This is a genomic window from Tatumella sp. JGM94 (assembly GCF_018257595.1).
Taxonomy (GTDB): domain Bacteria; phylum Pseudomonadota; class Gammaproteobacteria; order Enterobacterales; family Enterobacteriaceae; genus Tatumella; species Tatumella punctata.
Genome location: NZ_JAERJN010000010.1, coordinates 1 through 57,671, shown reverse-complemented (window position 1 = coordinate 57,671; position 57,671 = coordinate 1). Strand labels below are relative to the sequence as shown.

56 protein-coding genes, 1 tRNA gene and 1 pseudogene (1 of these 58 running past the window's edge) are annotated in these 57,671 nt (G+C 50.9%); 48 read left to right on the top strand and 10 right to left on the bottom strand.

The genetic code is table 11. The annotated features are described in order from the left end of the window. Window positions 1-415 carry the 3' portion of an arginine--tRNA ligase gene (argS, locus tag JK216_RS09020; protein WP_212711554.1) on the top strand. The gene continues 1,331 nt to the left of window position 1, outside the view, so 415 of the gene's 1,746 nt are visible here — the last part of the coding sequence; its start codon lies off the left edge, out of view; it ends in the stop codon at window positions 413-415. Window positions 416-499: 84 nt separating this feature from the next. Here the strand turns inward: argS and JK216_RS09015 are convergent. Beyond that, window positions 500-576 (bottom strand) — tRNA-Met (locus JK216_RS09015). Window positions 577-776: 200 nt separating this feature from the next. Here JK216_RS09015 and mltA point away from each other — a divergent pair. Together mltA and tcdA are read left to right on the top strand one after the other, a co-directional pair. Beyond that, window positions 777-1,877, top strand: coding sequence for a murein transglycosylase A (gene mltA / locus JK216_RS09010; protein ID WP_212707744.1), 1,101 nt, complete (start codon window positions 777-779; stop codon window positions 1,875-1,877). Window positions 1,878-1,964: 87 nt separating this feature from the next. After that, entirely contained in the window at window positions 1,965-2,789 is an 825-nt protein-coding gene (gene tcdA, locus JK216_RS09005; RefSeq protein WP_212707745.1) for a tRNA cyclic N6-threonylcarbamoyladenosine(37) synthase TcdA, read from the top strand. Between the two features lie 7 nt (window positions 2,790-2,796). On the opposite strand, the gene csdE is transcribed toward tcdA, so the two are convergent. Both csdE and csdA read right to left on the bottom strand, forming a co-directional pair. Beyond that, on the bottom strand, window positions 2,797-3,237 hold the full coding sequence (csdE, locus tag JK216_RS09000; protein ID WP_212711555.1) for a cysteine desulfurase sulfur acceptor subunit CsdE: 441 nt from the start codon (window positions 3,235-3,237) through the stop codon (window positions 2,797-2,799). Between the two features lie 4 nt (window positions 3,238-3,241). Beyond that, a complete protein-coding gene (gene csdA / locus JK216_RS08995; RefSeq protein ID WP_212707747.1) occupies window positions 3,242-4,444 on the bottom strand; it encodes a cysteine desulfurase CsdA in 1,203 nt (400 codons plus the stop codon). Window positions 4,445-4,637: 193 nt separating this feature from the next. On the opposite strand from csdA, the gene JK216_RS08990 reads away from it, so the two are divergent. From JK216_RS08990 to rlmM, 4 genes are all read left to right on the top strand, one after another. After that, window positions 4,638-4,865: a YgdI/YgdR family lipoprotein gene (locus tag JK216_RS08990; RefSeq protein ID WP_212711556.1), complete on the top strand. Its 228-nt coding sequence runs from the start codon at window positions 4,638-4,640 to the stop codon at window positions 4,863-4,865. Between the two features lie 591 nt (window positions 4,866-5,456). Beyond that, a complete protein-coding gene (locus JK216_RS08985) occupies window positions 5,457-6,413 on the top strand; it encodes a transcriptional regulator GcvA (RefSeq protein ID WP_212707749.1) in 957 nt (318 codons plus the stop codon). Then, a complete protein-coding gene (locus tag JK216_RS08980) occupies window positions 6,413-6,808 on the top strand; it encodes a DUF423 domain-containing protein (RefSeq protein ID WP_212711557.1) in 396 nt (131 codons plus the stop codon). Before JK216_RS08985 ends, JK216_RS08980 begins: the two co-directional genes overlap by 1 nt. Then, a complete protein-coding gene (gene rlmM, locus JK216_RS08975) occupies window positions 6,801-7,904 on the top strand; it encodes a 23S rRNA (cytidine(2498)-2'-O)-methyltransferase RlmM (RefSeq protein ID WP_212710387.1) in 1,104 nt (367 codons plus the stop codon). Before JK216_RS08980 ends, rlmM begins: the two co-directional genes overlap by 8 nt. Here the strand turns inward: rlmM and xni are convergent. The 3 genes from xni to queF all read right to left on the bottom strand — a co-directional run bounded on the left by xni (window position 7,898) and on the right by queF (window position 11,212). Continuing rightward, window positions 7,898-8,674, bottom strand: coding sequence for a flap endonuclease Xni (xni, locus tag JK216_RS08970; protein WP_212707752.1), 777 nt, complete (start codon window positions 8,672-8,674; stop codon window positions 7,898-7,900). The genes rlmM and xni overlap by 7 nt on opposite strands. Before the next feature lie 86 nt (window positions 8,675-8,760). Further along, entirely contained in the window at window positions 8,761-10,125 is a 1,365-nt protein-coding gene (gene ppnN, locus JK216_RS08965) for a nucleotide 5'-monophosphate nucleosidase PpnN (protein ID WP_212707753.1), read from the bottom strand. A gap of 241 nt (window positions 10,126-10,366) precedes the next feature. After that, window positions 10,367-11,212: an NADPH-dependent 7-cyano-7-deazaguanine reductase QueF gene (queF, locus tag JK216_RS08960; protein ID WP_212707754.1), complete on the bottom strand. Its 846-nt coding sequence runs from the start codon at window positions 11,210-11,212 to the stop codon at window positions 10,367-10,369. A gap of 61 nt (window positions 11,213-11,273) precedes the next feature. Here queF and syd point away from each other — a divergent pair, with 61 nt between their 5' ends. The 9 genes from syd to eno all read left to right on the top strand — a co-directional run bounded on the left by syd (window position 11,274) and on the right by eno (window position 22,544). Further along, window positions 11,274-11,825 carry a SecY-interacting protein gene (gene syd, locus JK216_RS08955; RefSeq protein WP_212710386.1) on the top strand — a complete coding sequence of 184 codons (552 nt, stop codon included), beginning with the start codon at window positions 11,274-11,276 and terminating at the stop codon, window positions 11,823-11,825. Window positions 11,826-12,409: 584 nt separating this feature from the next. Further along, a complete protein-coding gene (locus JK216_RS08950) occupies window positions 12,410-12,739 on the top strand; it encodes a YqcC family protein (protein ID WP_343876688.1) in 330 nt (109 codons plus the stop codon). Beyond that, the gene (gene truC, locus JK216_RS08945) at window positions 12,739-13,530 is read left to right on the top strand and encodes a tRNA pseudouridine(65) synthase TruC (protein ID WP_212707757.1); all 792 of its coding nucleotides are present in this window, start codon (window positions 12,739-12,741) and stop codon (window positions 13,528-13,530) included. Before JK216_RS08950 ends, truC begins: the two co-directional genes overlap by 1 nt. After that, window positions 13,530-13,976, top strand: coding sequence for a flavodoxin (locus tag JK216_RS08940; RefSeq protein WP_212707758.1), 447 nt, complete (start codon window positions 13,530-13,532; stop codon window positions 13,974-13,976). Before truC ends, JK216_RS08940 begins: the two co-directional genes overlap by 1 nt. Before the next feature lie 562 nt (window positions 13,977-14,538). Beyond that, the gene (gene rlmD, locus JK216_RS08935) at window positions 14,539-15,855 is read left to right on the top strand and encodes a 23S rRNA (uracil(1939)-C(5))-methyltransferase RlmD (RefSeq protein ID WP_212711558.1); all 1,317 of its coding nucleotides are present in this window, start codon (window positions 14,539-14,541) and stop codon (window positions 15,853-15,855) included. A 32-nt stretch (window positions 15,856-15,887) separates the two neighbouring features. Continuing rightward, window positions 15,888-18,122 carry a GTP diphosphokinase gene (gene relA / locus JK216_RS08930; RefSeq protein ID WP_212707760.1) on the top strand — a complete coding sequence of 745 codons (2,235 nt, stop codon included), beginning with the start codon at window positions 15,888-15,890 and terminating at the stop codon, window positions 18,120-18,122. An 82-nt stretch (window positions 18,123-18,204) separates the two neighbouring features. Then, a complete protein-coding gene (gene mazG, locus JK216_RS08925) occupies window positions 18,205-19,023 on the top strand; it encodes a nucleoside triphosphate pyrophosphohydrolase (RefSeq protein ID WP_212711559.1) in 819 nt (272 codons plus the stop codon). 494 nt (window positions 19,024-19,517) lie between these two features. Further along, a complete protein-coding gene (pyrG, locus tag JK216_RS08920) occupies window positions 19,518-21,155 on the top strand; it encodes a glutamine hydrolyzing CTP synthase (RefSeq protein ID WP_212707762.1) in 1,638 nt (545 codons plus the stop codon). A gap of 87 nt (window positions 21,156-21,242) precedes the next feature. After that, window positions 21,243-22,544, top strand: coding sequence for a phosphopyruvate hydratase (gene eno / locus JK216_RS08915; protein ID WP_212707763.1), 1,302 nt, complete (start codon window positions 21,243-21,245; stop codon window positions 22,542-22,544). A gap of 71 nt (window positions 22,545-22,615) precedes the next feature. Here eno and JK216_RS08910 read toward each other — a convergent pair whose 3' ends face one another. Continuing rightward, the gene (locus tag JK216_RS08910; protein WP_212710383.1) at window positions 22,616-23,998 is read right to left on the bottom strand and encodes a PLP-dependent aminotransferase family protein; all 1,383 of its coding nucleotides are present in this window, start codon (window positions 23,996-23,998) and stop codon (window positions 22,616-22,618) included. 473 nt (window positions 23,999-24,471) lie between these two features. Between JK216_RS08910 and JK216_RS08905 the strand changes: the two genes are divergently transcribed. The 15 genes from JK216_RS08905 to queE all read left to right on the top strand — a co-directional run bounded on the left by JK216_RS08905 (window position 24,472) and on the right by queE (window position 36,744). Further along, window positions 24,472-24,714 carry a Flp family type IVb pilin gene (locus tag JK216_RS08905; protein WP_212707765.1) on the top strand — a complete coding sequence of 81 codons (243 nt, stop codon included), beginning with the start codon at window positions 24,472-24,474 and terminating at the stop codon, window positions 24,712-24,714. 58 nt (window positions 24,715-24,772) lie between these two features. Further along, complete coding sequence (locus JK216_RS08900) at window positions 24,773-25,192, top strand: prepilin peptidase (protein ID WP_212711560.1); 420 nt, start codon at window positions 24,773-24,775, stop codon at window positions 25,190-25,192. A gap of 12 nt (window positions 25,193-25,204) precedes the next feature. Further along, window positions 25,205-25,972: a hypothetical protein gene (locus JK216_RS08895; RefSeq protein WP_212711561.1), complete on the top strand. Its 768-nt coding sequence runs from the start codon at window positions 25,205-25,207 to the stop codon at window positions 25,970-25,972. Then, window positions 25,969-27,327 carry a pilus assembly protein N-terminal domain-containing protein gene (locus JK216_RS08890; protein ID WP_212711562.1) on the top strand — a complete coding sequence of 453 codons (1,359 nt, stop codon included), beginning with the start codon at window positions 25,969-25,971 and terminating at the stop codon, window positions 27,325-27,327. Before JK216_RS08895 ends, JK216_RS08890 begins: the two co-directional genes overlap by 4 nt. 10 nt (window positions 27,328-27,337) lie before the next feature. After that, window positions 27,338-27,778, top strand: coding sequence for a hypothetical protein (locus JK216_RS08885; protein WP_212707769.1), 441 nt, complete (start codon window positions 27,338-27,340; stop codon window positions 27,776-27,778). Between the two features lie 16 nt (window positions 27,779-27,794). After that, the gene (locus JK216_RS08880) at window positions 27,795-28,916 is read left to right on the top strand and encodes a hypothetical protein (protein WP_212707770.1); all 1,122 of its coding nucleotides are present in this window, start codon (window positions 27,795-27,797) and stop codon (window positions 28,914-28,916) included. Beyond that, window positions 28,916-30,190: a CpaF family protein gene (locus tag JK216_RS08875; RefSeq protein WP_212710382.1), complete on the top strand. Its 1,275-nt coding sequence runs from the start codon at window positions 28,916-28,918 to the stop codon at window positions 30,188-30,190. Before JK216_RS08880 ends, JK216_RS08875 begins: the two co-directional genes overlap by 1 nt. Before the next feature lie 18 nt (window positions 30,191-30,208). Continuing rightward, a complete protein-coding gene (locus tag JK216_RS08870; protein WP_212710381.1) occupies window positions 30,209-31,129 on the top strand; it encodes a type II secretion system F family protein in 921 nt (306 codons plus the stop codon). Window positions 31,130-31,131: 2 nt separating this feature from the next. Continuing rightward, complete coding sequence (locus JK216_RS08865; RefSeq protein ID WP_212711563.1) at window positions 31,132-31,983, top strand: type II secretion system F family protein; 852 nt, start codon at window positions 31,132-31,134, stop codon at window positions 31,981-31,983. Between the two features lie 4 nt (window positions 31,984-31,987). Then, entirely contained in the window at window positions 31,988-32,725 is a 738-nt protein-coding gene (locus JK216_RS08860; protein ID WP_212710378.1) for a tight adherance operon protein, read from the top strand. 21 nt (window positions 32,726-32,746) lie between these two features. Next, a complete protein-coding gene (locus JK216_RS08855; RefSeq protein ID WP_212709470.1) occupies window positions 32,747-33,262 on the top strand; it encodes a TadE/TadG family type IV pilus assembly protein in 516 nt (171 codons plus the stop codon). After that, window positions 33,231-33,836, top strand: a complete 606-nt coding sequence (tadF, locus tag JK216_RS08850; protein WP_212711564.1) for a tight adherence pilus pseudopilin TadF — start codon at window positions 33,231-33,233, stop codon at window positions 33,834-33,836. Before JK216_RS08855 ends, tadF begins: the two co-directional genes overlap by 32 nt. A gap of 13 nt (window positions 33,837-33,849) precedes the next feature. Then, window positions 33,850-34,239 carry a hypothetical protein gene (locus JK216_RS08845; protein WP_212711565.1) on the top strand — a complete coding sequence of 130 codons (390 nt, stop codon included), beginning with the start codon at window positions 33,850-33,852 and terminating at the stop codon, window positions 34,237-34,239. 44 nt (window positions 34,240-34,283) lie between these two features. Further along, entirely contained in the window at window positions 34,284-35,957 is a 1,674-nt protein-coding gene (locus JK216_RS08840) for a vWA domain-containing protein (RefSeq protein ID WP_212709467.1), read from the top strand. 115 nt (window positions 35,958-36,072) lie between these two features. Further along, complete coding sequence (gene queE / locus JK216_RS08835) at window positions 36,073-36,744, top strand: 7-carboxy-7-deazaguanine synthase QueE (protein WP_212709466.1); 672 nt, start codon at window positions 36,073-36,075, stop codon at window positions 36,742-36,744. A 69-nt stretch (window positions 36,745-36,813) separates the two neighbouring features. On the opposite strand, the gene queD is transcribed toward queE, so the two are convergent. Next, window positions 36,814-37,176 carry a 6-carboxytetrahydropterin synthase QueD gene (gene queD, locus JK216_RS08830; protein ID WP_212709465.1) on the bottom strand — a complete coding sequence of 121 codons (363 nt, stop codon included), beginning with the start codon at window positions 37,174-37,176 and terminating at the stop codon, window positions 36,814-36,816. A gap of 273 nt (window positions 37,177-37,449) precedes the next feature. On the opposite strand from queD, the gene cysJ reads away from it, so the two are divergent. Genes cysJ through JK216_RS08815 form a run of 3 tightly spaced genes read left to right on the top strand, consistent with a single transcriptional unit; the run spans window position 37,450 to window position 41,716 of the window. Beyond that, window positions 37,450-39,258, top strand: coding sequence for an NADPH-dependent assimilatory sulfite reductase flavoprotein subunit (gene cysJ / locus JK216_RS08825; protein WP_212709464.1), 1,809 nt, complete (start codon window positions 37,450-37,452; stop codon window positions 39,256-39,258). Continuing rightward, window positions 39,258-40,970: an assimilatory sulfite reductase (NADPH) hemoprotein subunit gene (gene cysI, locus JK216_RS08820; RefSeq protein WP_212710374.1), complete on the top strand. Its 1,713-nt coding sequence runs from the start codon at window positions 39,258-39,260 to the stop codon at window positions 40,968-40,970. The genes cysJ and cysI overlap by 1 nt, the downstream gene beginning before the upstream one ends. Before the next feature lie 11 nt (window positions 40,971-40,981). Beyond that, window positions 40,982-41,716, top strand: a complete 735-nt coding sequence (locus JK216_RS08815) for a phosphoadenylyl-sulfate reductase (protein ID WP_212709462.1) — start codon at window positions 40,982-40,984, stop codon at window positions 41,714-41,716. A gap of 6 nt (window positions 41,717-41,722) precedes the next feature. On the opposite strand, the gene JK216_RS08810 is transcribed toward JK216_RS08815, so the two are convergent. After that, entirely contained in the window at window positions 41,723-42,706 is a 984-nt protein-coding gene (locus JK216_RS08810; protein WP_212711566.1) for an aminopeptidase, read from the bottom strand. A 233-nt stretch (window positions 42,707-42,939) separates the two neighbouring features. Between JK216_RS08810 and cysG the strand changes: the two genes are divergently transcribed. From cysG to rpoS, 13 genes are all read left to right on the top strand, one after another. Further along, a complete protein-coding gene (gene cysG / locus JK216_RS08805; RefSeq protein WP_212709460.1) occupies window positions 42,940-44,352 on the top strand; it encodes a siroheme synthase CysG in 1,413 nt (470 codons plus the stop codon). A 10-nt stretch (window positions 44,353-44,362) separates the two neighbouring features. Beyond that, the gene (cysD, locus tag JK216_RS08800) at window positions 44,363-45,271 is read left to right on the top strand and encodes a sulfate adenylyltransferase subunit CysD (protein WP_212709459.1); all 909 of its coding nucleotides are present in this window, start codon (window positions 44,363-44,365) and stop codon (window positions 45,269-45,271) included. A gap of 10 nt (window positions 45,272-45,281) precedes the next feature. Then, window positions 45,282-46,712: a sulfate adenylyltransferase subunit CysN gene (gene cysN / locus JK216_RS08795; RefSeq protein WP_212709458.1), complete on the top strand. Its 1,431-nt coding sequence runs from the start codon at window positions 45,282-45,284 to the stop codon at window positions 46,710-46,712. Further along, complete coding sequence (gene cysC / locus JK216_RS08790; protein ID WP_212709457.1) at window positions 46,712-47,317, top strand: adenylyl-sulfate kinase; 606 nt, start codon at window positions 46,712-46,714, stop codon at window positions 47,315-47,317. The genes cysN and cysC overlap by 1 nt, the downstream gene beginning before the upstream one ends. A gap of 46 nt (window positions 47,318-47,363) precedes the next feature. Next, window positions 47,364-47,687 carry a DUF3561 family protein gene (locus JK216_RS08785; protein ID WP_212709456.1) on the top strand — a complete coding sequence of 108 codons (324 nt, stop codon included), beginning with the start codon at window positions 47,364-47,366 and terminating at the stop codon, window positions 47,685-47,687. A 160-nt stretch (window positions 47,688-47,847) separates the two neighbouring features. Continuing rightward, a complete protein-coding gene (gene ftsB / locus JK216_RS08780; RefSeq protein ID WP_212709455.1) occupies window positions 47,848-48,165 on the top strand; it encodes a cell division protein FtsB in 318 nt (105 codons plus the stop codon). Between the two features lie 10 nt (window positions 48,166-48,175). After that, window positions 48,176-48,892, top strand: coding sequence for a 2-C-methyl-D-erythritol 4-phosphate cytidylyltransferase (gene ispD / locus JK216_RS08775; protein WP_212709454.1), 717 nt, complete (start codon window positions 48,176-48,178; stop codon window positions 48,890-48,892). Then, entirely contained in the window at window positions 48,892-49,371 is a 480-nt protein-coding gene (ispF, locus tag JK216_RS08770; RefSeq protein ID WP_212709453.1) for a 2-C-methyl-D-erythritol 2,4-cyclodiphosphate synthase, read from the top strand. The genes ispD and ispF overlap by 1 nt, the downstream gene beginning before the upstream one ends. Beyond that, window positions 49,368-50,417: a tRNA pseudouridine(13) synthase TruD gene (gene truD / locus JK216_RS08765; RefSeq protein WP_212709452.1), complete on the top strand. Its 1,050-nt coding sequence runs from the start codon at window positions 49,368-49,370 to the stop codon at window positions 50,415-50,417. The genes ispF and truD overlap by 4 nt, the downstream gene beginning before the upstream one ends. Beyond that, the gene (surE, locus tag JK216_RS08760) at window positions 50,398-51,159 is read left to right on the top strand and encodes a 5'/3'-nucleotidase SurE (RefSeq protein ID WP_212711567.1); all 762 of its coding nucleotides are present in this window, start codon (window positions 50,398-50,400) and stop codon (window positions 51,157-51,159) included. Before truD ends, surE begins: the two co-directional genes overlap by 20 nt. Then, a complete protein-coding gene (locus JK216_RS08755; RefSeq protein WP_212709450.1) occupies window positions 51,153-51,779 on the top strand; it encodes a protein-L-isoaspartate(D-aspartate) O-methyltransferase in 627 nt (208 codons plus the stop codon). Before surE ends, JK216_RS08755 begins: the two co-directional genes overlap by 7 nt. A 163-nt stretch (window positions 51,780-51,942) precedes the next feature. Further along, window positions 51,943-53,076, top strand: coding sequence for a murein hydrolase activator NlpD (gene nlpD / locus JK216_RS08750; RefSeq protein WP_212709449.1), 1,134 nt, complete (start codon window positions 51,943-51,945; stop codon window positions 53,074-53,076). 48 nt (window positions 53,077-53,124) lie between these two features. Further along, window positions 53,125-54,114, top strand: a complete 990-nt coding sequence (gene rpoS / locus JK216_RS08745; RefSeq protein WP_212709448.1) for an RNA polymerase sigma factor RpoS — start codon at window positions 53,125-53,127, stop codon at window positions 54,112-54,114. Window positions 54,115-54,223: 109 nt separating this feature from the next. Here rpoS and mutS read toward each other — a convergent pair whose 3' ends face one another. Further along, window positions 54,224-56,791 carry a DNA mismatch repair protein MutS gene (gene mutS, locus JK216_RS08740; protein ID WP_212710372.1) on the bottom strand — a complete coding sequence of 856 codons (2,568 nt, stop codon included), beginning with the start codon at window positions 56,789-56,791 and terminating at the stop codon, window positions 54,224-54,226. Between the two features lie 146 nt (window positions 56,792-56,937). Here mutS and JK216_RS08735 point away from each other — a divergent pair. Beyond that, window positions 56,938-57,594, top strand: a pseudogene (locus JK216_RS08735) (integrase); the annotation flags it as partial. Window positions 57,595-57,671: the final 77 nt, after the last annotated feature.

Here is a 57,671-nt window from a genome sequence, read left to right as displayed (position 1 = left end):
TGTGTTTGACTGGGATACCATGCTCAGCTTTGAAGGGAATACGGCCCCTTATATTCAGTATGCCTGCGCACGTATCAGTTCGATATTACGCAAAGCGGAAAGCAGTCATCCGCTGGCCACGACTTTATCAGGCGATCTGCTGTTCAGCTCGGCAACTGAACGTTCCCTGACAGTGAAACTGCTGCAGTTTGAAGAGGCGCTGCTGGCGGTGGCGAAAGAGGGGATGCCGAATATTATGTGTAATTACCTGTATGAACTGGCGTCGCTGTTCTCTGGTTTTTATGCCAGTTCACCGATCCTCAGCCATGATCATCCGGCGGAACGGCAAAGCCGTCTGGCGCTGGCCGCGCTTACCGGGCGGGTATTACGTCAGGGGATGGAGACCCTGGGGTTAAAAGCGCCGCAAAGAATGTAATGTTTAACCGCAGGCCGTCAGGCCTGCTATATTGCAGACCAAAAAAAAGCTTATCAAATATGATTTGATAAGCTTTCTTAGTATTGGTTGCGGGGGCCGGATTTGAACCGACGACCTTCGGGTTATGAGCCCGACGAGCTACCAGGCTGCTCCACCCCGCGTCCGTGGATGCGCACTATACTCTTCATGGCCTCTGATGCAACCCATTTTGCAGAAAAACCGTAAAAAAAACCGCGGGCTGCTGAATTTTCCGGCACTTTTTGTTTTTTTATGTAAATCCCCGGCACCGGCCGGACGGATGATTTAATTATTATCATCCCTCTGCTATCTTCGCCTCAGATTATCTATTGAAGGCAGCGTAATGAAAGGAAACTGGGCGAAATATGCAGTGACAGGGGCATTTCTGGCCATATTAGCCGGATGTTCTTCAAAACCCACTGATCGAGGTCAGCAGTATAAAGACGGAATACTGGAACAGCCGTTTGCATTAGTGAATCAGCCTAATGCCAAAGGGATACCGGTCAATGCCCGTGATTTTGCCGAGCAGGTCCGGCAGATCCAGCTGGCATCCGGCGGATTATTTAACCGTAATCTCGGGACTTACCAGGCGATTGAGAACTGGCTGGCGGCCGGAGGAAATACCCGGCAATTACGTCAGTTCGGGGTAAATGCCTGGCAGATGGAGGGGATGGATAATTACGGTAACGTGCAGTTTACGGGCTACTATACGCCAGTGATCGAAGCCCGTTATACCCGACAGGGTGAATTCCAGTACCCGATCTATCGTATGCCGCCGCGGAAACGCGGATATAAATTACCCAGCCGTGCTGAAATTTATAACGGAGCTATCAGTTCACGTTACGTGATTGCGTGGAGTAATTCATTAATTGATAACTTTATGATGGATGTGCAGGGCAGTGGTTACGTTGATTACGGTGATGGCCGGCCACTGACCTTTTTCGGCTATGCCGGTAAAAATGGCTGGGGCTACCACAGTATCGGTAAAGAACTGATCGATCGCGGCGAAGTAAAGCGTGAAGATATGTCGATGCAGGCGATCCGCGAGTGGGCTCAGAACCATTCCTACCCGCAAGTGCGTGCTTTGCTTGAAACAAATCCGTCGTTTGTGTTTTTTAAACCCGAAGAATATACCCCGGTGCGGGGCGCCAGCGCGGTACCGTTGATTGCTAAAGCCTCGGTGGCTTCCGACCGCTCCCTTATCCCGCCCGGTACTGTGTTACTGGCGGAGATCCCGCAACTGAATGATAAAGGGAAATTTAACGGCACTTACCAGATGCGGCTGATGGTGGCGCTGGATGTCGGCGGGGCGATAAAAGGACAGCATTTCGATATTTATCAGGGGATTGGGCCGGAAGCGGCACATCTTGCCGGTTTTTATAATCACTATGGCCGCGTCTGGGTGTTAAAATCAGCCCCGGGGACAGGTGTGCTGACCCGCTAACGGATCCCGCTGCGGGGCCGGTCAGCCGATTATCCGCCGGGCGGTGTTGCCCGGCGGCAGAAAGTAAAATGAACAGAAAGAGGATCTATGCCGGAAGTTACCGAGGCCTGGCGCCAGCGTTTTGGCGGTACTGGCCGCCTGTATGGTGAGCAGGCGCTGAATTTTTTTGCTGAGGCTCGTTTTTGCGTTATCGGTATTGGTGGCGTCGGGTCATGGGCGGCTGAGGCATTAGCCCGCACGGGTATCGGCAGCCTGACATTGATCGATATGGATGATGTGTGTGTGACAAATACCAACCGGCAAATTCATGCATTGCGCGGTAATACCGGTCAGTCTAAAACGGAGGTGATGGCGGAGCGTATCCGGCAGATTAACCCGCAGTGTGAGGTTGTGTGTGTGGATGATTTTGTGACGCCGGATAATGTTGCACAGTTAATCGGTGACGGGTTTGATTATGTCATTGATGCGATTGACAGTGTCAGACCAAAGGCTGCCTTACTGGCCTATTGCCGTCGTCACAAAATACCGCTGATCACCACCGGTGGTGCGGGCGGCCAGACTGACCCGACACAGATTGCGGTGGCCGACCTGGCGAAAACCATTCAGGATCCGCTGGCAGCCAAACTGCGTGAACGGCTGAAATCTGATTTCTCAATAGTCAAAAACAGCAAGGGTAAGCTGGGAATAGACTGTGTGTTTTCCACCGAAGCGCTGGTCTACCCGCAACCGGACGGCAGCGTATGTGCCTCGCGCAGTACAGCGGAAGGCCCGAAGCGCATGGATTGTGCCTCGGGTTTCGGGGCAGCAACCATGGTTACAGCCAGCTTTGGTTTTATTGCTGTTTCCCATGCCCTGAAAAAGTATATTGCCCGTAAACAGCGTCAGCTGGCTGCCGTGGCAGCACAGGAATAAGCGGGTATCAGGCGGTGGCAGCCCTCAGACGGATGGCGGCGGCCAGAGCATCCAGTCCGCTGCTGCGGCTGGCACTTAGCTGGTTTTTCAGGCCCAGCCGCTCAAATATCTGTAACGGATCAAGCACAGCCAGTTCACTGGCTGTTTTCCCTTCGCACTCCGTCAGTAACACGGCCAGCAGTCCTTTGACGATCCGCCCCTCACTGTCACCGTAAAAATGAAAGCGGCCATTATCCAGTAACTGGTTGCCGAGCCAGACACGGTTTTCACAGCCGGAAATTTCAATCTCAGGTTGTTTCAGCTCTTCCGGTAGTGCGGGTAATTTTTTACTCAGCAGGATCAACTGCCGGTAACGTTCTTCCCAGTGGCTGAATGCAGAAAACTGCTCAGCTAACTGTGCGGCGGTGATTTCTGTGGCAAACGGATGCGGGGCAATCACAGGGGACATAAAGTTACTCACTTAGTAGCTGAACAGCAGTACTGACTGCACGAACCAGCGCGCTGACATCCTGCTGATTATTATAAGGGGCAAATGACGCGCGTACGGTACCTTCAGTATGCAGCGCGGTCATCAGCGGTGCGGCACAATGCTGGCCGGCACGCAGGGCAATCTGCTGCTCGGCCAGTAAGGTGACCAGATCAGATGCATGGATCCCCTGCACCGTAAAGGAGAGCAGCGGTGCGTTATGCTGGCGGAAACTGCGGAATCCCGGCAGCGCTGCCAGCTGTGTTTCTGCCGCCTCTGCCAGTGCACGGCTCCAGTGTTCGGCAGCCTGATGGTCGAGTGCGGATAAGAAATCGAGGGTTGCAGCGAAGGCATACACCCCGGCAATATTGGGGGTGCCTGCTTCAAAGCCCCAGGGGGCCGGCCGCGCGGTGAAGCCGTCAAAACTGACCTGCTCGATCATTTTTCCCCCGCCGACCGAAGGGGTCATCTCCTGCAGCCGCTGTTCTCTGGCAAACAGGACACCCAGCCCGGTCGGGCCGTACATTTTATGGGCAGAAAAAACATAGAAATCAATCGGCAATGCCTGTAAGTCAGGGGGCTGATGTACCACGCCCTGGGCACCATCAACCAGTACTTTTACGCCGGCCGCCTGCGCCAGCCGGGTGATTTTTTCCAGGTCCGGCATAACACCGGTGACATTTGACATCTGGCTGACGGCCAGTAACCGGGTGCGTGCATTCAGCAGTGCCGGCAGCAGGTCATAACGGGGTAAACCGGCAGAGGTGACCGGCCATTTGACCACTTTTGCGCCGCGGGCTGCGGCCACCATCAGCCACGGAATAAGGTTCGCGTGATGTTCCATTTCACTGACCAGTATTTCGTCGCCGGGCTGCAATTGCCCGGCCAGCCAGCTATTTGCGACCAGATTAATGGATTCTGTGGTGCCACGGGTCCAGATGATTTGTTGTGTCGCTCCGGCATTCAGCCACTCTGCAACCTGCTGGCGGGTATTTTCATAGCGCCTGGTCATCCTGCGGGCTCCGCTGTGCTGGCTGCGATGGACGGTACCGGCACTCTGGTAAAATGCGGTACTGGCGTTGATCATTGCCAGTGGTTTCAGGGCTGTCGCAGCACTGTCCAGATAAATTTCATCTTTGTCCAGCGCCGGGAACTGGCGGCGGAAGTCCGCAGGGTTAAAACCATTCATAACGTACTCTTGTCCGATAAATTTAAGATAAGGCTGAAAACCGGGCCGCTGACTGGCAAGTTGCCCGGTTTGTCATATGCTTTATGTAGCCGACTGTTGTCACTACAGGATGACAGTGCTGATCGCGATCAACAGTCAGGTCGTACCATGAAATAATGGCTGACAGTGTAAGATACTCTTAAGGAGATAATAAATGAAAAAGCCAGTCGCAGCAGTTTTCGTTATTTCAGCGCTTGTGTTCACTCTGGCCGGTTGTTCTTCTAATTACATTATGCATACCAGTGATGGCCGTAACCTGGTGGCTCAGGGGAAACCGGTGCTTGATGATGATACCGGTATGATGGTTTATAAAGACAGTAATGGTCATCAGCAACAGATTAACCGTGCTGATGTAAAAGAGATGAGCAGGGTCGGCCAGTAACCCTGGTGGTCGCAGCCGTGGTGTCACCGGCGGCTGCTCTGTTTTTCTGAGACTGTCGCTCCCCCCGCCGGTCTTTTTTATCCGCGAATTTTTCCTCGGAATATTACCGGCGCAGCCCCTCTTTTTCTGCAATCACTGTCCGGATATTCATTAAATAAATCTATCCAAAAATGCGTTTACATGCCGCGCAAACGATTGTTATCTGTCGTTGTGTGATTGGCTAATCAAAAATACTGAATTTTTATTGCCTGCCAGTGGGATATGCCGCCAGGGGAATTTCAGGCAAAAAAAAACACCGCATAAAGCGGTGCTGTAAAAAATATAAACTATGGACAGACAGGGTATATCACAGGAAATAAACAGGTCTGAAAAACAGACCAAATGCAAACACAACATCACCACCCAAAGCCAAAAGCAAGCGGTCTGACAGAGACTGAATGCTTTCCGTTCCGGCTCAGGAAAGTGCGGCAACTATAGGTATTTGCTGGAGCTTCCTCAATGGACAATTTATAATGCTTCGGATAAAAAAAACTAATGCCTGGTGCTTTGCTGCCCCGGGTGTCTCTTTAGTCTTTGGGTCTGAATATTGTTATGTCAAAACGACTGCCTCCGCTAAATGCCCTGAAAGTGTTCGACGCCGCAGCACGGCACCTGAGTTTCACCCGTGCTGCCGAAGAGCTGTTTGTGACTCAGGCCGCTGTCAGCCACCAGATTAAGTCGCTGGAGGATTTTCTCGGATTGAAACTGTTTCGCCGCCGCAATCGTTCGCTGCTGCTTACCGAAGAAGGGCAGAGTTACTCGCTGGATATTAAAGACATTTTTTCTTCCCTGAATGATGCAACCCGTAAGTTGCAGGCCCGCAGTGCCAAAGGGGCCTTAACCGTCAGTCTGTTACCCAGCTTCGCCATTCAGTGGCTGGTTCCCCGCCTGTCCAGCTTCAATCAGGATTGTCCGGGGATTGATGTCCGTATCCAGGCTGTCGATCGTGAAGAAGATAAACTGGCGGATGATGTGGATGTGGCTATTTTTTATGGCCGGGGCAACTGGCCGGGATTGCGGGTGGAGAAATTATATGCAGAATATCTGCTGCCGGTCTGCTCTCCGGCGTTACTGACCGGGGAACATTCCCTGAAAAGTCCCGCTGATTTAATTCACTTTACCCTGTTACATGATGCGTCACGGCGCGACTGGCAGGCTTATACCCGGCAGCTGGGGTTGTCACAGGTGAATGTGCAGCAGGGGCCAATTTTCAGTCATTCATCGATGGTTTTACAGGCCGCGATCCACGGACAGGGGATCGCACTGGCGAATAATGTTATGGTGCAGAGCGAACTTGAGAGCGGGCGACTGATCAGCCCGTTTAATGATGTTTTAGCCAGTCAGAATGCTTTTTATCTGGTTTGTCATGACAGTCAGGCAGATCTGGGTAAAATAGCCGCTTTCCGGCAATGGATTCTGGCAAGAGCCGCCAGTGAGCAGGAAAAGTTTCGTTTCCGGTATGATGAACACTCCCCGCAGTGGCCCGCTGGCACGATGAGGAACAGGTAATGTCCAGCCGTACAATGTTTATTTTTGTCGCTATCAGTGGGTTTCTGCTGGTGGCATTCGGGGCATTTGGCGCCCATGTATTAAGTAACACTCTGGGAAATAATGAAATGGCCTGGATCCACACCGGGCTGGAATATCAGGCGTACCACACCCTGGCAATACTGGGCCTGGCGGCGGCGATGCTACGCCGGGCCAATATCTGGTTCTACTGGAGTTCAGCGATGCTGGCTTTGGGCACGGTGTTATTCAGCGGCAGCCTGTACTGCCTGGCGTTGTCTCACCTGAAAATTTTTGTATTTATAACGCCTGTCGGAGGTCTTTGCTTCCTGGCAGGATGGTTTTTGATGTTGATTGGCGCCCTGCGTCTGAAACGAAAGGCGAGCAGCCATGAATAAAGTTTTATTATATTGCCGGTCCGGGTTTGAAAAAGAATGTGCGGCTGAAATCACTGCCCGTGCCACGGCATTAGAAGTGTACGGTTTTGCCAGAGTTAAAGATAACTCCGGTTATGTTATCTATGAATGTTATCAGTATGAAGATGCCGATAAACTGATCCGCGAAATTCCCTTCCGGTCGCTGATTTTTGCCCGGCAGATGATTGTCGCCGGTGAACTGCTGCGTGATTTACCGCCGGAAGACCGTATTTCGCCGATCAGCGGTATGCTGACCGGTGTGACAGAGAAAGGCGGTGAACTGCGGGTTGAAGTTCCGGATACTAACGAAGCTAAAGAGTTACTGAAGTTCTGCCGTAAATTTACCGTACCGTTACGCGCGGCATTACGGCAGAACGGTATTTTGCTGAAATATGAAAGCAATAAACGGCCGGTGGTGCATGTGTTCTTTATTGCGCCCGGAACCTGTTATGTCGGTTATTCTTACCCTGATAATAACTCGGCATTATTTATGGGGATCCCGCGGCTGAAATTTCCGTCTGATGCCCCGAGCCGTTCGACCCTGAAACTGGAAGAGGCATTTCATGTGTTTATCCCTGCGGATGAATGGGATGAACGGCTGGGCAGCGGGATGTACGCGGTGGATCTCGGTGCCTGTCCCGGTGGCTGGACATATCAGCTGGTGAAACGCAGCATGATGGTATACGCCGTGGATAATGGTCCGATGGCACCTTCCCTGATGGATACCGGGCAGGTGATGCATCACCGGGAGGACGGATTTAAATTCAGGCCACCAGGATCGAATATCAGCTGGCTGGTCTGCGATATGGTAGAAAAGCCGGTCAGGGTAGCGACACTGATGACCGAATGGCTGGTAAACGGCTGGTGCCGGGAAGCTATCTTTAACCTGAAATTACCGATGAAAAAACGTTATGAAGAAGTGACCAGTAATCTGCAGATGATCGAACAGGCGCTGGCTTCAAACGGGGTTAATGCACAGATTCAGGCGCGCCAGCTGTATCATGACAGGGAAGAAGTGACTGTGCATATCCGCCGTATCTGGAGCGCAACCCCGGGACGGCTCGACGAGCGTCACTGATCAGCGTCGCTGCCGGCGGGCAGATAACGTAAACTTTTTAAATTGCCCTGCAGGTTCAGGCCGGTGGATAAACGTGCCACCCGGCGTGACAGCAGGGCGATTTGTTCTGTCCCCTGCAGTTTTTTCTGCCACTTCTCCGGTACCTGATCGAGTTGCTGATACAGCTGTTCAAGGGTATTAAACCGGTTAATCAGTTCGCTGGCGCTTTTCGGGCCTATACCGGAAACACCCGGAATTTTACTGCTACTGATCCCGCATAATCCCCAGTAATCAGGCAACTGCTGCGGACTGACACCATATGTTTCGCGGATAAAGGGCACATCCAGCCAGCGTTTCTGAAAGTAGTCCCGTAACCGGATATCCGGAGCCAGTAACTGACAGTATCCTTTGTCCGTAGAGACAATGGTGGTCTGATGTCCGGCCTGAGACATTTTGCTGGCCAGGGTTGCGGCCAGATCATCGGCTTCATCCTCTCCGGCCTGCCAGCAGTGAATACCAGAGGCTTCGAAAAGCTGTTGCAGAGAAGGCATCAGTTGTTTTAAGTCATCCGGCATGTCCGGGCGACCGGCTTTATAGCCACTGAGTTGCTGATGACGCCAGCCCCGGCGCTGGTGAGGATTATCAAATACCGCCACCACATGGGTCGGCTGACTATGCTGCAAAAGCTGGCGCAGGGCAGAGCGGGTACCGGCAGCACAACTCCCGGCCTGCACCGCGTGAATACGGCGGATAAGATTTAGTGCATCAATAATCAGTAAATGGAGTGTCATAATCGCCGGAGAGTCGATAAAGGGGACCAAAACCGCCAGTGGCGGAACGTTTGCCGGCGGGAGTCCCGGCCGGCAAACATGCCGTCTTATTTGATAATTTCGTAGCAGGGGATATAGGCACTGCCCGGTAATTTCATCCGGTGCTGTGCAATAAAGCCCTGCAACAGGGTATCCATCCGCTGCATGATATCTGCATCGCCATGAATTTTAAACGGCCCGTGGGCGTTAATTTCGCGGATCCCGCTGTCTTTTACGTTACCGGCGACGATACCGGAAAACATCCGCCGCAGGTCAGCGGCCAGTTTATCCCCGGGCTGATCTTTATACAGGTTCAGGGCTGCCATATTGGCATGGGTCGGCTGAAACGGCAGTTGCAGATCCGGCTCAATCCGTAATGACCAGTTAAAGCTGTAAGCATCGCCGGTTTCGCGTCGATACTCTTTGACGGCGGGCATTGCCTGTCTGATAGTTTTAGCTACAGCCGGTGCATCGCCGATAATGATTTTGTAATGGCGGGTCGCCTCTTTACCGAGGGTATTTACAATAAAGTCATCCAGTATCCGGAAATAGTCGGCACTTTCTTCGGGGCCGGTCAGGATCAGAGGCAGCACCTGTTGACTGTTAGCCGGGTGCATCATAATACCCAGCAGATAAAGCAATTCTTCGGCAGTGCCGACCCCGCCCGGGAAGATAATAATACCGTGGGCGATACGGACAAATGCCTCCAGACGTTTTTCGATATCCGGCATTATGATCAGTTCATTGACCAGTGGATTTGGCGGCTCAGCAGCGATAATTGAAGGCTCTGTCAGGCCGATAAAACGACCGTCACGGTAACGCTGCTGGGCATGGCCGACGGCGGCACCTTTCATCGGGGCTTCCATAACTCCGGGGCCGCAGCCGGTACAGATATTCAGTTCCCGCAGGCCAAGCTGAGTCCCGACATCGCGGCAGTACTGATATTCCACCGGGTTGACCGAATGTCCGCCCCAGCACACAACGTTATTCGGTAACTCACCGATATGCAGCGCACGGGCATTACGTAAAATGGAAAACACCATATTGGTGATAAATGCTGAATCTTCACTGTGCGGGTCACGGAAGCGCCGGGAGTTGTTCAGTTGTCCGGTAACAAACAGAATATCCCGCAGTACTGCAAATAAGTTGGCTTGTAAGGAACGGATGATTTGCCCGTCGACAAAGGCATCTTCCGGCGGATTAATCAGTTCCAGTTTTACCCCGCGTTCGCGGCGCAACACATTAATATCAAAATCGCCGAAGCGTGAAAGTAATTGCTGGCTGTTATCTGTCTGACTGCCTGAATTGAGTACCGCCAGCGAACAGTTACGGAACAGCTGATATAAATCGCTGCTGGCTGTTCTTTTCAGCATATCGACTTCCATTTGTGAAAGCAGATCCATGGCCCCTAACGGGCTGATATGTGTAATCAAGAGAACTCCTTACTCCCCCGGAGGGGCTGCTGCATCACACAGCGGCTGAACATTGATTTGCCGTGACGCCGGCTCCCTGTCCGGTTATCTCAGGGATCACCGGGTTATCAAAGTATCGCTGTAGTCTCAGTTTTCACAAGGTTTTTACGTGCCTATTCTGTTTGCAGCCAGGAAGTTGCGGCCTGTTTCCCGGTCACTGACAGTGATATTGCGGTAATGACCGGGCAGTTTGCAGACAGTATTACTGGCGGGCCAGCCGTACGTCCGGGGCATCAAAGGGAACATTACTGCGCCACGGGTTGATATCCAGCCCGCCACGCCTTGTGTAACGGGCATAGACCGTCAGTTCCTGTGGCTGACAGAAGTGCAGTAAATCATTAAAAATACGCTCTGCACATTGTTCATGGAACTCGTTGTGCTGACGGAAAGAGAGCAGATAACGTAACAAGGCTTCCCGACGAATACGCGGGCCACGGTAGCGAATCATAACGGAGCCCCAGTCCGGCTGGGAGGTAATCAGACAGTTTGATTTTAACAGATGGCTGACCAGGGTTTCTTCGACCAGTTGCTGGTCCGTAGCTTCAGCCAGTAGTGTATTGTCGAAATGGTAATTGTCGACGCTAATCGGCAGGTCATCGATACATTCGCCGTCAAAGGCACCGATCGGCTGGCCGGCGTATTCACTCAGGCCATGCAGGGTGATGCGGACAGTGCCTTGCGCACAGGCGGCGAGATCCTGTTCCAGGGTACGCCTTACGCTGTCACGGTCAGCGAATTTTGTCTGGTTGAAGCTATTGAGATACAGTTTAAAGCTTTTAGACTCAATCAGATTCCGGCTGTCGGCGCTGAGGGCCATATTACCGATGGCGACTTGCGGAACACCCTGATTATTCAGCCATGACAGTTCATAAAGTGTCCACAAGTCTTCGCCGTGAAATGGCAGGTTATCGTCCCGCAGATTCAGTGCATCACGGTTAAGGCTGCGGGGAACCGCCTGTAATAACTGCGGTGCGTAATGTTCCGTATAGGATGTTTGTTTACCCAGAGTCAGTCCGTCGAGCGCCTGATGATGGTCATAATGATTCATAACAGTACCACTGATAAAATAGAGTTGTGCTCAGTGTACCCGATCAGAAGTGAGAAAATGAATGATGCAGCAAATCTCAGAGGCGATGGCGGGTTTTACCCGCCGTTATTGCGACCAGTGGCAGCAGCAAACCGGCCATTTACCCTACAGTGAAGCATTGTATGGCATGGACTCTCCCTGTATTACCGCCAGCGATCAACATGGTGTTTACTGGCAACCGCGGGAATTTACTTTACCTGCCACCCTGGATGCAGTGGAACGCGGGCTGGGGATTGTGATTCAGCCTGCCGTTGCCGGCTGGTATACCAGCCAGTTTGCCGGCGATATGCATGCTGCATGGCAGGGAGCACCTCTGACCCTGTTACAGGCATGGAATGAAGATGACTTCAGTCGGGTACAGGAGAATCTGATTGGTCACCTGGTGATGAAACGCCGTCTGAAACAGACGCCGACACTGTTTATCGCTGCTACCGATCTGGACACTGAGATTATTTCGGTCTGTAACCTGAGCGGGGAAGTGATCAGAGAAGCACTCGGCACTAAAAAACGTGAAGTTTTGTCGAAAACTGTCGATGATTTTCTTAGTGAATTAGATGTTGTTGTAACAAATTAAGCAGTTTGTTTGTTTTCGATGGTGAGAGATCCCTGATACAGAGCGGAGTACAGGGAAAAGTCCCCCTTTATTTATCGACGAAGAGTGTTTATAAATCCTTATTTATTAAGTGGTTTATTTTTAAAGTCGTTGAATTATATGAAAAAATAAGATTATTTCAGTGTAAATTTTGTTGCGAAAAACCACAACTCTGCCAGAATGGCTTCCACGGGCAGGATGCCAGGGAAGTCAGGTTTTCAGGAAGAAAACAACCCAGGGATGGTGGTGTTTTTACAGGATGTAGAACACCGCAAGGTTATTTCAGGAAGAAGTAACCTGCTCTTATAAAAGAGCAAAATACACCTCCGCAGGAGGGGAATATAGCTGTAGTGGATATATGGCACCTCAATGGACCAGATGACCGTCAGGATGATACGGTAGCAACTGAAAAAATCCATTGAATCGCAGGGAGCACCAACGTAGCCGGATTGCTGCAAACAGATTGGGAGTACTGTTTTTACAGTACTCCCTTTTTTATCTCCATCACTTTTCAGCTCTGCAATGGTATGCTGGCGCGGTTTTTATCAGTATTAAGGAGAAAAGCTGTGGCTTTGCACCCCATTATCCTTCAGCGCCTCGTGCAACTGGAACAGATTTTACGTGACTATCAGCTGTGGCAGCAGAATGCACCTCATCCGCAGGCGATGCAAAGTGATCAGCCTTTTTGCCTGGATACCCTGCACCCCCTTGAATGGCTGCAATGGGTTTTTATTCCGCGCCTGACGGCCATGATCGATAGCGGCGGCCCGTTACCCGATAATCTGGCGATTGCGCCTTATTTTGAAATGGCACTGGATCCGCAACTCAGTGTTCGTCCGGTTTTGTTAGTGACCTTGAGAAAACTCGATGGCCTTTTCACACAAGAATCCCCGTAATGCTTGAAATTATTTATCAGGACCGATGGCTGGTGGCGGTGAATAAACCCGCCGGGATGCTGGTTCACCGCAGCTGGCTGGATCGCCATGAAAAGACCTTCGTTATGCAAACGTTACGTGATCAGCTGGGACAGCATGTGTTCACGGTTCACCGGCTGGATCGCCCGACGTCCGGGGTGTTGTTATTTGCATTGTCCGCGGATGTCGCCCGGTTATTATCCCAGCAATTTGAACAGCATCAGTTACAAAAAACCTATCATGCGGTGGTGCGTGGCTGGCTGAAAGACGCCGGGACCCTTGACTATCCGCTGATGGAAGAGCTGGACAAAATCGCCGATAAACATTCTCAGGCCCCGCGAGAGGCGCAGTCAGCCGTGACCGGTTACCAGCCGCTGGCAGAAGCCGGGCTGCCGGTGCCGATTGGCCGTTATGACAGTTGTCGTTATACCCTGATGGAACTGACACCCCATACGGGGCGTAAGCATCAGCTCCGACGGCATATGTCCCATTTACGGCATCCGATTATCGGTGACAGCAGGCATGGCGATTTACGGCAGAACCGGGGGGCAGCCGAGCATTTTGGCTGCCGGCGGCTGATGCTGCATGCCAGCTGTTTATCCCTGACGCATCCGCTAACCGGGCAGCCTTTACAGTTGCGGGCGGGTCTGGACAGGGTCTGGCAACAGGCCTTTGTACATTTTGGCTGGCAGGAGTTACTGAATCGCTTCCCGCTGGCTGCCGAACTGGCAGAATGGGATGACAGTCGATCGACAGACACGGGAGAGGGCTGATGGCAACTATCGGAATTTATATCGGGACCGTCTACGGGAATGCTTTGCTGATTGGCGAACAGGCGGAGCCTTTACTGGCAGCCGCAGGGCACCGGGTACAGTTATTTGAAGAACCGACCCTCAGCCAGTGGCTGGATGAGAGTATCCAAATCAGGCTGATTATTACTTCGACCACCGGACAGGGCGATTTTCCCGACACTATTGGCGGATTGTTTTCGGCGATGAAAGAGCAGCAGGGTTATCAGCCTGAGGTGCGTTACGGTCTGATTGCTCTCGGCGACAGCAGTTACCCGGATTTTTGCGCCGCAGGGCTGGCATTTGACCAGTTATTACAGCAGCAGCTGGCCCGGCGTATCGGTGATGTTCTGATGATCGATGCCGGTGAATATCCTGAGCCGGAAATGGCCGCTCTGCCCTGGCTTGAACAATGGGTTACTTTGTTGTAAACGTGTCTTTTTCTGCCGTTTTGGTTACCGGCATGCTGTATCCGGCTGCCGGTGACGGAACTTTTTGCCCCGCCTCCGGCCGGAAGTGGCCTGAACGCCGGGAGAGTTGTCATTTGCCCGGAGATATTTTTGTATTTTTTAACGCCACGTTAGCGTGTTTTTACGTATCATTAATCTCAGAAGCAGCAGCGGGCCGGATGTTATCATCGTCCCGCACAGCATATCCTAAGCGGACCTGCGTCATCTGCCGCCACTGCCGACTCAGCATCAGAAGGTGTGATTGTTGTCTGAGGGCATATACAGCGGATTTTGATTGTCGAAAACCGTGATGTCACTGACAATAATGGCAGGGAACGGGGCAGTTGCGGGCAGTCGCTATTATGACCGTTTATTGTAAACATAAACTATACATCAGGAACCTGCCAGCCGTCAGACAGCACCGATATCTGCGTGCCCGGTTTTAATAAAAACGACTGACGGGTTCCATTCGTTCCCTGACATTTGCCGGACAATTTTCCGGCAGCCATCGGGCAATGTGCAATATTAAGAGAATAAATAACTGATGGTGCAATTTTACTCATCCGCGAAACGTCCCGGCCCCCGCAAAGAGCTGGTGGTTACTATTGATGACCTTGACCCTTTTGGTCAGGGGGTTGCCCGTTATCAGGGAAAAACATTGTTTGTCAGTGGTGCACTGCCGGGTGAAAAAGTACAGGTCAGGGTACTGGAAGATAAACGTCAGTACTCGCGCGGTAAAGCAACCCGCATACTGACAGGCAGTCCGCAGCGGGTGACACCTGCTTGTCCCCACTTCGGGGTATGTGGTGGCTGCCAGCAGCAGCATGTTGCCGAAGACCTGCAGCAGCAGAGCAAGGCCCGGGCTTTACAGCGTATGCTCAGCCAGTCAGCCGGAGGCAATATTGAGGTGCAGCAAATTATCCGGGGGGATAGCTGGCATTACCGGCGTCGTGCCCGGCTGAGTTTGCGGTGGAATAAACAGCAGCATCAGCTTGATATGGGGTTCCGTAAAAATGGCAGTAGCGAGATCGTCAATATCGGGCAATGCCCCGTATTGGTGCAATCTTTGTCAGAACTGCTGCCGGCACTCAGGCAGTGTTTAGGCGGTTTGCAGGCAGTTCGTCAGCTGGGTCATATTGAACTGGTACAGGCTGATAATACTGCCGTACTGGTGTTACGCCATCTGCAGCCACTTTCTGCAGGCGATATTGCAAAACTGGAACGATTTTCGCAGAGTCATCAGCTGACATTGTTTTTTGCTGCTGAGAATGACACTCTGCAGCATGTTTGCGGAGAACTGCCTTATTATCAGTCGCATAACCTGAAACTGACTTTCAGTCCACAGGACTTTATTCAGGTGAATGATACGGTTAACCAGCAGATGGTGACTACCGCGATTGACTGGCTGGCATTACAACCCGACGACAGGGTATTAGACCTGTTTTGTGGCATGGGCAATTTCACCCTGCCACTGAGTAAGCAGGCAGAAAATGTAGTGGGTGTTGAAGGGGTTGCAGCATTAGTTCGTCAGGCAGCGTATAATGCGCAGCATAATAATTTGCAGAATGTCACATTTTGTCAGCATGACTTAGAACAGGATGTGGCAGGACAGCACTGGGCGGCACAGGGGTTCAGTAAAGTACTGCTCGACCCTGCCAGAGCCGGTGCTGCCGGCATTATGTCGCATATTATTGCGCTGGCACCTGAAAGAATTGTTTATGTGTCTTGTAATCCGGCAACCCTTGCCCGCGACAGTGAACCTTTACTGGCGGCAGGTTATTCCGTGCAACGGGTCGCCATGCTGGATATGTTCCCGCATACCAGCCATTTGGAATCAATGGTGCTGTTTAGCAGAACCTAAACGACCGGACCGGTCGTCATGCAGGAGAAGTTATGGTTGCGGTACGAAGTGCGCATATGAATACGGAGGGAGAATTTGCCCTCGAACAGTGGATTGCCAGCCTGGGGATTGCCAATGAGCAGTCCTGTCAGCGACTGGCGGACTGCTGGCGTTATTGCGAAACGGAAACCAGCCACCATCCGCTTCAACCGATGTTACTGTGGCGCGGTGTTGAAATGGTCGAAATTCTGACTGAACTCAGTATGGATAACGACACATTGCGGGCGGCATTACTGTTTCCGCTGGCAAATGAAAATGTGGTTACTGAGGAGCAGTTAGAAGAGCGCTTCGGCCCGGGCATTGTTTCACTGGTACATGGTGTCCGGGATATGGATGCCATTCGCCAGCTGAAAGCCACACATAATGATTCGATGGCATCAGAACAGGTGGATAATGTTCGCCGCATGTTACTGGCGATGGTGGAAGATTTCCGCTGCGTAGTGATCAAACTGGCCGAACGGGTTGCTCATTTACGGGAAATGAAAGATGCCCCGGAAGATGAACGGGTACTGGCGGCCAAAGAGAGTACCAATATATATGCTCCCCTGGCGAACCGGCTGGGTATTGGTCAGTTAAAATGGGAGCTGGAAGATTACTGTTTCCGTTATCTGCATCCGGATGAATATAAGCGGATAGCCAGACTGTTACATGAACGGCGTATTGACCGTGAACAGTATATCGAAAATTTTGTAGACGGCTTGCGACAGGAAATTGCCCGTGAAGGGGTAAGGGCGGAAGTGTATGGCCGGCCAAAGCATATTTACAGTATCTGGCGAAAAATGCAGAAAAAATCTCTGTCTTTCGATGAGCTGTTTGATGTGCGTGCGGTGAGGATTGTCGCTGAACGTTTGCAGGACTGTTACGGTGCGCTGGGAATTGTTCATACCCTGTATCGTCATTTACCCAGTGAATTTGATGACTATGTGGCAAATCCGAAACCGAACGGTTATCAGTCAATCCATACGGTAGTGCTCGGCCCGCAGGGCAAAACTGTCGAAATACAGATCCGGACCCGGCAGATGCATGAAGATGCTGAGCTTGGAGTGGCTGCTCACTGGAAATATAAAGAAGGGCCGGGGATCACCAGTGCCCGTGGTGCGGCTGGCCATGAAGAGCGTATTGCCTGGTTGCGTAAACTGATTGCCTGGCAGGAAGAGATGGCAGACAGTGGCGAAATGCTGGAAGAAGTCCGCAGTCAGGTGTTTGATGACCGGGTGTACGTCTTTACCCCGAAAGGGGATGTTATTGACTTGCCTTCCGGATCAACGCCCCTCGATTTTGCTTACCATATTCATAGTGATATTGGTCACCGCTGTATCGGTGCCAAAATTGGCGGCCGGATTGTGCCTTTTACCTATCAGCTGCAAATGGGCGATCAGGTCGAAGTGATAACCCAGAAACAGCCAAATCCAAGTCGTGACTGGCTGAATCCTAACCTCGGCTATATTACTACCAGCCGCGGCAGGGCGAAAGTGCATGCCTGGTTCCGCAAACAGGACAGGGATAAAAATATATTGGCCGGACGTCAGATCCTGGACAGTGAATTGAGTCAGCTGGATATCAGCCTGAAAGAGGCCGAAAAACTGTTGTTGCCGCGCTATAACATGACGTCTGTCGAAGAGATTCTGGCGGCGATTGGGGGCGGCGATATTCGTCTGAATCAGATGGTTAATTTCCTGCAGGCGAAACTGAACAAGCCGACAGCCGAGGAAGAAGACCGTATCGCGTTACGCCAGCTGACCCAGAAAAGCCATAGCCAGCAAAACAGCAGCAAAGAGAGTGGCCGGGTGGTGGTGGAAGGGGTCGGAAACCTGATGCATCATATTGCCCGTTGCTGCCAGCCGATTCCGGGGGATGATATTGTCGGCTTTATCACCCAGGGACGCGGTATATCTATTCACCGTGCCGACTGTGATCAACTGGCAGAGCTGATTAACCATGCGCCGGAACGTATTGTGGATGCGGTGTGGGGAGAGAGTTACTCGAGTGGTTATTCGCTGGTGGTACGGGTAGTTGCCAATGATCGCAGCGGCCTGCTGCGGGATATTACCACCATACTGGCCAACGAAAAAGTGAATGTACTGGGTGTCTCCAGCCACAGTGATACTAAAAAGCAGCTGGCGACCATTGATATGGATATTGAAATTTATAATCAGCAGGTACTGGGCCGGATTCTGGCCCGCCTGAATCAGGTACCTGATATTATCGACGCCAAACGTCGTCATTAACCCACTGGCGGTAGTGGCATTCGCCTGTCGCGGGAGAATGCCGTTACTGTCAGGCCAGCCTTTCTTTTTACCGGACTGACCAATGAATCAATCAGATACCGCACTGCAACGTCTGCTGAATATTATGCAGCAGCTTCGAGACCCGCAGCAGGGTTGCCCGTGGGATAAACAGCAAACCTTTGAGACTATCGCCCCTTATACCCTCGAAGAGACTTATGAAGTGCTGGATGCGATTTCCCGTCAGGATCACCATGATTTGCGTGAAGAACTCGGGGATTTACTGTTCCAGGTGGTGTTTTATGCACAGATCGCCCGCGAGCAACAACTGTTCGATTTTTCCGATATCTGTAGCGCTATCAGCGAAAAGCTTGAACGGCGTCATCCGCATATTTTTGCCGGTAACAGCGTGACCGGGGTCGGTGAGATTAACCAGCGCTGGGAACAGCTGAAACAGCAGGAGCGTGAGCAGAAATCGCTGACTTCTGCGCTGGATGATATTCCGCGGGCGATGCCAGCCCTGATGCGGGCCTATAAAATTCAGAAGCGTTGCAGCAATGTCGGGTTTGACTGGAATGAAACCGGGCCGGTGCTTGACAAAGTACATGAAGAAATTGCTGAAGTGATGGAAGAAGCGACCCGGGAAGAGATTAATCCTCAGCGTCTGGAAGAAGAACTCGGTGATTTATTGTTCGCCACTGTTAATCTGTCACGTCATCTTGGCAGTAAAGCAGAGACAGCATTGCAAAAAGCCAATGATAAATTTGAAAAACGGTTTCGTCAGGTTGAACAGATTATTGCCGGACAAGGACTGAGCCTGCCGGAGGCGACATTATCGCAGATGGAGGCCGCCTGGCAGCAGGTTAAACAGCAGGAAAAAAACGGTCAGGGAACGAATAACTGACAGCGACGGATCTGTTTTTCAGTGCCGCTCTGCCGCCGGGCAGGCTGGCTGCTGAAACGGGTCACTCTCCAATCCCCGACAGCGTCTGTTTCCGGCCCCGTCACCTGCAGCAGAACTTTCTGCCACCCCGATGGAGCCAGCGGGCCGGAGATGTTTTCCTGCCATCAGGTGACGTTTTTTTACTGAATAATACCGGCAGAAACGGATTGTCCGTTCTATAATTACCGGTGTTTTTGTACATCCGGCCGTCGATTCAGCCACTCAGATGATTAATAACACTTTTTATTCCGTAGCTAACTCGTTTCAGCTTTTTGCGTAAAAGGGATAAAATTGTGATTAAAATCAATCCCGGTGCTGATCATATGCCGTAATGTGTGACTTACGCAGAGTGAAGAGTAAATGAATCATCAATTGTGGCGGATGCGGCTTTCGGGTAGACTGTGTTCCCGTCCTGGTGATTCCACCATCTTTAAACCTTAACTCTCAGGTTCAGCATGACAACGAACTATATTTTTGTGACCGGCGGGGTCGTTTCCTCTCTGGGTAAAGGCATTGCTGCAGCCTCCCTGGCAGCTATTCTTGAAGCTCGTGGTCTGAAAGTGACCATTATGAAGCTTGACCCTTATATTAACGTCGATCCAGGCACCATGAGCCCAACCCAACATGGTGAAGTATTTGTCACTGATGATGGTGCAGAAACGGATCTTGACTTAGGACACTACGAGCGTTTTATCCGCACCCGTATGTCCCGTCGTAATAACTTTACCACCGGACGAATTTACTCCGAAGTGTTGCGTAAAGAACGTCGTGGCGACTACCTGGGGGCGACTATCCAGGTTATTCCTCATATCACTAATGCGATTAAAGAACGCATTATTGAAGGCGGCGAAGGCCACGATGTGGTGCTGGTGGAAATTGGTGGTACGGTCGGTGATATTGAATCACTGCCATTCCTCGAAGCTATCCGTCAGATGGCGGTGGACGTTGGTCGTGAACATACCCTGTATATGCACCTGACCTTAGTCCCTTACCTGGCTGCCGCCGGTGAAGTGAAAACCAAACCGACTCAGCACTCGGTAAAAGAGTTGCTGTCGATTGGTATTCAGCCGGATGTTTTAATCTGTCGTTCAGATCGTGCGGTACCGGCCAATGAGCGGGCGAAAATTGCGCTGTTCTGTAACGTGGCAGAAAAAGCGGTTATCTCGCTGAAAGATGTTGATTCAATTTATAAAATTCCGGGTATGCTGAAGTCTCAGGGTCTGGATGATTTTATCTGTAAACGTTTTAACCTGAATGCTCCGCAGGCTGATTTGTCTGAATGGGAACAGGTTATTTACGAAGAAGCCAACCCGGGCGGTGAAGTAACCATCGGGATGGTCGGTAAATACGTTGAATTACCTGACGCCTATAAATCAGTTATTGAAGCCCTGAAACATGCCGGACTGAAAAACCGCGTGACAGTGAACATTAAACTGATTGATTCTCAGGATGTTGAGACCCGTGGTGTTGAGTTACTGAGTGGCCTGGATGCGATTCTGATCCCTGGTGGCTTCGGTTCCCGTGGTATTGAAGGTAAAATCATCACCGCACAATATGCCCGTGAAAACAACATTCCGTATCTGGGCATTTGCCTGGGAATGCAGGTTGCACTGATCGAATTTGCCCGTAATGTGGCAGGTATGACCGGAGCCAGTTCAACAGAGTTTGAACCTGACTGTAAATATCCGGTTGTTGCGCTGATCACCGAATGGCGTGACGAAGAAGGTAATGTTGAAGTTCGTGATGAGAAGAGTGACCTCGGCGGGACGATGCGTCTTGGAAGCCAGGCTTGCCAGTTGTCTGATGACAGCCTGGTCAGCCAGATGTATGGCTCTCAGACGATTGTTGAACGTCACCGTCACCGCTATGAAGTGAACAATCTGCTGCTGAAACCTATTGAAGCTGCAGGTTTACGGATTGCGGGTCGTTCCGGAGATGACCAGCTGGTAGAAATTATCGAAAACCCGAATCATCCGTGGTTTGTGGCCTGCCAGTTCCATCCGGAATTTACCTCTACACCGCGTGATGGTCATCCGCTGTTTGCCGGTTTTGTCAAAGCATCGGTTGATTATCAGAAAAGTCTGGCGAAGTAAGCTTATCATGGCAACGCGCGAACTTTTCGCGCGTTGCTTGTCTTAAGATTGAGAAGTTTCAGCTTAACTTGTACTGAGGAAAAACGAATGTCCAAAATCGTAAAAGTCATCGGTCGTGAAATTATCGATTCACGTGGTAACCCGACTGTTGAAGCAGAAGTACATCTGGAAGGTGGTTTCGTTGGACTGGCAGCTGCACCGTCAGGTGCTTCCACGGGTTCCCGTGAAGCGCTGGAACTGCGTGATGGCGATAAATCTCGTTTCCTGGGTAAAGGCGTGACTAAAGCAGTCGCGGCGGTTAATGGCCCGATCGCTGACGCGGTAACCGGTAAAGATGCCAAAGACCAGGCAAATATCGATAAGATCATGATCGAGCTGGATGGTACCGAAAATAAATCTAAGTTCGGTGCTAACGCAATTCTGGCCGTTTCTCTGGCGGCAGCAAAAGCAGCTGCAGCGTCTAAAGGTCTGCCTCTGTACGCCCATATTGCTGAACTGAATGGTACTGCCGGTAAGTTCTCTATGCCACTGCCGATGATGAACATCATCAATGGCGGCGAGCATGCGGACAACAACGTAGATATTCAGGAATTTATGATCCAGCCGGTTGGCGCTTCCAGTGTCAAAGAAGCTATCCGTATTGGTTCAGAAGTTTTCCATCATCTGGCAAAAGTACTGAAGGCGAAAGGCCTGAATACGGCAGTCGGTGATGAAGGTGGCTATGCACCTAACCTGGCTTCTAATGCTGAAGCACTGGCTGTTATCGCCGAAGCGGTAAAAGCTGCCGGTTATGAGCTGGGCAAAGATATTACTCTGGCGATGGACTGTGCCGCCTCTGAGTTTTATAACAAAGAAACGGGTAACTACGAGCTGAAAGGCGAAGGTAAGACCTTCACTTCTCAGGAGTTCACCCACTATCTGGAACAGCTGACCGAACAGTATCCGATCGTTTCTATCGAAGATGGTCTCAACGAGTCTGACTGGGATGGTTTTGCTTACCAGACGAAAGTCCTTGGCGATAAACTGCAGCTGGTCGGTGATGACCTGTTTGTCACTAATACCAAAATCCTGAAAGAAGGTATTGAGAAGGGTATCGCTAACTCTATTCTGATCAAGTTCAACCAGATCGGTACTCTGACCGAAACTCTGGCTGCGATCAAAATGGCGAAAGATGCCGGTTACACCGCCGTAATTTCTCACCGTTCCGGTGAAACAGAAGATGCCACGATTGCTGATCTGGCGGTAGGTACCGCAGCCGGTCAAATCAAAACCGGTTCAATGAGCCGTTCTGACCGCGTTGCAAAATATAACCAGCTGATCCGTATCGAAGAAGCACTGGGCCAGAAAGCCCGCTTTAACGGACGTAAAGAGATCAAAGGCCAGGCATAAATTTTCTGCCACCTGCTAAGGTTATCAGCCCCCGGCGCTTCAGGGCCCGGGGGCTTTTTTATGTGCGGATTTTAATAACAGACGTCTGACGCATCCTGTAACTGCAGATTAATTTTCTCTATCTCCGCGAAACTGAGTAAATCAAACGGATAGATAATCCCGGCCCGTGCCTGCCGTTTTTCCTGCGGGACGAGGCGAAAGATATCTACCGGAAAAAAGTAACGATTAATCAGCCCTTCGGGCAACTGACGGATCCCGGTATGAAAAGTCAGGAATCCACTATTTTCGCTGCCATCATAATCCATACCCGGCCATCGTTGCTGTATTCCTTCCTGTGCCAGAGCCACTTTCTGTTGCCGGGCTTGCAACCGGCCGGTCAGGTATTTCATAAAGTGCGGAGAATCAAGGAACGAACTGAGCAGCGCACTGGTCAGCGGATTGGTATCACTGGTCAGTAACGGGATAAATTGCCGTATCAGCTGTATAAATTGCGGAGATGCGGCGATACAGCAGACATTAATACCGCTGCCGGTCAGCTCAGCCAGATGGGTAAGATAGATGATATGCGGGTCAGGGTACTGATGCCTGAGGGCCGGGGTCACGGACTGGCCAAAGCCCAGCATCGCAAAGCAGTCATTTTCTATGATCAATGCATTATGACGACATGCCCATTCATACAGGGTGTGGCGTCTGCTGTCACTGAGAGAGACCCCCATCGGAAACTGACGCGCCGGTGAGGTAAAGATAAGGTCAGCGCCAGCCGCAGGGAAATCTGCGACACAGATCCCTTGCTGATCGACAGCTATCGGAAGTACGCGGAAATTGAGGCTGCGGAACAGTTCACGAACATGCAGCGGGCAGGGATCTTCTACCAGAATGGTGGGTTGCTGGCGGGTACTGGCAACACTGGCGCCGATCAGTAACAGTGCTTCCTGCATCCCGGAAGATAACACCATATTCTCTGGCAGCAGAGAGATACCCCGTGAGATCAGAATAAAGCGACATAAACTGTTTTTCAGCCGTTTATCGCTGACTTCCCAGCGATTCCAGCCGGTTTGTAACTGGGGAGAGCTGCTGCCCAGACACCAGCGGCGGATAAAATGCTTAGGTAATTGTGTGCGGTTATGACGTTCCAGCGATTGATAGGCTGCGGTCACCGGGGGCTTTTTTTCGCTGTGCGGTGGCTGTTTTTCGGCCGTCTTACCGATTTGTGGCTGAGGATCACGGCCTTCCGGGGCGCTGATCACCAGATAACCGCTGCGTTCATGTCCCTGGATATAGCCAAGAGACTCCAGAGTTTTATAGACCACCAGCACCGTCCCGCGGGAGACGTTATATCGATCACTCATGATCCGTATGGAGGGTAAAAAGTCGCCCCGTTTCAGGATACCTGAAAAAATCATCTGGCTGATATCATCAATAATTTGTTTTTTAATCGCTTGTTTGCTTTGCATCGATACATGTTCCCTATGAATATCACTTAGTTATTATTTTTATTTGCAGATATAAATAGCACGATGAGAAAGTATTTCGCAAGATAAATAAACTATTGTTATCATTTTGTTTTAAAATATCCATGCATTGTTAGTGTTGATCATTTCATTTATCCTTCCATCAGGAGGAAGGTATTCATAGTCTGGATATAGTTTCATTTGTTATGAATTTTTCCTATGAAATTAAATGTCGCGTATGCTCATGTTACGTTATTTGAGAATAACTAAAATCTAATAGCTGGTTTATATGACTGCTTTGTGTCAGATTATATTTTATATATAAACAGTGTCATTTTTTAATTTAACTTCTGCTACTTGTATATTCGGGGTCGGATCGTATTATTTTAGGGTGACCCGGGATGCCGGGGCACAGAGTCTGGAGCATTAATATTAATTATATTTAATAGGTAATATTATATTTAAGGATGAAGAAAATGATTAACCAACTGACCTCGTTATCTCTGAAAGCTCAGCTTTTCGTGACTGAAAGCGGCCGGCGTGCATTTCAGGTAATGCGTAAGGAAGATGGCGTGACGGCCATTGAATATGCAGTGATTGCTGTGGCGGTCAGCGGTATGTTGCTGACGCTGTTTGGTTCTCAGGATGCGCCATTCCTGAAAGCGATTACCGATAAATTTACCCTGCTGGCAGATAATATCAAACAAGCGAATCCTTGATAAATGACATCACCTGTCTATAAGGAGGAGCAGTTATCCTCCTTATTCTGAAATACGTATGAAGGTATTTATTCTTTTGCTGTTAGGGATAGTGCTGTTATCCGTCTGTTATACAGATATCACTAACAGAAAAATAAAAAACAAGGCTGTCTTTCTGGTGGCTTTGTTTTCAGCTTTATTATCCATCACCAGTACTGGCTCGTTAAATTTACTCTATCCGTTAATAGTGTTAATCGTCGGTTTTTTACTGGTGTTCGTCAATGTGATCGGTGCGGGAGATATAAAGCTTATTGCGGCACTCAGTCTTTCTGTTCCTGCAGGCCAGATACCCGAATTTATATTATGGATAACCTTATCCGGGGTGCCACTGATTCTGGTTGTCGTTGTACTGCGGCTGGTGTTACCGGCCAGAAAAACGATGACCCTGCCTTACGGGGTTGCAATAAGTATCGGCTATTTACTTCACCTTTTGGGATAAACAGGACAACCAGTGAACCAGAGACTATTAGTAATTCTGGCTGTTTTATTACTTATTGTCGGGGCTTTTGGCTTGCTGATGAATAGCGGCCCGCCACCGCAGAGTTCTGCACCGGAGCCGCTGATGCAGGTCAGCTATTTTGTCAGCGAAAAGATATTGCCCACAGGCAGCCTGCTGCGGGATGAGGATTTCGTGATTAAAACCGAGTTCCTGCCTGCCGATAGCCGGGAGGCCACCGAAGAATCTCCTGAATCATTGCGCGGGATGTTTCTGGTAACAGATAAAGCGCCAGGAGAGCGGATCAGTCCGGCAGATGTCAGTGTTGATGATCCAAAGAACAAACTCGCGGCGGCCAATATGATCCGTTACAACATTGTCGTTAATGAGGAATTTACCGGTGCGTTACAGCAACTGCGTGCAGGTGATTACGTCGATGTATATTTGCGGTTTTCCTCAGAAAATACCAAAGCACGGCGTAAAAACAGCGAAAGCCTGTTATACGGAGAATCATCACTCAGTTTTTTCCGCATTTTTGAATCGCGAAGGGTGATCAGCCGCCCTGAAAAAGCAGCGCCTTCATTACTGGAGCGTAAATCATTGATAGAAAGCGGTAATAAGGGAGAAGTGACCGGCAGTCTGTCCCTTGATCTTGAACTGAGCCCTGCGGACCTGAAACGTTTATACAGGGTGACCCGGAAATACGACATTATTCTGTTTCCCGGGGGGACCGGTAATGTTCAGAGGAAGACGTTGAGTGAACAGCAAGGAGCAGCTAAATGAATTTTCTGGTCAGACTGATTAACCCCATTCCCCGTTTGTACTTCTGGCTGAGCGGCCTGCTGCTGCTCAGTGTCTTACTGTCCGCCAGTGCCGCTGCAGAGACTCTGTACCTGGCGAAAGGGAGTGCCAGAACCCTGAAAATGAATACGGTCATTGATACGGTTTTCACCACTGATCCGGAAATTGTCGATTATAACCTGATCAGTGATCGTGAAGTGGTGATCTACGGTATTCAGAATGGTATTGGCGAGATCCTGTTGGTACAGAATGATGTGACGCGCAAAATTCAGGTGGTGGTCGATCCGCTGGTCGGTAAGCTGGCGGCACAGATTCAGGACCAGTTTCCCGGTTCAACCATTGAACTCAAAAAAGTCGGGGACAGCTATATCCTGGCGGGTATCGCGGTAGATGAAGAAAGCAGAGACAGTATTTATCAGATTGTCGGCGAAGCCCTGGGAATGGAAGCCGATACGGAAGTGGTGCGGATATCTACCGAAAATATGGGCGATATCAAAATTCCGTCCCTGACCCAAATCAGCTACAAAAAATTGCAGAACCGTATGCGACTTCCGCAGGCCAATCAGGTAAATGTCAAAATATCCATCGTTGAGCTGAATAAAAGTTACAGCGATACCCTGGGCATTGAATGGGGGCAGTCACTGGACGTCGGGAACTTTGTGCTGAATAAACTCCGCTTTAACGCCAGTGAGTTAACCTCAATGATCCATGCCCTCGGCAATGAATCGGTGGCAAGGGTACTTGCTGAACCAAATTTATCGGTACTGTCAGGTGAGACGGCTGATTTTCTGGTCGGCGGAGAAATCCCCATTATGACCAGCTCCTCCAATGGGACCAGTGTCGAATATAAAGAGATTGGCGTCAGGATGACTATCGGGGCGAAAGTTGAAAACAGTCAGAAAGTTAAGTTAATGATTTATCAGGAGGTGAGTAATGTCGATGACCAAAGTACCTCGACGGATTCCACCTATTATTTACCTGCCCTGAAATCCCGTAAAGCCAGAACAACGGTTGAACTGGCTGACGGAGAGAGCTTTGTACTGGCGGGATTACTCAGTGAATCTGAGCAGGAAATTCTGAAAAAAGTCCCCTTTATTGGTGATATTCCGGTATTAGGTGCCTTTTTCCGTTCGACAGCAGCGCGCCGGGAAAAAACAGAGCTGGTGGTGGTGGCGACCATTAATCTGGTCCGGCCTGTCTCCTCAAGCCAGGTCACTTTGCCTGCATGGCAGCGTAGCAGCCTGCTGGAGCGCTATTTTAATATCAGTAATGTGACCGGCAGCAGTGCAGAAAAAGGTGTAATCAGTTTTATAGAACAGGGCGGCTTTATTTACTAGAGAGGCAGTTATGCGGCAATGGATTCTGCTGTTAATCGGATTATGGAGCGGCTTTGGTCTTGCCGCTCAGGGGTACCAGTTTAGCCTGAAAGGGCGCAGTGATATTGACCAGGAAATACTGGTGGCTGAGGTTATCTCGTTCCATCAGTATCTCGGGGGCGGGCTGACTGTGCAGTGGTATCTCAGTGATGCGGATCAACTGGCGAAACGGATTAAACAGCGGCTGATCAGTGCGGGAATTTCACCTGAATATGTACAGTTGCAGAAGCAACCGACACAAAATAGTGCAGAGACTGCTGCGCTGGTCAGTATCATGCTGAATACAGAAAAAAATGGTTCGCTGTGTCAGTCACAGCAAAGCACCTATCGTTTTGATACTTATCCGGATATTGGCTGTGCAGTAGACAATAATCTTAAAGCCTCACAGCGGCGTGAAACCACCATAAACTGACTGGCAGGGAGGCCGGATGTTGTTATTTTCGTCCAGTGATAAACGGCAGGATACACCGACAGAAAGCGTGCTGGTGATCGCCGCCACGCCTTCCGTGATGGAGAAAGTCTGTGAACAACTGGCTATCAGGGACAGTGGCGAAGTTCGCCGCTTTACCGGGACGGTACCACAGCTTGAACATTACACGGAATCAGCCAATGTTGATGTGGTGATTTTTGAAGTCACCCCTCAGGACTCACCGGAATCTGTTGCCCGGCTGATGGAGTTACATATTGCGCGCACTGCAATACAGATTGCGGTCGGTGCCCAGGACTCTCTGATACTGGCAGACAGTTATCTGCAGCAGGGGATTTTTTACTGTCACTATCCGTCACAGCTGAATCGTATTGGTTCGCTGATATCAGCAAAAAATCAGCCTGGCAGAGATATGACCAGCGCCGTCAAAATCGCTATTCTTGGCTGTAAAGGTGGTATAGGGACCTCCTTGCTCAGTTACCATATTGCAGAAGATATCGCCAGGTTACGTCAGTCACCGACTCTGCTGGTACAGGGCAGCGGCGGCAGCCGCAATCTGGACCTGATTTCCCGGGTATCGATCAGTAATGAAGTGACGTTGTTGCAGAATAATTTCTTTGCCATGTATGAAGAAAAAAGTCATGCCTGGCGTTTCAATAATTCGGTCTACGATCGTCACCAGTGTGTGGTTTTTGATTTCAGCGCTTATAACGCTGCTGATGAAGACATTGAAAATGTTCTGACCCATTCTGATTGTGTCTTGCTGGTCTGTGACCGGAATCTCTCCTCAGTTCGGGTGGCTAAAAAAATCCTTGAAGCGAATGCCCACCTGCAAAGCAGTCATAACGGCATTAAACGCCTTTACCTCTGTTTTAATCAGCATCACCCCAAAGTCAGTGGCGAGGTGAATGCCCGTGAGGCCGGTGACCTCGTCGGCCAGCCTGCTGATGTCACGGTGCCTTATATGCTGAAGTCCGGTGATCCGTCACTGAATATCGACTTTAGTGGTAAGCAGCGGCGGGTTTTACAAAATATAAGTTACCTGTTGTTAGGCAAGAAAAAAGAGTTACCAGGATCATTATTTTCAGCAGTAAAGCAGCGGCTTACAGGGAGGTCTGACTAATGGTGAACCCGAAATATGCGGAGTTGTCCCGCCAGTTACGCAGCCTGGCACTGCCCCGGCTGGAGCTCGATCTGATCGATAAATTACTGGATGATCGCACCGCGCTGATCCGCGAAATATCGCAGGTGATCCACCGCACCAGTGTTGAGCACAACCAGTATTTACCTTCGGAGGAAACCAGAGAGCTGGCATCTTCAATGGCTGATGAAATACTGGGCGTCGGACCATTACGGGAGTTAATGGAAGATGAATCGGTCAGCGATATTCTGGTCAATGGCCCGGACAATATTTTTGTCGAACGCAGCGGGAAGCTGGTATTCACCGGTAAACGCTTTATTGATAACCAGCAGCTGACGGAAATTGCCAAACGGCTGGTCGGTCGTGTCGGACGGCGGGTTGATGAATCCCAGCCGCTGGTCGATGCCAGGATGGCGGATGGCAGCAGGCTGAATGTGGTGATAAACCCTGTGGCTCTCGACGGGACTTCGATCTCCATCCGTAAATTCAGTAATGTGTCACGTACCCTGCGGGATCTGGTGAGCTGGGGAGCAATGAGTGAACAGATGGCGAATTTTCTGTCGATCGCGGTTCGCTGTCAGACCAATATCGTTATCTCCGGCGGAACCGGTTCGGGGAAAACCACCTTACTGAACGCATTATCACAGCATATCAATAGTGATGAGCGAATTATTACTCTCGAAGATGCGGCAGAACTGAAACTGCAACAACAGCATGTGGTGAGGCTGGAAACTCGTATGGCCGGGGCTGAAAATAGCGGCCAGATCACAATGCGTGATCTGATGATTAACACCCTGCGTATGCGGCCAGACCGGATTATTGTCGGAGAGTGCCGTGGCGGTGAAACTTTTGAGATGTTGCAGGCGATGAATACCGGCCATGATGGTTCTATGACCACCCTGCATGCTAACTCGCCACGTGATGCGCTCGCCAGGCTGGAAAACATGGTAATGATGGCCAACCTTAACCTGCCGGTGGATGCTATCCGACGCAATATTACTTCGGCAATTAATCTTATTGTCCAGACTAACCGCCTGTACGACGGGTCGAGAAAAATTACCCATATTACTGAGGTGATGGGCCTCGAAGGCGACACGATTGTTATGCAGGATATTTTCAGCTTTGCCGTGGATGACAGTGTCCAGGGCAAAGTTGTGGGGCGTTTTACTACCCCCGGATTTTCTGTTCGTTCCAGTGTTTATCGGCGGGCCAAAGCATATGGCTGCGATGATTTACTAAAAACTGTATTTGGGTAGGCAATGAATCTGTTATTCATGTTACTGCTGATAATGGCGGGGTTATGTCTGCTGATTGTGTTGCAACGTAATCAGTTTACCCGCAAATCCTTATCTTATTCCGGACAGCGGAAGCAGATGCTGCTCTCAATTATCAGCCAGAAAACCGCCCGGGTGTCTGAGGAAACCCCGATTATCTCGCGGCTGAAAACCGGTATTACGGATAAGTTATCCGCGATCTTCCGGCTTTTTTATGCCGGCAGTACCGGTGCGCTGATTAAAAATCTGACTATCCCGTTATTAATAGCGATGGCGATACTGGCGCTTAATGCTCTGTATATCGGCCTGCCCCTGAGCTGGGTTGCTGCCGCCAGTCTGGTTGCCTGTTACCTGGTGTTTTATAAAATTATTAAAAAACGCCATTACCAGCAGTTTTCACTCGATTTCAGTGAAGCACTGACCACGATTGGCGGAGCAATTACCTCCGGACGGACATTTTTGCAGGCAATGTCTGATTACAGCCAGAGCCGGAACAACGGCCTGTCACGTGAGTTTTCGGTTATTTCGCGGCGACTTAACTTTGGCGAGCAGGCGGAGGTTGTATTTATGGAGTCGTGGCGCAATTACCCCTATCGCGAATATTACTTTTTTATTGTTGCTATCCTGCTGAATATCAACAGCGGTGGCCGGTTGCGTGAGGTGCTGGGCAAACTTCAGCGGTCTATCTCTAACGGCATTGCTATGGAGAAAAAAATGCTGTCGATGACCTCAGAAATGCGCATGTCATCAAAGATCACCGGGGCCATTCCCTTTGTATTTCTGATTTTACTAAAGTTTATCAGCCCGGAGAACTTCCAGTTTGTACTTGAAGACCAGCAGGGCCGCGTATTGCTGTATTACCTGATAGGCAGTGAAGTCACCGGACTGCTGGTCATTAAATTTCTGATGAGGAAATTATAACCATGAACCCGATGCTGGTAATGATGATAGTAATTGTGCTGGTAATTACCGGGAACCTGTTACTGAGAAAAATACGGAACCGGAAATTACAGCAGGCGTTAACTGTAGCTGATGCCAGTGTACATAAACTTAAAATTCAGCAACTGAAAGAACACCATCATACGGAAATAGTGCTGGAACAGAATAATCCGCTGCTGAATATTTACCGCAAGCTTGATGCCAATATGGCTTACAAAGGATTGCTGGCCATGGGGATGTTTATGCTGGTGGTGGCCGGGGCCTTTTTTTCCGGACAGCCTCTCAGCCGGCAATCCTTGCTGATGGCGGCGATGATAAGTCTGGTATCGACGATTATTTTGCCGGGCATGCTGAGGTCGGTGTTTGTCAAACGCAGGGTCAAAACACTCAGTGCTGAACTACCCTGGATGATCGAATTACTGGCTATCGGTGTGCAGTGCGGTATGACCATTGAGCAGGCATTCAAATTTTTATCTGACAAGATGTCCGGAATTAATCCTGACTTTGTTCCTTTTATCAGTCGTCTGGTCCGACGTACCGAGGTCAGCGGACTGAGTGTTGCTCTGGAGCATTTTTATCGTGAATTACCGTCAGCAGAAACCCGGATGTTTTGCGCCATGCTGCAACAAAGTATTCAGTACGGCTCATCAATGTATGAACAGCTGGTTGAGCTGGCCAGGGAAATCAGAGAGGTTCAGTTACTGGCGACCGAAGAAAAAATCGGTCAGCTCGGAGCGAAGATGAGTGTGCCACTGATTCTGTTTTTTATGTTTCCGGTCATTATTATCGTTGCAGCACCGGGGGTCATGAGGTTGATGGGGAATATGGGGAATTAATAACGTGAAACTAGTAAAACCGACAGTAATAACAGTTCTCTTTATGTTGCTGACAGGCTGTAACCAGACGACCACAATTGCCGGTAAAAAATTTGCGCTCAGTGATGGTTCCGCGAGTGAACAGATACTGTTAAAAACAGGAAATTATTCCGGTCTGATTAAAATGAAGCAGGAGGAACTGAAAAAAAATAACTCGCCACAAATAAGATATCAGCTGGCCGAATACTATTATCAGGCCGGTGATTTTCAGTCATCGTTATATCATTTGCAGAAACTGATGGTATCCGGTGCTGATATGAAAGTGTATCTGCTGGAGAGTAAAAATCTTAATTCCCTGAGGAAATATAAAGAAGCGCTGAACTTTATCGGCATCGCGTTAAATAAAAACCCCAATAGCGGAGAGGCCCTGAACCTGAAAGGTGTCATTCAGGCTGAAATGGGTGATCTGAACGGGGCCCTCGACAGTTTCGGGCTGGCGAGAAATGCGTATTTTCAGGAAGAATCGGTAGTGAATAATATTGCCATGATCTATATCGTTCAGAAACGTTATCACGAGGCGGTACAGATGTTATTACCGGTTTATCTGCGCGGTTACCGTAACCCGCAACTGGATCGTAATCTGGCATTTGCGCTGGTGAAAACCGGTGATCTGCGTTATGCCAAAGAGATTATCAAACGTGGCAGTTATGCTAAAAATCCAGATATGCTGGTGGCGGATCTTTTCAGGGTTGAAAGTTTTTGAGGATAAATACCGGAGCCGGTTATGCGAACAGTACTCAAAAGATTACGACAGCGTCTCTCCCGTGAACAAGGGGTGGTCACCATAGAGTTTTCGTTAATTTTTATTATCTTCGTATTTTTTATTTTTCTTATTTTTGAAATAAACCGTTTTCTTTATGTTTCCGCCTCTCTCGACCTGACCCTGTCAGAAGCCGCGAGAATGACATCCCGTACTGAACAGAATAATGGCGACTACACGGCGTTATTTGCCGCGAATGTGGCTCAGGAAAGTGCATTCTGGAAAATGTTTGTCGATCCGAAAAACTTTACGTTGAAAGTGACCTATTGCCGTTCGGTAAAAGACTCGCTGAAAGAGAATTGCTTTACCGGTGCGGGCCAGCAATATCCGCTGGCAATTTACAGTGCCGGTTATCGCTACCGGCCATTGTTATTCGCTTTTGATAATAACAGTGCGGTGAAAAAGCTGGTTGCAATGCTGGATGCTTCTTTAAGCAGAAAACTGGTGTATGTGCAGGAATATGAGCGGGGAGACCAGTGATATGTGGCTGAAACAGAGCATTCTCGCGCAGGGAAAGTCAGAACAAGGATCAGTGCTGGTGGAAGCGGCATTTATTTTTACCTTACTGACGATTCTGAGCTGTGCGGCGCTGGATTACGGATTCTGGCTGATGACACGCAGCAAAGCTGAACGGATAAATTATTCCCTGGCTTCGGTGATCAGAGAGCGGGTTAATCTGTATGACGGCCGGGAAACCCTGACCAGCAGTGATGTCAGTCAGCTTGCTGAACTGGCCCGGTTTATGGCCGGGGACAACAGTGTCAAAACGCTGTGTGTGCAGGTCGAAAGCCTCAGTTTTAAAGAGGTGACGACCCGGCGTCAGGTCGACCAGTATCAGAAAATGACCGCCGGTGCGGCAAAATGTAGCACTTCTGCCAGCGCCCTGACCCGGTATGCGGAACTGTCGCCGATGAGTATCCGCGGGCGCTGGGTACCTTTATATCAGGTCACCTTAAGTGTGCCTGCCCCGGCAGGCAGCTTATCGGGATTACTGAGTGCTGTCGGTGCCCTGCCGGAAACAATTACGGTATCTAATATCGTATTGGCCCGCTGAGCAGGAGGTAATAATGAAGTTTCCGCATCTGTTACTGCTCAGCAGTTGTTTTTTTCCTCTGACAGTCACAGAGGCCGCCGCTAAGCGGAGTGCATTTACCGCTAAGATTCAGGCAGTGATTTTTCTTAACAGTGAGATTCCGGAATCTAACCGGCTCAGCAGAGAAATTAATCAGCAACTCTATCTGAGTACCACGCTGGCACGAAAACTGGAAGTGACGATGATAGATATTAACCCGTCGGGGTACCTCCGCTCAGGACCGGCGCGGTATCTTAAAGATCCGGCGGGCATTTGGGTGGCGAAATACCGGCCAGTTGCGGTTCCGGCACTGTTTTGTATTCAGGGAAGTCGCCGCATATTTTATAACTTAACGACAGCGGAAGACATACGGAAATGTTTATAAAAAAACGATTATCTGTGTTAAGACGGTTCAGCTGTGAACGCGGTGTGATGATTATTCCCATGGCGATACTGCTGCCGATACTGGTCGGGCTGATGACCCTCGGGATTAACAGTGTTTCGATGATGTCCGGCAAAGCCAGAATGGCGGATGCGGCTTCTGAAGCAACCCTGGCGGTCTCTGCAGCGACCCTGGCAAACGACACACAAACCGCCGAAGGGCTGAAAGAAATTGAAACTAACCGTGCAATGGTTGAAGCCTGGATAAAATATTATTTCCCCGGCCTGAAAACCATTCCTGAAATAAAATTTAACGTCGTACAGAATCAGAAATTACCTTCTTCCGATACCCGTTATACCCGCTATAGCGTGGATATCGCCATGGATCTGCCACTGCTGTTTACTTACCAGACAGTGACAGCCGGTAAGAGCAGCTACTCACTTAATTCCGGCAGCGGCAATGTGAATAAGTACGTCTCGAAACCCGCCGACTATGTATTTGTGGTGGATTTCTCTACGTCACAAAGGGGGACCAGGATCAGAATACTGAAAAGTGTGTTTGCTGAAATTACAGATTTTGTACTGAAAAACAGCCCGGAGTCGAAGATTGCGATTGTACCTTTCAGTACCGGAGTTTCAGTGATCATGCCGGGAACCAACCAGCGCGGCGGGCAAAACGTTGGCTGCTCGGTATTATTTGTGCCTAATGACGGCTGGAATATTAATTACCCGTTCTGGAGTGATAAAAGTGTCTCGACTAAACTGGCTTCCGGCAGCCTGAATGGCATGACGTACGATATGGACACGGCCCGCTATGATTTTTATAAGAAATATGTAGCGAAGTCTGCGCCGGTGCTCAGTGAAGCGGCGATGCGTAATCAGTGGTGTCGTAAAAATGACAGTTACGGGAAAACTACAGGCAGGGCTCAGTATTCCTGTTTTGACCCGCGGGATAAGTATCCGCAACCTGCAGATCCCCGTAATCAGCTGGAAGATATTTTTACGGCGCAGTCTCTGCGACTGATCGAAAATGAATATGCGAAAGCCGCCAGAGTGTTCACCACCCAGAAATCGGCTTACACCATCGAACATGATGAGGCGATCAATTACACGGCGACACTGGATAAAATGTTCTCCGATGAGGCGATTATCACTTTCCCGATGCTGTGGTCAACGGCCTCAAGTGCGTCCTCCGCCTACCGGCCTTATTACCAGATGTGCCAGCAGGGCGGCTGGTGGAAACACAGTACCGGTAATGATCTGACTAACCAGAGTGCCGCTTCCTGGCTGATACCGTTAACGGATTCTAAACCGGCGCTGGATCAGTTCCAGAATATGGAACCTTCGGGCTGGACACATTTATCCGCGGCGTTAATCCGTTCGGTGCCGGTAATGATGGAAGGCAGTAACCGGCGTAAAGTTTTTATTATGATGTCTGACGGTGAGGAGAGCCGTTACCCGCAAATCACTACCGATAAATGGCTGAAAAGCTACAAGCTGTGTCAGAAAATAGAAGAAGGCATTCTGGCCCGTCCGCAGACCAATGCCGGTAAAGTCGAACTCTATTATATTTCCACCACCAACGCCCGTACCTGGGTGAAATACTGGGGGGAAAATTGTACCGGTGCCGCCCGGTCTAAAACGGCCACTCAGCGCGATGATTTAATCAAACTGATTAAAGGTATTATTACCGATGAAACCGGTCATCTGACGTCCAGTTAATCAGGCGACCTGTCAGCCAATGAATCCTGCGGCGGCACGCCGCAGGATCTGACATGATCTGCGGCGCAGGATCTGTAATAATAGCCGATTACTGAACCGCAGATATGAGCCATAAATGCAGTACCCGATCAATGAGATGTTCCAAACCCTTCAGGGGGAAGGTTTTTTTACCGGCGTGCCGGCAATTTTTATCCGCTTGCAGGGTTGCCCCGTTGGCTGCAGCTGGTGTGATACTAAACATACCTGGGATAAGTTACCGGAAAATGCTGTGCCGGTAGGCGATATTCTGACCAAAACTGTTGAAAGCGATAAATGGGGTGATGCAGATGCCCTGACGATACTGAAAATGATTAGTGATCAGGGCTGGACGGCCCGTCACGTAGTGATCACCGGCGGTGAACCGGCAATCTATGATCTCTGTTCACTGACCGAAGCACTGGAAGCTTTCGGCTATCGTTGCCAGATAGAAACCAGCGGTACTCACCCTGTCCGCTGTTCCGCAGAGACCTTTGTCACTGTATCGCCTAAAGTGAATATGCGTGGTGGCTATGATGTACTGCCGCAGGCACTTATCCGGGCGGATGAAATCAAACACCCGGTCGCCCGTCAGCGAGATATTGAAGCGCTGGACGCGTTACTGGCACAACTACAGGACGATAAACTGCGGGTGATTGCGTTACAGCCGATCAGCTGTAAGCAAGAGGCGACAGAGCTGTGTATCAGCACCTGTATTGAAAGAAACTGGCGTCTCTCTATGCAGACCCATAAGTATCTGAATATTGCCTGATCGGCGGGAAATACCGCCAGCAGTGCGCGGATCAGCCATGATCCGCGGTGCTTTACCGGTAAATGTGTATTATCCGCGATAAGTACACCCGGCAGTACAGGTCTCTTTAATCATAACCGCGCTGAGTAACGGTAATAGCGGTTTCATTTTCTGCCAGATCCATACGGCCAGCACTTCACTGGTCGGATTTTCCAGCCCGTCAATTTCGTTCAGATAGTGGTGATCCAGTTGTTCATACAGGGGGTTGAATAATCTTTTCAGTTCGGCAAAATCCATCACCCATCCCGTATGCGGGTCCACTTCGCCGGTAATTTCCAGACGGACCAGAAAAGAGTGTCCGTGCAGGCGGCCGCATTTGTGTCCGTCCGGGACATGGGGCAGGTAGTGGGCAGCTTCAAACTGAAACTCTTTGAATAGTGTGGTGACTGGCATAATAATTCCCGAGTGTTAAAGTCGCAGATTCTACCGTAAAACTCTCCCCGCCTCACATTTTTCCCGGTTATTTTGCCTTTTGCAGGCAGTTATCTGCTGCCGGTGAACGTCTGGTGCTGCTTACCACTTTTTCCGGTTAATTTTAACGAAAAAACCATTTAGCTAATTTGGTTATGTGATATGCATAAGCTGTCTTTTGTGTGCATACTTTTACAGTTAACCTTACTTTCTTTACTCCTTTTTTCCGCCGATGATACTGGAATCATAAACGCAATGACCAATCAGGCCCCACAGCTCCCGCTTTCGGCGGAACAGCTGGCACAACTACAAGCAACAACACAGGATTTTTCCGTTACCCAGCTGGCCTGGCTTTCAGGTTATTTCTGGGGGCGGATCAGTGGAGATAACCCTGCACCAGCCGGCACTGCGTCTCCGGTGGCAGCGGCTGTGGATCAGGCCCCGACGGTTACCCTGATTTCCGCATCTCAGACCGGTAACGCACGGCGGCTGGCAGAACAGCTGCGTGATGAGCTGCTGGCGGCAGGAGTCACCGTCAGTCTGGTGAATGCGGGCGATTATAAATTTAAGCAGATAGCTCGCGAAAAAATCCTACTAATAGTGACCTCTACACAGGGGGAAGGGGAACCGCCGGAAGAGGCCGTTGCCTTACACAAGTACCTGTTATCAAAGAAAGCGCCGGCCATGAAAGAGACCGCATTTGCGGTATTTGGTCTGGGGGACTCGTCCTATGAATTTTTCTGTCAGGCGGGTAAAGATTTCGATCAGCGGCTGGCGGAGCTGGGGGCTGAACAGCTGCTGGCTCGCGCCGATGCGGATGTTGATTTCAGTGCCACCGCGGATCAGTGGCGGCAACAGATTGTTTCGCTGCTGAAGCAGCGTTTACCGCAAGCATCTGCCGGGCAGGTTGCACAGGCCGCCAGTGGTGCCCGTGATGAAATTGACAGTTCTCCCTACAGCAAAGAGCAGCCACTGGTTGCGTCTCTGTCGGTGAATCAGAAGATCACCGGTAATGATTCAGAAAAAGATATCCGTCATCTGGAAATTGACTTAGGCGATTCCGGATTACGTTACCGTCCCGGAGATGCTCTGGGGGTCTGGTATGAAAATGATCCACAGCTGGCAGAAGAGTTACTGAAATTATTGTGGCTCGACGGCGCTCAGCAAATCAGTATCAAAGGTGAGAGCATGCCGCTGGTCCGGGCACTGCAACTGCATTTTGAACTGACAGTAAATACCGCGCAGATTGTCGAAAAATATGCCCATTTATCCGGTAACAGTGAGTTACTGTCACTGGTTAATGACAAAGCGGCACTGCAGGCCTATGCACAGCAATGGCCGATCGTCGATATGGTGCGTCATGCGCCGACAGAATTACAGGCACAACAGTTGACAGACCTGCTGCGTCCGCTGACCCCTCGCTTATATTCCATTGCTTCATCGCAGGCTGAAACCGAAGACGAAGTCCATATTACGGTGGGTACTGTGCGTTACCAGGTTGAAGGCCGTCCGCGTAGTGGTGGTGCTTCCGGATTCCTGGCCGATCGTCTGCCGGAAGAGGGGGAAGTCCGGGTATTTATTGAACATAACGATAATTTCCGCCTGCCGGCTGACCCGCAAACGCCAGTAATAATGATTGGTCCGGGTACCGGTATTGCCCCGTTCCGAGCTTTTATTCAGCAACGGGATAACGACGGGGCCAGCGGTAAAAACTGGCTGTTCTTTGGTAATCCGCACTTTACTGAAGATTTCCTCTATCAGGTGGAATGGCAAAAATATGTCAGAGACGGTCTGCTGACCAATATCGATCTTGCCTGGTCCCGTGACCAGCCACAAAAAATCTATGTGCAGGACAAACTACGGGAAAAAGGTGCTGACGTCTGGCGCTGGATTGAAGAAGGTGCACATCTGTATGTCTGCGGAGATGCGGGACGGATGGCGAAAGATGTTGAACAGGCACTGGTCGATATTATTGCCGAATACGGACAGATGGACCGGGATGCTGCCGACGAATATTTGAGTGAGCTGCGCATATCGCGCCGTTACCAGAGAGATGTGTACTAATGAGTAATAAAACCCCGGGCCCACTGGTCGTGGAAGGCAAGCTCACTGATGCTGAGCGTCTTAAAAAACAAAGTGATTTTCTGCGTGGCACCATTACTGACGATCTGTCCGACGGACTGACCGGCGGTTTCCGCGGAGATAATTTTCTGCTGATACGGTTCCATGGTATGTACCAGCAGGATGATCGTGATATTCGTGCCAGCCGTACTGAGCAGAAACTGGAACCGCGTCATGCCATGATGCTGCGGTGCCGGTTGCCTGGCGGCATCATCACCCCGCAACAATGGCTGGCGATTGACCGTTTTGCTGCCGATAAAACCCTTTATGGCAGTATCCGTCTGACTAACCGCCAGACATTTCAGTTTCACGGTATTCTGAAGAAAAACGTGAAACCGGCCCATCAGATGCTGCATGACGTCGGACTGGATGCACTGGCTACGGCCAACGACGTTAACCGTAATGTTCTGTGTACCTCTAACCCGGTGGAGTCTGAACTGCATCAGGAAGCCTATGAATGGGCAAAACGTCTGTCTGAACACCTGCTGCCACAGACCCGCGCTTATGCGGAAATCTGGTGGGATCAGGAGAAAGTGGCCACCACTGACCAGGAACCGATCCTCGGGGCGACCTATCTGCCACGTAAGTTTAAAACCACGGTCGTTATCCCGCCGAATAATGATGTCGATTTGCACGCGAATGATATGAACTTTGTGGCTGTTGCCGAAAATGGCAAACTGGTGGGTTTTAACCTGCTGTTAGGCGGGGGATTATCAATTGACCACGGCAACAAAGCGACTTATGCACGCACCGCCAGTGAAATCGGTTTTCTGCCGCTGGATAAAACCCTGGATGTTGCAGAAGCGGTGGTGACTACCCAGCGTGACTGGGGCAACCGGACTGATCGTAAAAATGCGAAAACCAAATATACCCTGGAACGCGTCGGGGTTGATGTGTTCAAAGCAGAGGTCGAAAAGCGTGCCGGGATCCGTTTCGATCCGATCCGCCCGTATGAATTTACTACCCGTGGCGATCGTTTCGGCTGGATCAAAGGGATTGACGGTAAGTGGCATCTGACACTGTTTATCGAAAATGGCCGTTTGCTGGATTCGCCACAGGCCAGTATCAAAACCGGCGTTGCCGAAATTGCGAAAATTCACCAGGGGGACTTCCGGCTGACGGCGAACCAGAACCTGATTATTGCCGGGGTGCCGGAAGATCAGAAACAGGCCATCGAAACACTGGCACGGGCACATGGTCTGATGGAGTCAGTTACGACCCAGCGTGAAAACTCCATGGCCTGTGTGGCATTCCCGACCTGTCCGCTGGCCATGGCCGAAGCTGAGCGTTTTCTGCCGGCTTTTGTCGATGAGGTGGAAAAAATTATGGCGCGTCACCATATGGCCGATGAGCATATAGTCCTGCGTGTGACTGGCTGTCCTAATGGTTGCGGCAGGGCATTACTGGCCGAAGCCGGTTTAGTCGGTAAGGCGCCCGGACGCTATAATCTGCATCTTGGCGGTAACCGTATCGGTACGCGTATCCCGCGGATGTACCGCGAAAATATTACTCCGGAAGAGGTTCTGGCGGTGCTGGACGAACTGATTGGCCGCTGGGCCACAGAACGTCAGGCGGAAGAAGGTTTCGGTGATTTTCTGATCCGCAGTGAGGTGGTCAGACCGGTACTGGATCCGGCGCGGGATTTCTGGGAGTAACGGAGGCGATAATGGCTGAATTACAATTAGCAGCACTCAATGCACTGGACAAATCACAGCAACAACAGGCGCTGGCGGAGGTAAACCAGCATCTGGACACTCTGAGTGCGGAGCAACGGGTCGTCTGGGGGCTGGAGAATATACCCGGCCCGGTGGTCCTCAGCTCCAGTTTTGGTATCCAGGCGGCGGTCTGCCTGCATCTTGTGACCCGTCAGCAGCCGGATATTCCGGTGATCCTGACGGATACGGGTTACCTCTTTCCGGAAACCTATCAGTTTATCGATCAACTGACGGAACAATTACAGCTGAACCTGCAGGTGTTCCGTGCCCGCGAATCCGCGGCCTGGCAGGAAGCCCGTTATGGAAAACTATGGGAACAGGGTGTCGAAGGCATCGAAAAGTACAATATGCTGAACAAGGTTGAACCGATGAATCGTGCCCTGCAGACCTTACAGGCATCAGGGTGGTTTGCCGGGCTGCGCCGTGAACAGTCTCAGAGCCGTGCCGGGCTGCCGGTATTATCAATTCAGCGTGGTGTTTTTAAACTGCTGCCGATCATTGACTGGGATAACCGCCAGGTCTATCAGTATCTGAAACAGCATGGCCTGCAATACCATCCCCTGTGGGAGCAGGGCTATCTGTCGGTCGGCGATACCCACACGACCCGTAAATGGGAGCCGGGAATGGCTGAGGAAGAAACCCGCTTCTTCGGGCTAAAGCGGGAGTGTGGCCTGCACGAAGGCTGATGGTTGTCAGCCGGCAGTAGCGCTGAGTTGCTTCAGCAGAGGCAGCAATATCTGTACTGCCTGCCGGCAGCGTGTAGCCAGCCGGCCCGGCATTTTCTGGTCAATCGTTTCCAGATTGTCGCGGCTGGTTTTATCATCCAGCAGCGCAGTCGGGTGTCGGTGATTGTTATCTTCAGCTGTGACCAGCAAATACGGGATTCCGGCCTGGTCGAAAGGGGTTGTCTGCTGATGTTCTGTCCCTGTCAGCTGTCTGGCATGCAGCGGGATATGCAGTTGCCGGGCGATTGCCATTGCTTTACCGGCAGTGGGTGCGCGTTCTGTGGCTGACGTATTTGCGCCACTGACCAGTTCCAGCCGTCTGCCAGCCACCAGTTGATTGAGATTAATAACCAGTAACGTATTGTGTTTCTCTTCATCACTCATGCGCGAAAAGTAATTTTCCATGCCCTGCATATTATTTTCGGTAGCGCTGAGTGCCACAAAACGAATCCCATAATCTGAGTGTGTTCCGGCCAGCTGTTTCGCCAGTTCCAGCATAATTCCTAGTCCGGCAGCATTATTATCGACACCCTGCAGGCGTAATCCGCCGATATTCTGCTGCTGTTCTGCCGGGGTCCCGGCAATTCGCGTATCCAGATGGGCTATCACGAGGATATCTTTCGCCTGCTGACCACTTTTTCCGGCAATTACCGATGTTGCGGTAACCTTCTGCCATTGGGCTGCGGTGGTACGCGGTTGCCAGCGATAGCCGGTATTCTGCTGGCGGATGTCACTCCGGTAGCCCAGATCATGGAATTGCTGGTTAAGATAATCAGCAGTCATCAGTTCTGCAGGGCTGCCCGCCATCCGGCCGGGGAAAAAAACGGCAATATGGCGGGTTTCTGTATCAGCGTAGTGGCCGGGCTGGTCTGGACGGGCGGCAATACTGCTAAAAGTCAGGCCGCAACTGAGTACCAGCAGGCAGTATCTCAGGCGGAAAAGGGCAAACATAGTACAGGTTCCTTCAGGGACGAACGGCAACGCCGCAATAGTCAGTAGTATGTAACTCTGTCGCGGCCACGGCTATCTCTGTTTCTCTGAAAGACGGGCATTTTGTGCGGTGATAAACACATTGATTCTTCTGTATATTCCATTCTGTTACAGCTCATTCCAAAACGACATTTCAATACGCTCGTGGCAGTCGTATAGTTTCTGTTATTCAGAATAATAACGCTAAGGGCATTGTGGACTATCTTCCTGTATTTGCAGACCTTACCGGCCGTCCTGTTTTGGTGGTTGGCGGTGGGGATATTGCTGCGCGAAAAATTCATCTGTTACGTCGTTCGGGGGCGGTGATCCACGTAGTTACACGGCAGCTCTGTAACGAACTGCAGGAACTCCACCAGCGACAGGACATTCACTGGCTGGCTACCGCCTTTACCGAACAACAGCTTGACCGCGTATTCCTGGTAATAGCCGCGACCGATGATCCCGGGCTTAATCAGCGGATATATGACGCCGCTGAGCAACGTCAGAAACTGGTCAATGTGGTTGATGACCAGGCCCGCTGTACCTTTATCTTCCCGTCGATTGTTGACCGTTCACCGCTGGTGGTCGCCATCTCTTCCGGTGGTAAAGCCCCGGTGCTGGCGCGTTTCTGGCGGGAAAAACTGGAAGCATTACTGCCCTCCAGCCTGGGGAATATTGCCCGTATTGCCGGACAATGGCGTGATCGGGTTAAACAACAGTTACCGGGAGTGAAACAGCGTCGTTATTACTGGGAACGGCTGTTCAGTGGCCGCTTTAGTGCGCTGGTAGCCGCAGGGCGGATTACTGAGGCTGAGCAACTGGCGGAGCAGGAGCTGCACCACCGGGAAAGTCCGAAAGGCGAGATCTATCTGGTTGGTGCCGGGCCGGGCGACCCGGGGCTGCTGACCCTGCGCGGATTACAGGTATTACAACTGGCAGATGTGGTGCTGTATGACCACCTGGTCAGCGAACAAGTACTGGACTTGTGCCGCCGCGATGCTGACCGTATCTGTGTCGGTAAACGTGCCGGTGCCCATCTGGTGATTCAGGAAGAAACTAACCAGTTACTGGTCAGTCATGCACTGCAGGGGAAACGGGTAGTACGACTGAAAGGCGGAGACCCCTTTATCTTTGGCCGTGGTGGCGAAGAATTGCAGGTAGCGGCAGCAGCAGGAATTCCGTTTCAGGTCGTGCCCGGTATCACTGCAGCTTCCGGCGCGACGGCCTATGCCGGTATTCCCCTGACGCACCGTGAACATTCCCAGAGTGTGCTGTTTATTACCGGACACTGCCGGCCGGGCAATGAACTGGACTGGCCGTCACTGGCACGTGCCCGCCAGACACTGGCTATCTATATGGGGGCGGTGAATGCGGCGACCATCAGCAGCCAGCTGATTGCTCATGGCCGTGACGGCACAACCCCGGTGGCCATTATCAGCCGCGGCACACGGGCCGATCAGCAAATTATAAAAGGTACGCTGGCAGAACTGGAGTCACTGGCACAACAGGCCCCGTCTCCTGCGTTACTGGTTATTGGCGAGGTGGTTCTGCTTCAGGATCAGCTTGCATGGTTTCAAACTTCATCATCGCAGCTCCACGAAGACCCGCTGCTGAACCCTTCTGTTTGAGGAACGTTGTATGGATCAAGAACGATTAACTCATCTGCGCCAGCTGGAAGCAGAGAGTATTCATATCATCCGTGAAGTTGCTGCTGAGTTCAGTAACCCGGTAATGATGTACTCCATTGGTAAAGATTCCTCAGTGATGCTGCATCTGGCCCGTAAAGCATTTTACCCTGGTAAATTACCTTTTCCGTTACTGCATGTGGACACCGGCTGGAAGTTTCGCGAAATGTATGAATTCCGCGATCGGACAGTGAAAAATATCGGTGCTGAATTGCTGGTACATCGTAATCCTGAAGGTGTTGCGATGGGCATTAACCCTTTTGTCCATGGCAGTGCCAGACATACGGATATTATGAAAACAGAGGGGCTGAAACAGGCCCTGAATAAATACGGCTTTGATGCGGCTTTTGGCGGTGCCCGCCGTGATGAAGAGAAATCCCGCGCCAAAGAGCGTATTTATTCTTTCCGCGACCGCTTTCATCGCTGGGATCCGAAAAATCAGCGTCCTGAGTTATGGCATAACTATAACGGCCAGATTAACAAAGGCGAAAGTATCCGTGTTTTCCCGCTCTCTAACTGGACAGAGCTGGATATCTGGCAGTATATCTTCCTGGAAAATATCGAAATTGTTCCGCTTTATCTGGCAGCCCCGCGCCCGGTACTGGAACGTGATGGCATGCTGATGATGATTGATGATGACCGGATTGATCTGCAGCCGGGAGAAGAGATTAAGCAACGAATGGTGCGGTTCCGTACGCTCGGCTGCTGGCCGCTGACGGGCGCTGTGGAATCAGAAGCTCAGTCATTACCGGAAATTATTGAGGAGATGCTGGTCTCGACCACCAGTGAACGTCAGGGTCGTGTGATTGACCGTGATCAGTCCGGTTCAATGGAACTCAAAAAACGCCAGGGATATTTCTGAGGAAACTGCCATGAATGAATTATTAGCACAACAGATTGCCGAACAGGGCGGGGTGGAAGCCTGGCTCACCGCACAGCAACATAAAAGCCTGTTACGTTTCCTGACCTGTGGCAGCGTCGACGATGGAAAAAGCACCCTGATTGGTCGTTTATTACACGACACCCGCCAGATTTATGAAGACCAGTTATCTTCATTACAGAACGACAGTAAACGTCACGGTACTCAGGGAGAAAAACTGGATTTGGCTTTACTGGTTGATGGCTTACAGGCTGAGCGTGAACAGGGTATTACCATTGATGTCGCCTATCGCTATTTCTCTACCGAGAAACGCAAGTTCATTATTGCGGACACCCCGGGTCACGAGCAGTATACGCGGAATATGGCTACCGGAGCTTCGACCTGTGATCTCTCTATTCTGCTGATTGATGCCCGTAAAGGGGTGCTGGATCAGACCCGCCGCCACAGTTATATCTCGACACTGCTGGGCATTAAACACCTGGTTGTGGCAGTCAATAAAATGGATCTGGTGGACTATAGCCAGGATGTGTTTAATCAGATCCGGGGCGAATATCTGGACTTTGCCAGCCAGTTACCCGATGACCTGGATATTCGTTTTGTGCCTCTTTCGGCACTGACCGGTGATAATGTCGCCTCAGCCAGTGATAATATGCCCTGGTATAACGGCCCTGGCCTGCTGGAAATCCTCGAAACTGCAGAGATCCGCCAGCCAGCGGAACATCAGCCGATGCGTTTCCCGGTACAGTATGTGAACCGTCCTAATCTTGATTTCCGCGGTTATGCCGGTACGCTGGCATCCGGCCAGGTACGGGTCGGCCAGCAGGTGAAGGTACTGCCTTCCGGAGTAAAATCATCCATTGCCCGTATTGTGACTTTTGATGGTGATCTGACAGAAGCTAATGCCGGTGAAGCCATTACACTGGTGCTGAACGACGAAGTTGATATCAGCCGCGGAGATCTGCTGGTGGATGCGGACGAGACCCTGCAGGCGGTTCAGTCAGCGGAAATTGATGTGGTATGGATGGCGGAAAAACCCTTAACGGCAGCCAGCAGTTACCAGATTAAAGTTGCCGGAAAACAGGCCCGCGCGACGGTCGACAGTATCCTGCATCAGGTTAATATTAATACGCTGGAGACTTCTGCAACCGATCAGCTGCCTCTGAACGGTATTGGCCGGGTCAGGGTCACCTTTGATGAACCGCTGGTGATTGATCCTTACTCGAAAAATCCGGTGACCGGCGGCCTGATCTTTATTGACCGTTTAACCAATGTCACCGTCGGTGCCGGTATGGTCTATGCTCTGAGCGATGAGCGGGCTGAAGCAGATGCCCTGCGCTACGGTGCATTTGAGCGTGAGTTAAACGCACTGATCCGCAAACATTACCCCCACTGGGGCGCCCGGGATATTTCAGGGGAACGTTAATGGCTGAACATGATGATAATGTCGTCTGGCATCCCCACACGATTAGCCGTAGTGAACGTGAACAGCGTCAGGGGCACCGTGGCGCAGTTGTCTGGTTCACCGGGCTGTCCGGGTCCGGTAAATCAACGCTGGCAGATGCCGTCGAACAACGTCTTTTCCAGTCAGGGGTGAATACTTTTCTGCTGGACGGGGACAATGTCCGGCATGGCCTCTGCAGGGATCTCGGTTTCAGTGATGATGATCGTAAAGAGAATATACGTCGTGTCGGTGAAGTCGCAAAACTGATGGCCGATGCAGGGTTACTGGTTCTGACCGCGTTTATTTCTCCGCACCGCAGTGAGCGGCAAATGGTCAGGGAATTACTGGCGGCGGGGCAATTTGTTGAAATTTTTGTCGATACCCCGCTGCATGTCTGCGAGACACGGGATCCGAAAGGCCTTTATCGTAAGGCACGGGCCGGAGAACTGACTAACTTTACCGGGATTGATGCAGTTTATGAGGTGCCGCTACAGCCGGAACTGCATCTGGATGGTGAACAATTGGTTACAAAACTGAGTGAGGAAATTATCGATCTGCTGCGCAGGCAGGATATTATCGGTCGTTAAGACGGCGGGCGTTGCTCTGACCCTGCCGGTTACTGACAGGATTGATATGCAGAACGTGACTACCTTACCAGCCAGACAACATGACACCCCGGACGGGAGGCCACGTGCCTCTCTTTCCGGCGGGATCATCGGCTTCTTTGCGTATCTTTTTGCGCTGGCAACGCCTTTCTTTTATTTCGGGGCCAGTGTGCTGTTTTTCTTTATGTATACCTGGCCTTTTTTCCTCGCATTGTTACCCGTTTCGGTGATTACCGGGATTGCACTCAGTATCTGGCTGAACAATCGTCTGTTCCGGACTCTTATATTCACCCTTCTGATTGTTATTTCTTTTTTCTGGGTATTATTTTCCTTTCTTGCTGGCTGGAAATAGCCATTGACGGCAGAGTTCTCCCTGATAAAAACCGGCCTTAGTGCTACGGACATACCGCTTCCGGTAACTGAATTATTATGAAAAATACGACATTTTTGTCTCCGCAGTGGAGTCCGGCCAAAAGTTGTGGGATGATTGAGCCGTTTTTCAGGGGGCGGGGATGGGAAAACTGACAATATTGTTACTGATTTTACTTGGCTGGCTGCAATACTCTCTGTGGCTGGGTAAAAATGGTATTCATGATTACACAACGGTAAATCAGGAAGTCGCTGTTCATCAGGCGGGTAATGCCAAACTGAAAGCGCGTAATGATCAGTTGTTCGCAGAAATCGATGATCTGAACGGTGGTTCGGAAGCTATCGAAGAGCGGGCACGTAATGAGCTGGGCATGATACGTCCCGGCGAAACTTTCTATCGTCTGGTGCCGGAACAAAATAAACGCAGTGCGCAAGCCGCAATGCCAAACCAACAACGATAAAAACGACACAATGAATAGCACCGTATCCCTTCCGGATGTGATTGCTGTAGTTCCGGCCGCTGGCATCGGCAGCCGGATGCAATCTGATCGTCCAAAACAGTATCTGACCATTGGTCAACACACTCTGCTTGAATACAGCATTGCTTCTTTACTAAAACATCCGGCAGTCAGACAGGTCATCGTGGCATTACATCCGGATGATCAGCAGTTTTCTCAGTTACCGCTGGCCAGCGATCCGCGTATTACTGCGGTAACCGGCGGCGACAGCCGTGCTGATTCTGTGTTTGCCGGCCTGCAGGCGATCACCGGCAGTGGCTGGGTACTGGTGCATGATGCTGCACGGCCTTGTCTGCACCCGGATGACTTACAGCGGTTACTGCAACTGACATTAACCAGTCAGCAGGGCGGTATTCTGGCTTCTCCGGTCCGCGATACAATGAAACGCGCCGGGCCCCGCCAGAGTCTGATCGCCCATACGGTAGACCGGGAAGGGCTCTGGCATGCACTGACGCCGCAGTTGTTCCCCGTCCCCCTGCTGAGAGAATGTTTACCGCGGGCCATGGCTGAAGGCGCGGTGATCACTGATGAAGCATCTGCTGTTGAACATTGCGGTTATCATCCGCAACTGGTGCACGGTCGCAGCGATAATATCAAAGTGACCCGCCCTGAAGACCTGGCACTGGCAGAGTTCTTTTTAACCCGCATACACGCAGAGGAGAACGCATAATGCGTATCGGCCATGGTTTTGATGTTCACGCATTCGGCGGCGAAGGTCCGCTGGTGATAGGCGGTGTCCGGATCCCGTTTGACCGCGGTTTTATTGCCCATTCAGACGGTGATGTGGCGTTACATGCCCTGACCGATGCCCTGCTGGGTGCAGTAGCAATGGGTGATATCGGTAAACTGTTCCCCGATACCGATCCGGCTTTCAAAGGTGCCGACAGCCGCGGGTTACTGCGCGAGGCCTGGTTGAGAATTAGCCAAAAAGGTTATCAGATTGGTAATGTCGATGTCACTCTGATTGCCCAGGCACCGAAAATGCTGCCGCATGTTGCCCAGATGCGGGTCAATATTGCTGAAGATCTGGGGTGCCATATGGACCAGGTGAATGTGAAAGCCACCACCACCGAAAAACTCGGCTTTACCGGACGTGGTGAAGGCATTGCCTGTGAAGCAGTAGCATTACTGATGGTGGCTGAGAAATGAAAATCAATGAACTCCGCTATCTGCATGGTGAACCGCAGTTAACCGGAATGATTAAAACCGTGGCTGATGATTTCCGGGTCACCGAAGATTTAGGCTATCAGCCGGACGGTGAAGGTGAACAACTGCTGGTCCGGCTGCGTAAAACCGGCTGCAATACGCGGTTTGTGGCTGAGGCACTGGCCCGTTATCTGAAAATACCGGCCAGGGAAGTCAGTTTTGCGGGAATGAAAGATCGCCATGCGGTGACCGAACAGACTTTTTGCCTGCGCCTGCCGGGGAAAGAGATGCCCGATATGCGGGGGTTCACTGTCGAAGGCTGTGAAATTCTACAGGTAACACGCCATAAACGGAAAATTCGCACCGGAGCGCTGGCCGGTAATGCTTTCAGCCTGATTATTCGTCAGGTCAGTGACCGGCAGATGGCGGAACAACGGCTGGCACTTATTGCTGGCAGTGGTGCCGTCAATTACTTTGGCGAACAGCGGTTTGGCCGTAACGGGCATAACCTGACGATGGCCGGACAGTGGGCCCGGGGAGAAATTACCATCCGTGATCGCAGTAAACGGAGCTTGCTCCTGTCTGCGGCCCGAAGTGCTATCTTTAATCAGGTCACCAGTGCACGTCTGACGGCGCAGGGTGACCTGAAAACGGTGATGCCGGGTGACTGTGTGCAACTGACCGGACGTGGCAGCTGGTTTGTTGCGAACGATGAAGAACTGCCTGATGTCCGTCTGCGGGTTGCACAGGATCAATTACGGCTGACCGCTCCGCTGGCGGGGCGAGGCAATGCCGGCCCTCAGGGCGATGCATTATTGTTTGAACAACAGATCCTGGAACAGTATCCGGAACTCTGTGCATTGCTGGTGAAGGAAAAAACAGATGCGGCACGTCGCGCCATGCTGGTAGTACCAAAAAATATGCACTGGGAATGGCTGGATAATTCAACTCTCAGGCTGGATTTCTGGCTGCCGGCAGGCAGTTTTGCCACCAGTGTGGTCCGTGAACTGTTACAACAGGGAGGTGAGTTTGAGGATATTGCTGAGTAATGATGACGGGGTATTTGCCCCGGGCATTCAGGTGCTGGCGCGTGAATTACGCAAAATGGCTAACGTACAGATAGTCGCGCCGGATCGCAACCGCAGCGGTGCCTCCAATGCGCTGACGCTGGAAGCGCCTCTGCGTACTTTTACCCACAGCAATGGCGATATCGCGGTAATGATGGGCACTCCCACAGACTGTGTATTTCTGGGGGTTAATGCCTTAATGCAGCCCAAACCGGATATCGTTGTGTCGGGGATTAATGCCGGTCCTAACCTGGGTGATGATGTGATTTATTCCGGTACTGTGGCTGCCGCTATGGAAGGGCGTCACCTGGGGTTACCGGCACTGGCTATTTCTCTGAACGGACAGCGGCACTATGACACCGCGGCCGCGGCCGGTTGTGCCATTTTACAGGCGTTACAGCGGGTGCCGCTGCGGACCGGGCGTGTGCTGAACATTAATGTTCCGGACCTGCCGATGTCTGAAATTAAAGGATACCGGGTGACCCGTTGTGGCCGTCGCCATCCGTCAGATCAGGTGATCACTCAGAAAGATCCCCGCGGAGAAACGATTTACTGGATAGGTCCGCTGGCCGGAGTTCTGGATGCCGGACCGGATACAGATTTTTCTGTTATTGAGCAGGGTTATATCTCTATTACCGTACTGGATGCAGATCTGACTGCCCATCGCACTCAGGAAAAACTGGCGGACTGGCTGAAACTGGCTGAGGTCGCGCTGCCATGCTAAACAAACGCATTGAAACGTTACTGGCACTGTTGCGTAAGCAGGGAATTTATGATGAGCATATTTTACGTGCGATCTCAGAAGTCCCGCGGGAACATTTCATTGATGAGGCGTTTGAACACAAAGCATGGGATAACAATGCGCTGCCGATAGGATATGGTCAGACCATTTCTCAGCCCTATATGGTCGCACGGATGACCGAACTACTCGGGCTGACTCCCCATTCACGGGTGCTGGAAATCGGTACCGGCTCAGGTTATCAGACCGCAATTCTGGCCCACCTGGTCGATCATGTTTATTCTGTAGAGCGGATTAAAAGCCTGCAATGGCAGGCCAAACGGCGGCTGAAGCAACTGGATTTACATAATATCTCTACCCGCCACGGTGATGGCTGGCAAGGCTGGCCTTCCCGCGGACCGTTTGATGCTATTATTGTCACCGCTGCACCCCCCGAAATTCCAGCGGCCTTATGTGGTCAGCTCAGTGAACAAGGGGTGATGGTCCTGCCCGTCGGTGATGAACAGCAGGTATTAAGACGCATCCAGCGTTCAGGTGATGATTACATTGACGATATGATCGAACCTGTGCGCTTTGTACCACTAATTCAGGGTGATCTGGCCTGATAATAATGATTAACTAAAACGGTAAATTATCGCGTAGTGGGGTACGGACAGGAAAGTCCGGATCCACCCGCCCTTTTAGTGGTCATCGCCGTACTCTGCCGGGAGCTGTTCCCGGTATACGGCGACCGGTCATTTCACTGCCGCTTGTTATTATGGGGGAACAATGAGCACGGGAAGCACACTTTTTCAATTACGCCGCCTCGCGGCACTGACGATTGCAGCGGCAGCGCTGGCAGGATGCAGTTCAGGAGATAATACCCGCGCCCCGATTTCTGCTATTGGTGGCAGTGCGGGCGGACACAGCGGTAACAGCGGGCTGGTAAATTCACAACAGGCTTCTGCCCGGCAAATAAACAGCAGTGTCCCTTCAGGCCCCGGCACGCAGATGACATCTTCTCAGGGCCGTATCCAGTCCTCCTCCGTCCCGGCGACACCGGTCCGGACAGAAAATGGTCACATTGTTTACAATCGCAGCTATGGGAATATTCCTAAAGGGAGTTATAATGGCCCGACCTACACGGTCAAACGGGGAGACACCTTGTTCTATATTGCCTGGATCACTGGCAATGATTTCCGTGATCTGGCACAGCGCAATAATGTCGCAGCACCCTATGGTCTCAGTGTAGGTCAGGTGTTACAGGTGGGTAACAGTACCGGCCAGCCTATTACCGGAGCTAATGCAATTTCGATGGCTGATTCTTCTCAGCCTTCAGAAAATCAATCAATTAGACCTAAGGCATCGCCGGTTGCACCGCAACCAGTAATTACGTACTCTGAAGATTCAGCTAACGAAACAAGTAATACAGCAAACAGCGGCAGTAAGCTGTTACCGTCAAGACCGGTGATGACAGGAAGTGCTTCGGCACCGATTACCGCTCCGGTGAGTCAGCCGACGGTCAGCAGCACATCGAACAGTCAGACGCCAGTCACCGGATGGCGCTGGCCGACCGATGGCAAGATTATTGATAACTTCTCGGCCTCAGAAGGCGGCAATAAAGGTATTGATATTGCCGGTTCCCGTGGTCAGCCAGTTGTCGCTACTGCTGCAGGTCGGGTGGTGTATGCAGGTAATGCCCTCAGGGGATACGGTAATCTGATTATCATTAAACATAATGATGATTACCTGAGTGCTTATGCGCATAACGATACCATGCTGGTCCGCGAACAACAGGAAGTGAGCGCAGGACAAAAAATTGCAACCATGGGCAGTACAGGTACCAGCTCAGTCAGGTTGCATTTTGAAATTCGTTATAAAGGAAAATCCGTCAATCCATTGCGGTATCTACCGCAGCGATAACAGGCAGAGCTGAAATGGCTCTGCCCGGGATAAGGGGAGGAGCCATTGATGAGCCAGAATACGCTTAAAGTTGATGAGTTACATGATGATGCTTTTGATGAGAATGGTAGTGAGACCTTCGATGAAAATGCACTGGTAGCAAATGACTCTAAAGATGATGAAGTTACGGAAGATGACCTGCTATCTCAGACCACCAACCAACGGGTTATGGATGCGACCCAGCTGTACCTCGGAGAAATAGGATATTCTCCGCTTCTGACCGCAGAAGAAGAAGTGTTTTTTGCCCGTCGTGCATTGCGTGGTGACGTGGCAGCCCGTCGGCGGATGATCGAAAGTAATCTGCGGCTGGTGGTAAAAATATCACGGCGTTACAGCAATCGCGGACTGGCGTTGCTTGATCTTATTGAGGAAGGGAACCTTGGTTTGATTCGCGCGGTAGAAAAATTCGATCCTGAACGGGGATTCCGTTTTTCTACCTATGCGACCTGGTGGATCCGTCAGACCATTGAACGGGCCATTATGAATCAGACCCGCACTATCCGCCTGCCGATTCATATTGTCAAAGAGCTGAATGTCTATCTGCGTACCGCACGGGAACTGGCTCACGTGCTGGACCATGAGCCTAGTGCGGAAGAGATTGCCGGCCAGCTGGATAAACCGGTCGAAGATGTCACCAGAATGCTGCGTTTAAACGAACGTATTACCTCAGTGGATACCCCGTTAGGAGGTGACTCTGATAAAGCGCTGCTGGATATTATTTCTGATGATAATGAAACCGGTCCCGAAGATCGCACGCAAAACAATGACATGAAACAAAGCATTGTTAAATGGCTGTATGAACTGAACCCAAAACAACGGGAAGTGCTGGCAAGACGTTTTGGACTACTGGGCTATGAAGCGGCTACCCTGGAAGATGTCGGACAGGAGATATCCCTGACCCGTGAACGTGTTCGCCAGATTCAGGTAGAAGGCTTACGCCGGTTGCGCGAGATTCTGCAGGGGCAGGGGCTGAGTATTGAAGCGTTGTTTCGCGAGTAACGTCTTAGTGTAACAGTTACCGGTAATATCGGTAATTACGATACTGAAAACCTAAAACAGCCTGCTGAGACAGGCTGTTTTCTTTTTTAGTCCGCAGCGTATAGCTTCACTACAGCAGGTTTTTTAAACGGTAGATCCACTCCAGTGCCTGGCGGGGTGACAGGCTGTCGGGGTCCAGAGCGTCGAGGGCTTCCACCGCCGGTGAAACTTCTGCTGTCAGCAACGGTAACTGAGAACCATCGACCGGTGAAGACAGCGATTGCCCGGGGTGCTGTTCCAGTTCGCGAAGTTTTTGTCGCGCCCGTTTAATCACGTCCTTTGGTACTCCAGCCAGCGCAGCAACGGCCAGCCCATAACTTTTACTGGCCGGTCCGCTCTGTACACTGTGCATAAATGCAATGCTGTCACCATGCTCCATGGCATCCAGGTGCACATTTTCCACCCCTTCGAGACTGTCAGGTAAGGTTGTCAGCTCGAAGTAGTGGGTAGCAAACAGGGTTAGTGCTTTAATCCGGTTGGCCAGATTTTCGGCACAGGCCCAGGCTAAAGACAATCCGTCATAGGTCGAGGTACCGCGGCCGATCTCATCCATTAATACCAGGCTGTGGGCTGTGGCATTGTGCAGGATATTGGCTGTCTCTGTCATTTCCACCATAAAAGTTGAACGGCCAGAGGCCAGGTCATCGGCAGCACCGACGCGGGTGAAAATCCGGTCTATCGGTCCGAGGGTCACGGCGTCGGCCGGTACGTAGCTGCCGGTCCAGGCCAGCAGGGTAATCAGGGCCGCCTGACGCATATAGGTACTTTTACCGCCCATATTCGGTCCGGTGACGATCAGCATACGCCGCCGGGGAGACAAGGACAGAGGGTTAGCAATAAATGGCTCTTTCAGTACCTGCTCCACCACCGGGTGGCGGCCTTCACGGATATTTATCCCCGCCGTTTCCTGTAATTGCGGGCAGCAATAATTCAGGGTGCGGGCCCGTTCGGCAAGGTTGGTCAGGACATCCAGTTCGGCCAGTGCGCTGGCGCTGATCTGCAGTGCTTCCAGATGCGGCAGTAATTGATCAAACAGCCCGTCATACAGGCCTTTTTCCAGAGATAATGCCTTACCCTTAGAGGTCAGAACTTTGTCTTCATATTCTTTCAGCTCCGGAATAATATAACGCTCAGCATTTTTCAGCGTCTGACGACGGACATAATGCATCGGTACCAGATGGCTCTGTCCGCGGCTGACCTGAATATAGTAGCCATGCACCCCATTAAAGCCGACTTTCAGTGTGTCCAGCCCCAGCTTTTCCCGTTCACGGATTTCCAGTTTATCCAGATAATCGGTGGCACCGTCTGCCAGTGCCCGCCATTCATCCAGCTCGGCGTTATATCCGGGGGCAATCACGCCACCGTCACGCACCAGTACCGGCGGAGTTTCGATAATTGCCTGCTCAAGTAACTCCCGCAGTTCGGTAAATTCGCCGCTCTGTGCCGCCAGGCGGGTTAAATGCGGGCTGCCGGTCGACTGCAACAGCTGCTGTATTTCTGGTAACTGACGGAAAGCATGGCGCATTCGGGCCAGATCACGGGGTCTGGCACTGCGCAGGGCCAGACGGGCAAGAATACGCTCCAGGTCACCCACCTGATGCAGCAAAGGTTGCAGGGAGTCACTGTAGTCCTGTAATTCTGCGATACAGGCTTGCCGGCCGAGGATCACCTGCGGGTCACGCAACGGCATATGTAACCAGCGCTTGAGCATCCGGCTACCCATTGGCGTAACGGTTTTATCCATCACCGATGCCAGGGTATTTTCGGTGCCGCCGGCCAGATTCTGGGTGATTTCCAGGTTACGCCGGGTCGCCGCATCCATAATAATGGTATCCTGCTGCCGGACCATACTCAGTGAACGGATATGCGGCAGTGACGTTCGCTGGGTATCGCGGACATACTGTAACAGGCAGCCAGCGGCTGCTAATCCTGATAATGACTGTTCCACGCCGAATCCGCGCAGATCACGGGTTCCGAACTGCAGGTTAAGTTGCTGTCTGGCGGTATCCACTTCAAATTCCCAGATCGGACGGCGGCGCAGTCCGCGCCTTCCGTCAATCAGTGACATCGCCCCGAAGTCTTCCGGGTACAGCAATTCTGAAGGATTTGTCCGCTGCAGCTCTGCGGCCAGAGCGTCATTATTTTCCGGCTCACTCAGCAGAAAACGGCCGGAGCTGATATCCAGGGTCGCGTAGCCGAACCCTGCACCTTTCGGGCTGGCGAAGACAGCGGCCAGCAGGTTATCCTGGCGTTCATTCAGCAGGGCTTCATCACTGATGGTCCCCGGGGTGACTATACGCACAACCTTACGTTCAACGGGCCCTTTACTCAGTGCCGGGTCACCGGTTTGTTCACAGATTGCCACCGATTCACCGAGCTGTACCAGCTTTGCCAGATAGCCTTCCACCGCATGATAGGGGACCCCGGCCATCGGAATCGGTTGTCCGGCAGAAGCCCCGCGCTTAGTCAGTGAAATATCCAGCAACCGCGATGCCTTACGCGCATCATCAAAGAACAGCTCATAAAAATCGCCCATACGATAAAACAGCAGAATTTCCGGATGCTCGGCTTTCAGCCGAAGGTACTGCTGCATCATTGGGGTGTGATCTGATAAATCCTTGTCAATAGACTCATTCATATTGATTTTACTCGTTTTTTAAGTCTGTTGGGTACGCAAGTGGCCCCATGTGAAACCCTTAAAAACCCATGTGAATCGCTAAATTTGTATACCAGTAGTATACCGGTTAGTATCGGGTAGACACTCTGAATAGCGGGTATAGATTGATGAAATTGACACTCAACCAGTCGACTATAATCAATAAGTTATCTATCGATGTTAAACCAGAACTCGACCAGCAAGGGCGTGTTATCTACTTACCGAATCCTGGACGAAAGCCGTATCTTATCACTGATAATCACCGGGATTCACCCGTTGGTTTTGGTGTCAAAATCAGTGCAAAAAAAAAGACATATATTGTTCAACAGAGCGTATCTTCTCCTGGCAACCGTCCTGAGACAGGAGGAAAATCCCCGTCTGAGGTTATCAGATCTACCATTGGCAATGTCTCTGATTTCGCTAATATCGATCAAGCCCGCGAGGGTGCTCGTACTTTAGTTCAAACCACGAAGTTGACCAAAAGGAACCCTAACAAGATAAAACGGGAGTCCGATGCTTCTGAACTCACGATCAGTGAAGTTTTTGCTCAATACCGCCAACATCTCCTTGGTAGATCGAAACCAGCCAAACCAAACACACTGTCAGTGTTGGACAAGGCAGAAAATCGTTTAAAGGAATGGGCTGGTTTACGAGTTAAAGATCTTACTGGTAATGAAATTCTTCGTAAGTTTGATGAGATTTCTTCAAGAGCAAGAACAGCATCCGAGCAAACATTCAGGTGGGCCAATGTCGCTGTCAGACATGCTATTGAGATTGAAGCAAGTTGTAATGGTCAACTTAAACCGGACACGGATTTAGGCACATTGTTGTAATCGGCGTTCATATTCATTCGGCGATATAT

What these genes read in the sequence shown, in the direction of transcription:
- mltA (WP_212707744.1), top strand. Translation starts at nt 777, where the DNA reads ATGAAAGGAAACTGGGCGAAATATGCAGTGACAGGGGCATTTCTGGCC.
- tcdA (WP_212707745.1), top strand. Translation starts at nt 1,965, where the DNA reads ATGCCGGAAGTTACCGAGGCCTGGCGCCAGCGTTTTGGCGGTACTGGC.
- csdE (WP_212711555.1), bottom strand. Translation starts at nt 3,237, where the DNA reads ATGTCCCCTGTGATTGCCCCGCATCCGTTTGCCACAGAAATCACCGCC.
- csdA (WP_212707747.1), bottom strand. Translation starts at nt 4,444, where the DNA reads ATGAATGGTTTTAACCCTGCGGACTTCCGCCGCCAGTTCCCGGCGCTG.
- JK216_RS08990 (WP_212711556.1), top strand. Translation starts at nt 4,638, where the DNA reads ATGAAAAAGCCAGTCGCAGCAGTTTTCGTTATTTCAGCGCTTGTGTTC.
- JK216_RS08985 (WP_212707749.1), top strand. Translation starts at nt 5,457, where the DNA reads ATGTCAAAACGACTGCCTCCGCTAAATGCCCTGAAAGTGTTCGACGCC.
- JK216_RS08980 (WP_212711557.1), top strand. Translation starts at nt 6,413, where the DNA reads ATGTCCAGCCGTACAATGTTTATTTTTGTCGCTATCAGTGGGTTTCTG.
- rlmM (WP_212710387.1), top strand. Translation starts at nt 6,801, where the DNA reads ATGAATAAAGTTTTATTATATTGCCGGTCCGGGTTTGAAAAAGAATGT.
- xni (WP_212707752.1), bottom strand. Translation starts at nt 8,674, where the DNA reads ATGACACTCCATTTACTGATTATTGATGCACTAAATCTTATCCGCCGT.
- queF (WP_212707754.1), bottom strand. Translation starts at nt 11,212, where the DNA reads ATGAATCATTATGACCATCATCAGGCGCTCGACGGACTGACTCTGGGT.
- syd (WP_212710386.1), top strand. Translation starts at nt 11,274, where the DNA reads ATGATGCAGCAAATCTCAGAGGCGATGGCGGGTTTTACCCGCCGTTAT.
- truC (WP_212707757.1), top strand. Translation starts at nt 12,739, where the DNA reads ATGCTTGAAATTATTTATCAGGACCGATGGCTGGTGGCGGTGAATAAA.
- JK216_RS08940 (WP_212707758.1), top strand. Translation starts at nt 13,530, where the DNA reads ATGGCAACTATCGGAATTTATATCGGGACCGTCTACGGGAATGCTTTG.
- rlmD (WP_212711558.1), top strand. Translation starts at nt 14,539, where the DNA reads ATGGTGCAATTTTACTCATCCGCGAAACGTCCCGGCCCCCGCAAAGAG.
- relA (WP_212707760.1), top strand. Translation starts at nt 15,888, where the DNA reads ATGGTTGCGGTACGAAGTGCGCATATGAATACGGAGGGAGAATTTGCC.
- mazG (WP_212711559.1), top strand. Translation starts at nt 18,205, where the DNA reads ATGAATCAATCAGATACCGCACTGCAACGTCTGCTGAATATTATGCAG.
- pyrG (WP_212707762.1), top strand. Translation starts at nt 19,518, where the DNA reads ATGACAACGAACTATATTTTTGTGACCGGCGGGGTCGTTTCCTCTCTG.
- eno (WP_212707763.1), top strand. Translation starts at nt 21,243, where the DNA reads ATGTCCAAAATCGTAAAAGTCATCGGTCGTGAAATTATCGATTCACGT.
- JK216_RS08910 (WP_212710383.1), bottom strand. Translation starts at nt 23,998, where the DNA reads ATGCAAAGCAAACAAGCGATTAAAAAACAAATTATTGATGATATCAGC.
- JK216_RS08905 (WP_212707765.1), top strand. Translation starts at nt 24,472, where the DNA reads ATGATTAACCAACTGACCTCGTTATCTCTGAAAGCTCAGCTTTTCGTG.
- JK216_RS08900 (WP_212711560.1), top strand. Translation starts at nt 24,773, where the DNA reads ATGAAGGTATTTATTCTTTTGCTGTTAGGGATAGTGCTGTTATCCGTC.
- JK216_RS08890 (WP_212711562.1), top strand. Translation starts at nt 25,969, where the DNA reads ATGAATTTTCTGGTCAGACTGATTAACCCCATTCCCCGTTTGTACTTC.
- JK216_RS08885 (WP_212707769.1), top strand. Translation starts at nt 27,338, where the DNA reads ATGCGGCAATGGATTCTGCTGTTAATCGGATTATGGAGCGGCTTTGGT.
- JK216_RS08880 (WP_212707770.1), top strand. Translation starts at nt 27,795, where the DNA reads ATGTTGTTATTTTCGTCCAGTGATAAACGGCAGGATACACCGACAGAA.
- JK216_RS08875 (WP_212710382.1), top strand. Translation starts at nt 28,916, where the DNA reads ATGGTGAACCCGAAATATGCGGAGTTGTCCCGCCAGTTACGCAGCCTG.
- JK216_RS08870 (WP_212710381.1), top strand. Translation starts at nt 30,209, where the DNA reads ATGTTACTGCTGATAATGGCGGGGTTATGTCTGCTGATTGTGTTGCAA.
- JK216_RS08865 (WP_212711563.1), top strand. Translation starts at nt 31,132, where the DNA reads ATGAACCCGATGCTGGTAATGATGATAGTAATTGTGCTGGTAATTACC.
- JK216_RS08855 (WP_212709470.1), top strand. Translation starts at nt 32,747, where the DNA reads ATGCGAACAGTACTCAAAAGATTACGACAGCGTCTCTCCCGTGAACAA.
- tadF (WP_212711564.1), top strand. Translation starts at nt 33,231, where the DNA reads ATGTGCAGGAATATGAGCGGGGAGACCAGTGATATGTGGCTGAAACAG.
- JK216_RS08845 (WP_212711565.1), top strand. Translation starts at nt 33,850, where the DNA reads ATGAAGTTTCCGCATCTGTTACTGCTCAGCAGTTGTTTTTTTCCTCTG.
- queE (WP_212709466.1), top strand. Translation starts at nt 36,073, where the DNA reads ATGCAGTACCCGATCAATGAGATGTTCCAAACCCTTCAGGGGGAAGGT.
- queD (WP_212709465.1), bottom strand. Translation starts at nt 37,176, where the DNA reads ATGCCAGTCACCACACTATTCAAAGAGTTTCAGTTTGAAGCTGCCCAC.
- cysJ (WP_212709464.1), top strand. Translation starts at nt 37,450, where the DNA reads ATGACCAATCAGGCCCCACAGCTCCCGCTTTCGGCGGAACAGCTGGCA.
- cysI (WP_212710374.1), top strand. Translation starts at nt 39,258, where the DNA reads ATGAGTAATAAAACCCCGGGCCCACTGGTCGTGGAAGGCAAGCTCACT.
- JK216_RS08815 (WP_212709462.1), top strand. Translation starts at nt 40,982, where the DNA reads ATGGCTGAATTACAATTAGCAGCACTCAATGCACTGGACAAATCACAG.
- JK216_RS08810 (WP_212711566.1), bottom strand. Translation starts at nt 42,706, where the DNA reads ATGTTTGCCCTTTTCCGCCTGAGATACTGCCTGCTGGTACTCAGTTGC.
- cysD (WP_212709459.1), top strand. Translation starts at nt 44,363, where the DNA reads ATGGATCAAGAACGATTAACTCATCTGCGCCAGCTGGAAGCAGAGAGT.
- cysN (WP_212709458.1), top strand. Translation starts at nt 45,282, where the DNA reads ATGAATGAATTATTAGCACAACAGATTGCCGAACAGGGCGGGGTGGAA.
- cysC (WP_212709457.1), top strand. Translation starts at nt 46,712, where the DNA reads ATGGCTGAACATGATGATAATGTCGTCTGGCATCCCCACACGATTAGC.
- JK216_RS08785 (WP_212709456.1), top strand. Translation starts at nt 47,364, where the DNA reads ATGCAGAACGTGACTACCTTACCAGCCAGACAACATGACACCCCGGAC.
- ftsB (WP_212709455.1), top strand. Translation starts at nt 47,848, where the DNA reads ATGGGAAAACTGACAATATTGTTACTGATTTTACTTGGCTGGCTGCAA.
- ispD (WP_212709454.1), top strand. Translation starts at nt 48,176, where the DNA reads ATGAATAGCACCGTATCCCTTCCGGATGTGATTGCTGTAGTTCCGGCC.
- ispF (WP_212709453.1), top strand. Translation starts at nt 48,892, where the DNA reads ATGCGTATCGGCCATGGTTTTGATGTTCACGCATTCGGCGGCGAAGGT.
- truD (WP_212709452.1), top strand. Translation starts at nt 49,368, where the DNA reads ATGAAAATCAATGAACTCCGCTATCTGCATGGTGAACCGCAGTTAACC.
- JK216_RS08755 (WP_212709450.1), top strand. Translation starts at nt 51,153, where the DNA reads ATGCTAAACAAACGCATTGAAACGTTACTGGCACTGTTGCGTAAGCAG.
- nlpD (WP_212709449.1), top strand. Translation starts at nt 51,943, where the DNA reads ATGAGCACGGGAAGCACACTTTTTCAATTACGCCGCCTCGCGGCACTG.
- rpoS (WP_212709448.1), top strand. Translation starts at nt 53,125, where the DNA reads ATGAGCCAGAATACGCTTAAAGTTGATGAGTTACATGATGATGCTTTT.
- mutS (WP_212710372.1), bottom strand. Translation starts at nt 56,791, where the DNA reads ATGAATGAGTCTATTGACAAGGATTTATCAGATCACACCCCAATGATG.